A 55,802-nucleotide genomic window follows, 5' to 3' on the forward strand; every position below is an offset into this window, starting at 1 on the left:
TTGAACCAATCTTCAGTCGGATGACCTGCGTGAAGCTTTGGGTAGCGATAAGCTGTGTTCCCAAGATGCTCCCAGCCAAGGCGCTCGAATGCTCCTCGAATACGATTCAACTCTACGGACTTGGGTTTATCGAAATCGAAAGTGACAGTAATTGGCATATGAATACTCCCAAGAAAATTGGGGGCTGGGCACGCTTCTGACCATGGTTGGAATATCCCATCGAGCATACATGCGGAAGTGATATCCGTCTATGACAAAGCTCTTTCAAATGAAGGCAGATATGCCACTGTCGACCGAGAAAACGGCTCATTTTCCCTGTCGACCGTAAAAATCACTCACTCGCACAGCCTTTCAGCCCGAGACGCTTTAGGGTCCCATGTGGAGCGCCGAGCAACGCAGAGGCCGGCGGAAAAGGGGCGAGGACTGTTTGAGGCCCGCAGGGCCGAGTTCCGCAGCCCCCGCCGGGTTCGAGTAGCGCAGGGGAGTCGGCGTAGCCGACCGCGTAGCCTGGGTCGCCTTTTAGCTGCGCTAGCAATAGCCTTTGGCTACTTTCTTTTGGCGAAGCAAAAGAAAGTATGCCCGCCGGTCAGCGGCGGAAAGCAGCGCCAATTCAGCCAAGAACCGCCGGCAAACCTCAGTCCCTGCAAGCGGTAACTGGCAACCGCCAAAACCCAACCCCCACGGTCAACCCAAAAAACCGCCCATTTCCAGTGTCGACCGTTGCAGCGACGACACCGGCGCTACTGAAACCGAAGTCGACACAAAACCCCGCCTTCAGCCTTCTATCCGCCAGACCCCCGCCTCGCTGACCAGCCAGTCAAGCCGCTGGTCGTGGGCTTCCGGGGCGATGCTGGTGAGGCGGTTGCATTCGAAGCCGACGCCGACGGCAACGGGGCGGGGTTGCAGCGCGGCGAGGGTGCGGTCGAAGAAGCCGCCGCCGTAGCCGAGCCGGTAGCCGGCGGCGTCGAAGCCGTTGAGCGGGAGCAGGATCAGGTCGGGGGCGAGCCAGTCGCCGCTGACCGGGGTCGGGATGCCGTAGCGGTCGGGGGCCAGTTCGCCGTCTTCTGCCCATTCACGAAAGGCCAGTGGTGCGGCTTCGGCGACCACCACCGGCAAGGCGATGCGGCTGCCGGCGGCGCGCCAGGCGGCGACGGCGGCGCGCACGTCGGGTTCGTGCTTGATCGGCCAGCAGAAGGCGACGCAGCGGGGCGGCGGCAGTGCCGCCAGCAGGCGGGCGGCGATGGCAGCGGAGTGGGCGGCATGGGTGGCCGGGTCCAGTGCCGCCCGTCGGGCGATCATTTCGCGCCGCAGTTGGCGGCGGTCGGGCGGGGGTGCCGTGTTATCCTGACCGTCCTGTTTCATCTGATTCATTCGATACATCCAGCATGTTGCATTCGTCGTCGCAGCCCATCCGGCCGGGTCTCGGCCTTCGCCTCGCGCATTATCTTCCGAAAAGCCGCCTGTTCCGCACCTCGCTGCTGGCTCTCCTGGCCTGCCTGGCCCTGCCGGCAACCGCTCAGGACCCGCGCGACACCGCCTTCCTGACCGCCCGCGATGCCTTCCGCGCCGGCGACCGCAACAAGCTGGAGCGGGCCGCCAGCCAGGTCAATGGTCACGAACTGGCACCCTATGTCGAGAATTACCGGCTGCGGATGTGGATGGACCAGGGCGATAGCGCCGCGATCCGCGATTTCCTGCTGCGCCACGACAAGTCCTACGTCGCCGAGAAACTGCGCGGCGACTGGCTGCGCTGGCTGGGCAAGCGGCAGCAATGGAGCGAGGTGGAGGGCGAATATGCCCGTCTGCTCGCCCCCGAGGCCGACCAGACCTGCTGGCAGCAGCAGGCGCGCTTGCAGCGCAACGACTCGGCGGTGCTCGACGAAGCCGGCAAGCTGTGGCTGACCCAGCTGGAGCCGCCCGAGGCCTGTCGTCCGGTGCTTGAAGCCCTGGTCGCCAGCCAGCGCCTGGGGGTCGACGAGGTCTGGGCGCGCGCCCGCCGCCAGGTCGAGGCCAACCGCCCCGGTCAGGCGCTGAGCACGCTCAATTACCTGCCGGAAAGCCAGGTCCCGGACGGTCGCAGCTTTGATCAGGCGGTGAGCAGTGGCATGGCCTATCTGGCCAAGCTCCCCGGCAACTGGGCGGGCAGCCGCAGCGGCCGCGAACTGGCGGCGATTGCTGTTGCCCGCATCGCCAGCAACGACCCGCGCGCTGCCGCCGAGCAACTGGACAAGCTGCAAGGCAAGTTGCACGACGGCGAACGCCAGTGGGCGTGGAGCCAGATTGCACTGCAGGCCGCCAAGAAGCATTTGAGCGAGGCCAATGACTGGTACGCCCGGGCCGGTAAGGCGCTCTTGAGCGACGAGGGCCACCAGTGGCGGGTTCGCGCCGCGTTGCGCGCGCTCGACTGGGGGCGCGTCCGCGATGCGGTGCAGGCGATGCCGCCGGCGCTGGCGGCGCTGCCTGAATGGACCTACTGGCTGGGCCGCGCCTACCGTGCCGGCGGCCGTACCAGCGAGGCCGATGCGCTGTTTGAGAAGATCGCCGGGCAGGCCAGTTTCTACGGTAACCTGGCGGACGAAGAGCTGGGCCGCAGCGTACTGCCGCCACCCAAGGCGAGGGCGCCGGATAGCGACGAGCAGAAGGCCGCGCGCGATAACCCGGGTCTCAAGCGGGCGCTCGCCTTCTTCCGCCTCGACATGCGCACCGAAGCCGTCCGCGAATGGAACTGGGCCTTGCGCGGCATGAGCGACCGCGAACTGCTGGCTGCGGCCGAACTGGCCAAGAAGCAGCAGATCTGGGACCGGGCGATCAACACCGCCGACAAGACCCGCAACGAACACGATTACAGCCTGCGCTTCCTCGCGCCCTACGGCGAACAGGTGCGGCCGGCGGCGCAAAACCAGTCGCTTGACGACGCCTGGGTCTATGGCCTGATGCGCCAGGAAAGCCGCTTCATCACCCACGCCAAGTCCAATGTTGGCGCCTCAGGTCTGATGCAGCTGATGCCGGCGACCGCCAAGTGGGTGGCCAAGAAAATCGGCCTGCGCGACTTCCATCAGGGTAAGGTGAACGACACCGAAACCAATGTCCTGCTCGGTACCAGCTACATGCGGCTGGTCATGGAAAACCTCGATAATCATCCGGTGCTGGCTTCGGCCGCCTACAACGCCGGCCCCGGCCGCGCCCGTAAATGGCGCGCCGAACGGCCGCTGGAGGGGGCGATCTACGCCGAGACGATTCCCTTTGCCGAGACCCGCGATTACGTCAAGAAAGTGATGAGCAACGCGGTCTATTACACGGCGCTGTTCACCGGCCGTCCGGATTCGCTGAAAAACCGCCTCGGCGTGGTTGGGCCGCGTGTCGGCGAAGGCTTCAAGGACCCGGATCTGCCCTAATCGCAGTGGCCCGATGCAGGATGCGCCTGCATCGCCACTTTCACGTTAAAATCCTGTTTTTTCGCACTAAGTATTCCGGGGTTTCGAAATGGACATCAAAAAGGTCTTGCTGCTGGGGGGTAGCGGTTTCGTCGGTACCTATATCGTCAACCGTCTGGCGCAGCGCGGCATCCAGGTCACCGTTCCGACCCGTCGGCGCGAGCGGACCAAGGCGCTGATCATCCAGCCCGGCGTCGAGATGCCGGAAGCCAACATCCACTGCCAGGAGACCCTGAACGAGCTGGTGCGCGGTCATGATGCAGTGATCAACCTGGTCGGCATCCTGCACAGCCGCGACGTGCAGATTCCCTACAGCCGCGACTTTGCCGAGGCCCACGTCGAACTGCCGAAGAAGATCATCGCTGCCTGCAAGGCTGCCGGCGTCCGCCGCCTGGTGCACATGAGCGCGCTCAAGGCCGACCCCAAGGGTCCGTCCGAGTACCTCGCCTCCAAGGGTGATGGCGAAGCCGTGGTGCTCGCCGCCCAGGGCGACCTCGATGTCACCGTTTTCCGGCCGTCGGTGATCTTCGGCCTCGGCGATTCCTTCCTGGCCACCTTTGCCAAGGTGTTGAAGAAGGCCCCGATCTTCCCGCTCGGTTTTGGCCATGCCCGCTTCCAGCCGGTCTGGGTGGCTGATGTTGCCGATGCCTTCGTCAACTCGCTGAACGACGAAGCCAGCTTCGGCCAGGCCTACGATCTGGTTGGTCCGAAGACCTATACCTTGCGCGAACTGGTCGATTACACCAAGGAACTGACCCGCAGTCAGGCCAGCGTGATCGCCCTCTCCGAAGGCTGGGCCTACCTGCAGGCCGGCCTGATGTGGCTGGCACCGCAGCCGCTGCTGTCGCCGGACAACCTGCGTTCGATGCAGATCGATAGCGTTGCCGACGCCAGCAGCCAGCCGCCGGCCGGTTGGCAGCCGACGGCGCTGGAAGCGGTGGCGCCGAGCTACGTCGCACTCAACACGCCGAAGGGGAAGCTCGACAGCTTCCGTTTCCGCGCCGGGCGTTAAGCCCAGCGTTTGCGCACCCGGCAGGCGTCGACTGTGGACATCTACCTCGTCGGCGGCGCCGTGCGCGATGCACTCCTCGGGCGTGCTGATGCCGACCGCGATTACGTGGTCGTTGGCAGCACGCCCGAAGCCATGTTGGCGGCCGACTTCCGGCCGGTCGGCAAGGATTTTCCGGTTTTCCTCCACCCCGCGACGCACGAGGAATACGCGCTGGCGCGCACCGAGCGCAAGACCGGCCCCGGCTACCACGGCTTTGCCTTCCACGCCGCACCTGAAGTCACGCTGGAAGAAGACCTCGCCCGCCGCGACCTGACCATCAACGCCATCGCCCAGGATGCGCAAGGCGGCCTGATCGACCCTTTCCACGGTCAACGCGATCTGCAGGCCAGAATTCTCCGTCACGTCGGCCCGGCCTTTGTCGAAGACCCGGTGCGCATCCTCCGGCTGGCGCGCTTTGCCGCGCGCTTTGCCGATTTTTCGGTGGCCCCGGAAACCCTGGCGCTGATGCGGCAGATGGTCGCCGCCGGCGAGGTCGATCACCTGGTGCCGGAGCGGGTCTGGCAGGAACTGGCCAAGGGACTGATGGAAGAGCGGCCGGCCCGGATGTTCGAGGTGCTGCGCGAATGCGGCGCACTGGCCCGGCTGCTGCCCGAGGTCGACGCGCTGTTCGGCGTGCCGCAGCGCGCCGACTACCACCCGGAAATTGATGCCGGCGTGCATACGCTGATGGCGGTCGATGAGAGTGCCCGCCATGGCTACGCGCTGGCGGTGCGCTTCGCAGCGCTGACCCACGACCTCGGCAAGGCGACCACGCCGGCCGATATTCTGCCGCGCCATATCGGCCACGAGGAACGTAGCGTGCCGTTGGTCGAGGGCCTGAGTGCCCGTCTGCGGGTCCCGAGCGAATGCCGCGAACTGGCGTTGCTGATGGCGCGTCACCATGGTCCCATCCATCGCGTTGCCGATCTGCGTGCGGCGACCATCGTTGGCCTGCTCGAAAAAACCGACGCCTTCCGCCGTCCCGAGCGCTTCAGCCAGTTGCTCGAAGCCTGTCGCTGCGACTACAACGGCCGTGGTGGCTGGCAGGACCGCGACTACATCTCACCCCCGATTTTCCGGCAGGCGCTGGCGGCGGCAAATGCGGTGGCGGCCGGCGAAATCGCCCGCCAGTGTGCGGACAAGACGCGGATTCCCGAGCGCATTCACGCGGCTCGCGTCACTGCCGTCAAGCAGGCATTAAACAAGCCGGCTGACGAGCCAGAGGAGTAGCGAGAACAACAGCGTGGTGGCAAAGGGGAAATGATAGCTGCGGCCGCGAAAACGGACCGCAATATCTCCCGGCAGCTGGCCGAAACGGATGAAGCGGGCGAGATGCGGCGCGATCAGCCCGAGCAGGAATATCGCCAGCACTAAGGTCAGTATCCACTTCAGCATTGCAGCCGGTCATCCGGATGAGAGTCTAGGTGCGGCAGAATAGCCGGTTTCGCTGCCGTTGGCCAAATTAACGGCCGTGTTCACGGTCAACCCCGATTTTTAAGGATTTCTGATGATGGAAAAGCGCAGCGTTGCCGGTCTTGAGGTCTATTCCGCACTGCCGACTGACGCCAACGGCAAGGCGCCGCTGCTGTTCGTTCACGGTGCCTTCGCCGGCGGCTGGATGTGGCGTGAAACCTTCATGCCCTTTTTGGCTGCCGCCGGCTTTGCCTGTTATGCCCTTTCATTGCGCGGCCACGGCGGTAGCGAGGGGCGTGAGCGGATCGCCTGGCATTCGATCGGCGACTATGTCGATGACCTGGCGACAATTGCCGGCTGGATTGCCGATCAGCATGGGCAGGCGCCGGTGCTGGTCGGGCATTCGATGGGCGGTTTCGTGGTTCAGAAATATCTGGAACGGCAAGCCGTGCCCGGGGCCGTGCTGCTCTGCTCGGTGCCGCCGCAAGGCCTGATTGCGGCGCAGTTCCACCTGCTGCTGCAAAAGCCGCAACTGTTTGCTGAAATCAACCGCATCCTGGCCGGCGAGTACACCGATACTGAAACCCTGCGTGAAGCGTTGTTCGCTGGCGAGGTCGCCGAAGAAATGTTGCAGGACTGGCTGGGCCAGATGCAGAACGAATCGCAGCGAGCGATCTGGGACATGTCGATGTTCAACCTGCCGCAAGTGTGGCGCATGCACCGTTCTCCGATGCTGATCCTCGGCGCCGAGAAGGACATGCTGGTACCGGCTTTCCTGGTCCAGACCACTGCACATACTTATGGCCTCGACTGCCATTTGTTCCGCGACATGGGGCACGCGGTGACCCATGAAAAGGAATGGCCGCAGGTGGCTGCGGCCATTCGTGACTGGGTGCTGACGCTGCCCGCCTGAACGGCAGGGAGGCCGGCCTGGCGCGGCGGCTGCCGCTTCAGGCCCTGACGTCGACGCTGTTGCCGAGATGTGGCGGGTTGCTTGGCGGCTGCGGCAGGGCGGCGATCAGTTGCATGGCAGCCTGTTCCTGCACGTCGAGCGCCTTCTTGAACACCGTCGTCGCCACTTCGCTGGCGACCTGAGTATTGCTCATCGAGGTGGCCATAGCAGCAATTGAGGTGGCATCCATGACAATTCGTTCCGGGTGATAATCGTGTTTCAGTTTAATCGACTTTACCGCTAATGCAATGAATTCGTCCTCTGACCGCGTTTCGGCCATCGTCGCCGCCCTGCGTGCCAAGCGGGAAGCCCAAACCAGCCATCCGGCGGCGGATCTGGCGGCGCTGGAAAACTCGCTGCTCGCCGAGATCGAAGCCTTTGATCCGGCGCGTGCCCGCCCGGCACAGGAGATTCCGCCGCCGCCGCCGGCGAGGGCTGTTCCGATGCCGGCCGCCAGCGCAGCGGCAGCGATTGCCTCGCCGCCGCCCGCGAGTACGGCGCCGCCAGTCGCCCTCACCGGCGGTCTGCTCGAACAGCTGCGTCAGCAAGCCTCGGTCCGCCAGCGCGAAGAGAATGCGGCAGCAACCAGCCAGGCGACCAGTGCGACGGCAATCGACCGGGCGCTCAACCTGGTATTCCGTTACCTGCATGAATTGGTGCAGCAGCTGAATATCCTCAAGCCGAAGATCAATCGCGACTATCAGCTGCTCAACCAGTTGGCGTTGCACGGGCTGCACTGGCAGGAGGGCTTTGCCGACTACCGGCGCCAGCCGGACAGCGAGGGCGCCTTGCTTGAGCGGGTGAGCTTCACCTGCCGCCTTGGCGGGGCGCCGAACATTGCCTGCGAACGCGACGATACCAATGCCGAGCGCTTCCGGGCGCTGCTGTTCGATCTTGGTCTGAACTTCAGCAGCCAGGAGTTTCGCAATGACAAACGCCTGATCGAGCGGGTGCGTTTCGAAATTCGCGGCGAACTCGGGGTTTCGGTGCGCTGGCGGGCTGATTTTGCCCGTGGCCTGATCTTGATCGAGGCCCGCAATCTCGAACGTTTCGGCGCTGCCCCCTATGAGTTGGCAGCCGCTGCGGTCGATCAGGCGCTGCTTGACGAATTTGGCCGGCTGTTGCTCGGTCAGCCCAACCGCTTCCGCGAACTGGCGCGGCGCCGCTGAGGTTTATAGCCGGCGGCTCTGGTCGCCGCTGGAAAAGCCGAGCAAGGGCGTGTCAAGGCCGCGCCCGACGGCCATCACTTTGAATAGCTCGCCCATTTCGTGCGGCATCAGCAGCTTGCCGACCATGTTGCTGGCCTTCAGGTATTCCGGCGTGCCTTGCGGCAATTCGGCCAGCGCGTCGAGGATGCCGCAATTGAGCAGGAACTGCCCCTGGTTGCAGTAACCGAGCAGGTCCAGCCCCTGGGTATCGGCGGCAGCAATAATCGCGGTGAAGTCGACGTGGACCGTGACATCCTGCAACCCCGGCAGGTAAAAGGGATCGGGATGGGCGTAGTGGCGGTAGTGGCACATCAGGGTGCCGCGTCCGCGCTGCAGATGGTAATACTCGCGGCGGGGAAAACCGTAATCGAGCAACAGCAGGGCGCCCTGGCTCAGGCGGCGACCCCAGTCGGCCATCCAGGCGCGGTTGGCGAGGCTGATCTCGCTTTCGTAACCGGGCGGTAGCGAACATTGTCCGACGATTTCCTCAGCGGCAGCGAGCAGGGCGCCGCTGGCCGGGCGCTCGGCCCAGGCAAAACCGTTCTCGCTCAGGATCACGCCGCGCTCGTGGATGCCGTTTTCGCGCCAGGCCACCAGATGTGCCGGCATCGCGTCGAGCAGTTCGTTGCCGACCACCACCCCGGAATATGTTTCCGGCAGCGTATCGAGCCATTCGACGCGAGCCAGTAGATGCGGTGCCGCTGCCGCGATGGTGGCCTGCTGGCGTTGCCGCAGATCGGCCGAGAGGTCGAGGATCCGGTAGTGCTCGGGCAGCGTGCCGGCGGCTTCGAGTGCCAGCAGCAGGTCGGCGGCCAGACGTCCCGACCCGGCGCCGATTTCGAGCACTTGCGGGGCCGAGCAGGCCATCACCTGTACCACCTGGCGGGCCAGCGCACGGGCAAACAGCGGGGTCATTTCGGGGGCGGTGATGAAGTCGCCGGCGGCACCGAATTTTTGGGCGCCGGCCGTGTAATAGCCCTGCCCGGGCGCATACAGCGCCAGTTCCATGAAACGGGCAAAGGGCAACCAGCCCCCGGCGCGCTCGATTTCACCGCAAATCGTCGCCAGCAGCGATTGGCTATGCGCCAGGGCGGCGGCTTCAGGAACGGGCAAACGGGTCATGATGGGCGGCAAAAAGAGGGGAATTGTACCGGGGACGATGCTGCGAGGCGTGAGTTGTGCTATTTTTCCCGGCAAATTTTCCACGGGGGGAGCACATCATGCAGGTCACGCAAATCATCGTTCGCAAGCCGGAGAAACTGGCTGCCCTCGGCAAGCAACTGGCCGCTGCCGCCCCCAAGTTGCTGCTGGTTTTTGCCGGCCTTGATTACTTTACCCATCCCGGTTTTGCGGCCACCCTCGCTGCCGCTGCACCCGGTGCAGCGCTGCTCGGCTGCTCGACGGCCGGCGAAATTTCGCCGGAGGGCGTCGACGATGGCAGTTGTGTCGTCACGGCCATTGACCTGGCCCACACTTCGCTGCGTCAGGCGGCCACTGCGCTGGCCGGCATGGACGATTCGTTTGCCGCCGGTGTCCGCCTCGGGCAGCAACTGGCCACCCCCGATCTCAAGGCCATCCTGGTTTTTGGTCCCGGCGTCCAGATCAACGGCAGCGCCCTGGTCAGCGGGATCGCCAGCGTGGTCGGCGACGCGGTGCCGATCACCGGCGGACTGGCTGGCGATGCCGGAGCGTTTCAGCAGACCTGGACTCTCGGCCAGAACGGCGTCAGCGACAACGGAGTGGTCGCCGTCGGCCTGTGCGGCGACCGTCTCAATTTTGCCCACGGCTCTTTTGGCGGCTGGGAGCCCTTCGGCCCGGCACGCAAAGTCACCCGCTGCAGCGGCAATGTGCTCCACGAGCTCGATGGCGAGCCGGCGCTGGAAGTGTACAAGCGCTATCTCGGCGAACACGCCAAGGGCTTGCCGGCCTCCGGCCTGCTCTTCCCCTTTGCCATGCTCGGAGAGGATCACAACGCCATCGGCCTGATCCGCACCATTCTCGGCGTCGATGAAAGTACCGGCAGCCTGACCCTGGCCGGTGAAATCCAGCAGGATGGCTATCTCAAACTGATGCACGCCAGCACCGACAAGCTGGTCAATGGCGCCGAATGTGCGGCCGAAGCTGCCAATCAAATGCTGCAGGCACAACAGGCTGGCTTGGCGATTCTGGTCAGCTGCGTCGGCCGCAAGCTGGTGATGGGTGGCCGGGTGGACGAGGAAGTCGAGGCGGTCGCCGATGTGTTCGGCAGCAACGCGGTGCTGACCGGCTTCTATTCTTACGGCGAAATCAGCCCCTTCACGCCCGGCGCATCGTGCAAGCTGCACAACCAGACGATGACCATCACCTACCTCGGCGAACGCTGAGCCGATCATGCAGAAGGCCCTGCAGCGCCAGCTGAAGCGGAGTATCGGTGTGGCCGATGAGGCAGGGCTGGCGGCATTGTTGACGCAGCTGCAGCAAGTGGCGGTTACCAGTCCGGAATTGCAGGCACTGGCTGAGGGGTTTCCCGATTTATTGCAGCGGATCGACGCCAGTTACGAGCAGTATGAACGCGACCTCGATCTGCGTACCCGCAGCCTGGAACTGTCATCGGGGGAGTTGTCGCAAGCCAATGACCGCCTGCGCAACGAGTTGAAGCAGCGCGAGTCGGCGCTGGCCGCACTGCGTCAGCTGGTGCACGACCTGCTGCCGAATGCCGGCGACGACGGGGTGGTGGACGAGGACGACATTGCCGCATTGTCGCAGCGGATCGGCGAGTTGGTGATCGCCCGCGAAGAAGATCAGCGCGATCTGGCCAACCAGAAATTCGCGCTTGATCAGCACGCGATCGTCAGCATTACCGATCGCGACGGTGTGATCATCTATGCCAATGACCGTTTTTGTGCAATCAGCGGTTATCGTCGCGAGGAATTGATCGGACAGAATCACCGTTTGATCCGCTCAGGCATCCATCCGTCGGATTTTTTTGCCGGGATGTGGGACACCATCACCCGGGGTGAGGTCTGGCAGGGCGAAGTCTGCAACCGTGCCCGCGATGGCCGGCTGTACTGGGTCAATGCCTCGATCGTGCCGCTGCTTGGCAAGGATGGCTTGCCGCAGCAGTACATCGGCATCCGTACCGACATCACCGACCGCAAGCGGATGGAAAGCGAACTGTCGGAACAGCTGGACCTGGTCGAAGGCCTGATCGAAACCATCCCGCTGCCGGTTTACATGAAGGACCACGATGGCCGCTATCTGCGGATCAACCGGGCATTCGAGATTTTCTTCGCCAGCCGGCGCGAGCAGCTGATCGGTAAAACCCTGCATGATCTGCTCTCTCCCGCCGATGCCAGCCTGCATGTCGACAAGGATGAAGCGCTGCTGGCAGAGGGCGGGGTCCAGACCTATGAATGCGTCGTCCATTCGCGGGATGGCCAGCACCACGACGCGATCTATCGCAAGGCAGCACTGACTCGGCGCAGCGGCGAGATTTACGGCCTGCTTGGTGTAATCATCGACATTACCGAGCGCAAGCAGGTCGAACAGGCGATGCTGCAGGCCAAGGAGGCCGCTGAAGCGGCCAGCCGCGCCAAGAGCGACTTCCTGGCCAACATGAGTCATGAAATCCGGACGCCGATGAACGGCATCATCGGCATGACCGATCTGGCGCTCGACACTGCGCTGACCGAGGAGCAACGGGAGTATCTCGGCATCGTCAAATCCTCGTCGGAGGCCTTGCTGACGATCATCAACGACATCCTCGACTTTTCCAAGATCGAGGCCGGCAAGCTGCTGGTCGAGCACATTTCTTTCAATCTGCCGCGGGTGGTCAGCGAAGCGGTCAAGACCCTGGCCCTGCGCGCGCACGAGAAGAACCTCGAACTGGTCTGCGAGGTTGCCAACGACGTTCCGGCGCATGTGATCGGCGACCCCAGCCGGGTGCGTCAGGTGCTGCTCAATCTGCTCGGCAATGCGATCAAGTTCACCGAGCGCGGCGAAATCGGCGTCCACATCGCGCTCAAGCTGCAGAGCGGCAGCAAGGTCTCGATTCAGTGCTCGGTCCGTGATACCGGGATCGGGATTGCAACGGACAAGCAGCAGCTGATTTTCGAGGCCTTCTCGCAGGAGGATACCTCGACCACCCGCAAGTACGGCGGCACCGGGCTTGGTCTTTCGATCTCGCGGCGCCTGGTTGACCTGATGGGCGGCCAGATGTGGCTGGACAGCCGGCCTGGCGAAGGCAGCACCTTCCATTTCACGGTCGACCTGCTGCTCGACCCGAATCCGCCGGCTGCCAACGTTTATCCGCTCGATCTGAAAAATCGCCGGATCCTGATCGTCGACGACAACACCACCAACCGTCGCGTCCTTGCCGGCATGCTCGATGCTTGGGATATCGAATCCGAGCCGGTTGCGTCGGCGGAGGCAGCGCTGGCGCGCCTGCGCCAGGAGGAGGGGCTGGCGTTCGACGGGATCATCCTCGATGCGCAGATGCCGGAGGTCGACGGCTACGAACTGGCTTACCAGATCAATCATGAATTCCCGGCCCCGCCGCCGATGCTGATGCTCTCGTCGTCGGCTGTGCGCGGTGACAGCCAGCGCTGCCAGGCAGTCGGGATCAGCGGCCTGTTCTCCAAGCCGATTACCGCCGAGGAGTTGCTCGGGGCGCTCTGCCGCATTTTCGGCAGCCCGCGCGATGCGGGCAGTCTGCCGGCGCCATCGCAACTGGTCACCCGTCATGCGTTGCGTGAACTGCAGCGGGCGATGGATGTGCTGCTGGTCGAGGATCATCCAACCAATCAGAAACTGGCGCTCGGCTTGCTGGACAAATGGGGGCACCGCGCGCAGCTGGCGCAAAACGGCGTGGAGGCGGTGGAAGCTTTCCGCCGGGGCAGATTCGACCTGATCCTGATGGATATGCAGATGCCGGTGATGGGCGGGATCGAGGCCACGCGCCGGATTCGCGCCCTGGAAGCCGAGCGCGGGCAGGCACGCACGCCGATCCTGGCGATGACAGCAGCGGCCATGGTCGATGACCGCAACGCCTGCCTGGCCGCCGGGATGGACGACTATCTGGCGAAGCCGATCAAGGTCAAGGAGTTCCTCGAGAAGCTGTTGCAACTCGGCGGCCAGACCGGTGACGGCAGCGAGGCACAAGCCTTCAGTTACGGCGAGGCGTTGGCCGGAGCCGACCGTGAAGTAGTCGAGATCATTGCCGAAGTCTTCCTGGCGACCTGGGTCGGCGACCTGGCTGCCATGCGCAGCGGGCTGGCGGCCGGTGACCTGGCGCTGGTGGCGCGGACCGCCCACAGCCTGAAGGGCACCCTGGCCACCTTCGCTGCCGAACCGGCGACGCGGGTCGCCGCCGATATCGAAAGCCGGGCCGGAAACGGCCGGCCGGATGGGCTGGCACACGAACTAGATAGTCTGGAGCGCGAAATCTCCTTGCTGACGCCCTATTTGCAGGCAGTCGTCGACGAAGTATCAGGGTAAACTTGCGGTTTTTTCCGGTTGACCGTGATAACCGCGAGTTAGCACGGCGCACGCTCCATGACCCAAGCCAATCCCCCGTCGAACAATCTGCAGAAACTGCGCAAATACCTTGAAGGCCGCACCGGCAAGGCGATCCACGACTACAACATGATCGAGGATGGCGACACCATCCTGGTCTGCATTTCCGGCGGCAAGGACTCCTACACCCTGCTGGCGATGCTGATGGCGCTGCAGCAGCGGGCGCCGGTCAAGTTCCGCCTGATCGCGATGAACCTTGACCAGAAACAGCCCGGCTTCCCGGCCGACGTGCTGCCGCGCTACTTCGAGTCGATCGGGATTGAATACCGTATCGTCGAGGCCGACACCTATTCGGTGGTCAAGGAAAAGATTCCCGAAGGCAAGACCACCTGCTCGCTGTGCTCGCGGCTGCGCCGGGGCATCATCTACCGCACCGCCAAGGAACTGGGCGCCAACAAGATCGCGCTTGGCCATCACCGCGACGACATGGTGCATACCCTGTTCCTCAATTTGCTGTTTGGTGGCAAGCTCAAGGCGATGCCGCCCAAGCTGGTGACCGACGACCAGGCTCACGTGGTGATCCGCCCGCTGGCCTATTGCGCCGAAGCCGACATCGCCAAGTTTGCGCGCGGCATGGAGTTCCCGATCATCCCGTGCAATCTGTGCGGCTCGCAGGACAACCTGCAGCGTCAGAAGGTGCGCGAAATGATGCAGGAATGGGATCGCCGCTTTCCCGGGCGCACCGAGTCGGTATTTACCGCGATGCAGAATGTCGTCCCGTCGCATCTGGCCGATACCGGCTTGTTCGATTTCCGCGGCCTGAACCTCGGGACCGAGGTGGCCGAGGGCGATACCGTATTCGACCGCGAGGAAATGCCGATGTCGGGCACCATCCCGCTGTTCGTCGCCGACTGAGCCTGATCGTGGCCAGCCATCGTCTGACCCTGCTCCTGGCCGAGGTGATCGGCGATCTCGGCATGCGCCGCCGGGTGGGCGACGGCGAGGCCGGACAGGCGCTGGAGCGCTGCGCCAACCGGTTGCAGCGGGTGCTGCAGGCCTGCGGCGGACGTCCCCTGCACAGCGGTTCAACCCGCCTGGTTGCAGTATTGCCGGACCCGGAAGCCGCCTGCACTGCGGCCTACGACATGCAACAGCGAATCGCCGCGCTGCCACCGGTCGGTGGCCACAAGCTGGCCTTGCGGGTGGCCGTGCACGCGGCCCTGCCGGGCGCGGCGGCGGATGAGCCGGACCGGCTGGCCATGGCCGACAGTGAAAAAATGCTGCAGCTGGGTGGCCCGGGCGAAACCATCGTCAGCACGGTGATCCTGCTGCACCTGCCGGAGCGGCTGGCAAGCGACTGGGAAAGTCTGGCCAGCGCTGAGTTGCCCGGGCTGGTACTGTATCGCCGCCGCTTTCTCCCTGCCGGGCCGGCTATGCCACAAGCCGCTCCAGGTAGCGGGGAACGCTTGTGTCTGCGCCATCGCGATCAGCTGCGGGTGGTCGATGCGCAAACCCCGGTATTGAGCATCGGCCGCGATCCGGCCTGCCTGCTGCAGGTCGGTGACAGCCGGGTGTCCCGCCGGCATGCCCGGGTCGAGCAGCGGGGGCGGGATTATTTTCTGGTCGATAGCAGTACCAATGGCAGCTTTGTCCGCGTAGAGGGCGGCCGTGAAATGCTGCTGCGCCATGGCGAACTGATGCTGGCAGGCAGCGGCAGCATCTGTCTGGGCGCATCGGCCAACGATCCGGGGGCGGCCCGGATCGACTTTGAACACCTCGACTGAAGCTCCTCTCGATGGCCCGCTGGTTCTATTCGCTGTGCTTTTTCCTGGCGCTGCCGCTGATCTGGCTGCGCCTGCTCTGGCGGGCCCGTCGCCAGCCCGATTACCTGCAGCATCTCGGCGAGCGCCACGGTTTTTTCCCGCCGCGCCCGGACGGCCCGCTGATCTGGGTCCATGCCGTCTCGGTCGGCGAAACCCGGGCCGCCCAGCCGTTGATCGACGGCCTGCTGGCGCAGCATCCGGACTGTCGCATCCTGCTCACCGGCATGACTCCGACCGGTCGTGCCACTGGCCGCGAAATTTACGGCGAACGGGTATTTCAGTGTTATCTCCCGTATGACCTGCCATTCACGGTCGACCGGTTTTTTCGCCATTTTTCACCGCGCTTCGGCGTCCTGATGGAAACCGAGGTCTGGCCCAACCTGCTGGCCACAGCTAGTCGCCATGCTGTTCCTGTGCTGCTCGCCAATGCTCGCCTGTCGGCCCGTTCGGCGCGCGGCTACCGCCGTTTTGCCGCGCTGGCCCGGCCTGCTTTTGCTGCACTCTCCGGCGTCGCCGCGCAAACGCTTGCCGATGCGGAGCGCTTGCAGACGCTCGGTGCGGCCTCGGTCGAGGTTTGCGGCAATCTCAAATTCGATGTCAGTCCGGCTGCCGACAAGCTGGCTCTGGGGCACCGCTGGCGCGCCGCGTTCGGCGAGCGATCGGTATGGTTGGCGGCGAGTACCCGCGAGGGCGAAGAAGCCTTGCTGCTGGCGGCCTGGCGGCAGGCCGCAGCGAATGGCACGCTGCTGATCCTGGTGCCGCGCCATCCGCAGCGCTTTGACGAAGTGGCCAGCCTCTGCCGGGCTGCCGGATTTACGGTCGCTCGCCGGAGCCACGGTCTACCGCCGCCGGAGGCAGAAATCTGGCTGGGGGACAGCATGGGCGAAATGGCAGCTTATTACGCTGCTGCCGACCTCGCCTTCATTGGTGGCAGCTTGCTGCCGCTAGGCGGGCAGAATCTGATCGAAGCCGCCGCTTGCGGCTGCCCGGTACTGATCGGGCCGCATACCTTCAATTTTGCTCAGGCGACTGATGATGCGCTGGCGGCCGGAGCCGCGCGGCGGGTCGCCAATGCCGACGATTTGGTCGGACGGGTGCAGGATTTGCTGCAGACCAAGGCCGAACGCGCGGCAATGCGGGAGGCGGCGCAGGCCTTTGCCGCTGCGCACCGGGGCGCAACGGCACGGATGCTCGAATTTATCGGGCGCCGGTCGGAACGTCGCGGCGCGGATCCAGCAGGGAGTTGACCCGCAGCAGGTCTTCTTCGCCCAAGGCACCGACTGCCGCTTTCAGGCGCAATTGCGCCAGCAGGGTGTCGAAGGTTGCGCGGGCGAGATCGCGGCGAGTGTTATAGACCTGGTTCTCGGCGTTCAGCACATCGATGTTGATGCGCACGCCGACTTCGTAACCCAGCTTGTTCGATGCCAGTGCCGATTGCGACGAGACCAGCGCTGCCTTCAGTGCCTTGACCTGGGCCAAGCCGTTGGCGACGCCAAGGTAATACTGACGGGCGGCCAGTGCGGCACCGCGCCGCGCCGCTTCGAAGCCGGCCTGGGCCGCCGTACGGTTGGCTGCGGCCTCGCGCTGGCGCGAAACCTGGCCGCCACCCTGGAACAACGGAATGCTGATCTGGATGCCGGCATTCTTGAAATCGGTATCGATCAGGTTGCCGCCGAAATAGCTCTTGCTGTGCCCCTGGTTGGCCACCAGGTCGACCGTCGGGTAGTGGCCGGCACGTTGCTTGTCGACTTCGCGCTCGGCAATGTCGGCCAGCGCCCGCTGCACCTGCACGCTGTAGCTGTCCTTCTCGGCAGCACTGACCCACTGGGCCATGTCGGCCGGCTGTGGCGGGCTCAGTTCGGCCTCCTTGCGCAATGCGGCGAGGACGCCCGGCTCGGTGCCGACAATCGCCTGCAGGGCCCGCCGTTTCACTTCCAGATCGCTTTCGGCGGCGATCTCCTGGGCCGAAGCCAGGTCGTAACGGGCCTGCGCTTCGTGGGTGTCGGTGATTGTCGCGGTTCCGACTTCGAAGCTCTTTTTCGCCAGTTCAAGCTGCTGGGCGATGGCCGCCTTGTTGGCCTGCACCGCCTGCAGATTCTCTCCGGCATTGAGGACATCGAAATAGGCCTGGGCGACGCGCAGGATCAGGTCCTGCCGGGCCTGTTCGAAACTGGCCTCGGCCTGCACTACCTGCAGCTTGGCCTGGTCATAGGCAATCCAGTTCTGCCAGCGGAACAAGGGCTGCGCCAGCGTCAGCTGGTAGCTGTTGCTGTTGAAGCGTGGGTTGCTCATCGCACCGCCGCCGTGCGGCTTGATCTCGTTGTCGTTCCAGGTCGTGGCGCCACTCAGCGAGATATTCGGCAACAGGCCGGACAACCCCTGCGGCGCCTTTTCCTGGCCCGCCTCCAGCGTCGCGCGGGCGGCGATGAACTGCGGATCATTGTCCTGCGCCTGGCGATAGATCTGTGCCAGGTCGGCTGCGAAGGTCAGAGCCGGGAACAGGGCTGGAATAGCGGTGGCGACGAGCAGGCGGGAGAGCTTGAACATGGTTTCCTCAGTAACGACGCATGGCAGGATCGACTTCGGCCGCCCAGGCTTCAACCCCGCCAGCGAGGTTGAACAGCCGGGCATAGCCCTTGCGCTCCAGGAACATGGCGACCTGCATGCTGCGGCCGCCGTGGTGGCAGATCACGACGATGTCCCGTTCCGCATCCAGTTCCCCGTCTTGCATCGGTACGAGGTGCATGGGAATGTGCAGCGAGCCCGGAATGTGACAGAGCTCGAATTCCCAGGGTTCGCGCACATCGAGCAGCAGCGGTGCCGGGCGGGAAGCATCGGCGAGCCAGTCTGCCAGTTGATGGGCGCGAATCTGCTGCATCAGAACGAGAAGCTTTCGGCGGCGGCGAAGCCGTCGAGCGACGGAATTACCGTTTCAAACAGGTTGACCGTGTTGAAAACGCCTTCGCCGGTGCAGGTCACCAGTTGCGCTTCCATGACCGGTGCGCTGCCGACCACGGCCGCCAGACGGCCGCCGACACGCAACTGCTTGAGGATGCTGGCCGGAATCGCGGGTACGGCGCCGGACAGCACAATCGCATCGTAAGGACCGCGGGCAGCCCAGCCATTGGCACCGTCGCCGGTTTCAACGCTGACATTGGCGATGCCGGCGCGCTCAAGGTTGGCGCGTGCCATATCGGCCAGTTCGGGACGCGACTCGACGGTCACGACGTGATCGGCGTGGGCGGCCAGCAGGGCAGCCATGTAACCGCTGCCGGTACCGATTTCGAGAACCTTGTCGCCTTTCTTGATGGCCAGTTCCTGCAACAGCTTGGCTTCCATCTTCGGGGCCAGCATTACCTGACCGGCGGCCAGGGGCAGTTCCATATCGGCAAAGGCCAGGTTGCGGTGGGCGGCAGGGACAAAGTCCTCGCGCTTGACGACGAAAAGCAGGTCGAGAACACGTGGATCCAGAACCTCCCAGGGCCGGATCTGCTGTTCGATCATGTTGAAGCGCGCTTGCTCGGTATTCATGTGGGTCTCCGCAGGCTTTATATTAGCAGATACTAATATTTTAGTTCCGACAAAAGGCGATTATACCTGACTCCGCAACAGCCCCTGCTGCAGGAGATCCATATGAAGTTGTAGATATTGTTGCGGATCGTGCTGACAACCGGCGCAACAACCGAAGGAGTGCTGCCAGATCAGCAGCATCAGCACCGGCGCGATGATCACGTCGATGGCGATCTCGACATCCATCTCGCGAAACTCGCCGCTGGCCATGCCCCGACGCAGTGCCGCACCGAGCAGTGCCCGGCCCCGGCTGATCACCTGCTCGAAGTAGAACTGCGCCACTTCCGGAAAGTTGGTGGCTTCGGCAACCATCAGCTTGGGGATGCCGGCATAAGCTGTCTGGCCGATCTTGGTCCACCAGTTGTCGAGCAGCTTTTTCAGCAAGTCGAAGGCTGAGCCCTGATGACGGGCGGCAATTTCCTCGTTTTCGACCAGTACCGGCACGATGCCTTCGCGGATCACCGCCTTGAACAAAGCTTCTTTGTTTTCGAAGTAGAGGTACAGGGTGCCCTTCGAGACCCCCGCCTGCGCGGCCACGTCTTCAAGGCGGGTGGCGGCAAAGCCGCGGGCGACAAACAGGTCGAGCGCGGCCGCGAGCAATTCGGCCGGACGCGCTTCTTTGCGGCGCTTGCGAAGGGAAGGAAGCGGGAAATTCATAAGCAATTAATGACTTGTCGGTCATTAATTTAACCGGCAGCCCGGCGCCGGTCAAGCCCGGGGTGCTGCGGAATTGCCGAGTTCCTTGCGCGGCGGGCTTCTCAAGGCGGTGCCGACAACGCTATAATGGCGGGCATGGGCCGATAGCTCAGCTGGGAGAGCGCCGCGTTCGCAATGCGGAGGTCGGGAGTTCGATCCTCCTTCGGTCCACCAGCTGCCTATCCTTGCCAACAGCCGTCTCTGTTGGCATTTTTATCGGCACTGCCCCGTGGAGGGGTTCCCGAGCGGTCAAAGGGATCAGACTGTAAATCTGACGGCACTGCCTTCGAAGGTTCGAATCCTTCCCCCTCCACCAACCCCCCCCTTTTTTTTCTGCATCGCTGACCGCCCCGGTTTTCTGCTGGCGACTGGCGCTTGGCCGGGCCGCGTTACGGAATCTCCGCTGCCGGCATCCGTCCGAGAATGATCGCGGTCTTTTTGGCCAGCCCCGGCGCGTTGCGGTTGCGGTCGTAATAGCGCGGGTTGGGGACCATGCCGGCGAGCCGGGCCGCCTGTTCCGGGCCGAGCTGGGCGGCGCTGCTGCCGTAGTAATGGCGGGCGGCAGCTTCGGCGCCGAAAATGCCGTTACCCCATTCGATCACGTTGAGATAAACCTCGAAAATCCGCCGCTTGCTCCACAGACTTTCCAGCATCAGCGTGATGATCGCCTCTTCGGCCTTGCGCAGGTAAGACTTGGTCGGACTGAGGAAAAGATTTTTTGCCAGTTGCTGGCTGATGGTCGAACCGCCGGCGACCGGCTTGCCCTTTTTCTGGTTTTTCTCCAGCGCCTTCTGCATCCCGTCCCAGTCGAAGCCTTCGTGATCGACGAACTTGGCGTCTTCCGAGGCGATGATCGCCCGCTTCAGCTGCGGTGAAATCCGCTCGTAGGGCACCCACTGCTGCTGCAGCTGCGCCTGTGGATTCTTCTCGCGCAATTCGGCCAGGCGGATTTCCATGAAGCGGGTCGAGCCGGGGTTGAAGCTGCCCCAGAACAGCACCCAGCCGAGCAGCCACAGCTGCCAGAGCAGGAAAAGCACGAGCAGCGCCAGCAGCCCCCGGCGCAGCCAGCGGCCGAGCAGCTTCATGCGGCGAGCGTGGCGCGCAGGTTGGCAAGCACGCCGGCAGTGACCGGGCGGACGCCGCGCCACAGGCGGAAGGCTTCGGCCGCCTGTTCGACCAGCATGCCCAGGCCATCGGCGGAGCGTGCTGCACCCTGGCTACGGGCGAGCGCCAGGAAGGGTGTTTCGCCTTTGCCGTACATCATGTCATAGGCCAGGCTGCCGGCGGCGAACAGGTCGGGTGGCAGCGGCAGGCTGGCGCCGGCAAGGCTGGCCGAGGTGGCGTTGATCACCACGTCGAAACGGTGGCCGGCGAGTTTTTCGTAATTTCCGCCGTTGACCGTGGCATTCACGGTCGACGCGTTCTTTTGGAAGATTTCCGCCAGCAGTTCGGCCTTGTCGGCGCTGCGGTTGGCAATCGTCAGGGACTGCGGACGTTCGCCGAGCAGCGGCTCGATCACCCCGCGCGCGGCACCGCCGGCGCCGAGCAGCAGGACCCGGCGACCGGCGAGGGCGACGCCAAGGTTGGCGACGATGTCGCGGACCAGGCCGGCACCGTCGGTGTTGTCGCCGACGATCTCGCCGTCGGCAAAATTCAGGGTGTTGACTGCTCCGGCCAGTTCGGCGCGTGCGCTGCGTCGGGTGCACAGGCGGAAGGCCTCTTCCTTGAACGGCACCGTGACGTTGGCGCCACGCCCGCCGCCGGCGACGAACTCGGCAACGCTGGCGGCAAAACCATCCAGCGGTGCCAGCCGGGCCTCGTAGCGCAAGTCCTGGCTGGTCGCCGCAGCAAAGGCGCTGTGGATCGCCGGCGATTTGGAGTGGGCAATCGGGTTGCCGAAAACGCAGTAGAGGTCGGTCATGGCCAGGCTTGTGGGCAGGGGGTTAGCGGGCAGAGAGCTGGTCGCCCTGGCTGAAGTGCCAGGTGCGGGTGATTTCCAGCACATCGGTATCGCGCCGGATGTCTGGCGGGAAGGGCGAATACGGCGAGGCCAGCTGGACGATGCGGCGGGCGGCATCATCGAGCACCTTGTAGCCCGACGAACGGTTGATCTCGATGGTTTGAACCCGGCCGTCGGCGGCGAGCGACACGGTCAACACCAGCGAACCGTACAATTTGCCGCGTGCTTCCGGCGGGTAATTCAGCGTGCCGACCCGCTCGACTTTCTGTCGCCAGTCTTCAAGGTACTGCGCGAAGCGGTATTCGCTGGTGCGGATGCCGATGTTTTTCTTGCGCGGGCGCTTGTTGTATTCGTCGGTGGCCTTGCCGATTTCGGCTTCCAGCCGGGCCATCGCCTTGGCCGTTTCGGCCAGGTCGAGGCCGGACAGCACCGGTGCCGGCTGCGGCTGCTCGTCACGGCGCTCACCCTTGCTGACGCTGACCGGGGCCTTGGCCTGGGTCATCAGCTTTTTCTGCTCACGTTCGAGTTGCTGCACCCGCTTCTGCATCTGCTGCAGGTCGTTGCCGGCGCTTTTCTGCGCACTGGCCGGCAGCGGTGTCTTGGCCCGCCGCTCGCTGTCCTCATTGCCGCCGCCGTCGAGGCTGGCCTGCGCCAGCGCTTGCGCGTCGGCCGGCTTGCGCTGGCCCTTGGCGTTGACCAGCACGATGTCCATCGCCTTGTCGCGCATCGAACGCGCCAGGTCGGGCTGGGTGAAATGCAGCATCAGCAAGGCGGTATGGGCGAGCAAGGAAATCGCCAGCGCCGTCCCCAGACGGCGTTCGGGCGACCACCAGTGCTGCCAGCCCGGCAGGTTCAACTTCACGCTGCCGACTCCTCCGCCGACGCTCCGGCTGCTTTCTCCCCAGCGGCTTCCGCCGGGTCGCCATCGACGTTCTCCGCATCGCCTTCCCCTTCGCTCTCGTCGAGTTCGTCGGCAAAGGCTGCGGCGGCATCGGCCGAACCGGCGTCGAGCAGTTCGACAAAACGGCAGCTGACTTCCGGCGCCAGCAGGTCGATGGCCTCGACCGCCAGCTGCACCCGCGCGCCGGGCAGCAGGCCGGACGGCAGCGAAGGCACGCGCAGCAGCAGCGGCAGGCGGTCGAGCTTGACCAGCTGTTCGCGGCGTACGGTTGCAGCAATGCTGTCTACGCCTTCCTGCTGCAGCCAGCGCAGGCACCAGTAGCGCTCCATCAGGCGCTGGAAGTCGGCGTAGCCGGCGTAGGTGATTTCAAAGTCGCGCATTGCCGCAAACAACTCGGCCGAACGCTGGGCAAAGGCCGGTGGCTGTCCCTGCAGGCAGGCGATCAATTGCCATTGGTTGACCAGGTCGCAGTAGCGGCGCAGCGGCGAGGTCATCCACGCGTATTGCGGCACACCGAGGCCTTCGTGCGGCAGCGGCGAGGTGGTCATCCGCACCTTGCCGCCGGTCTGGGCGCGGTAGAGGCAGGCGACGTTCTTTTCGGCAAGCAGCCCACCCCAGGTCGAGTTGGCGACAATCATCAGTTCGGCGACCAGCTTGTCGAGCGGGCTGCCGCGCTTGCGTTCGCTGATCTCGACGCGGCAGCTTTCCGGATCGGCCAGATCACCGACGATGGCGAAGTTGTAGTCGTTCACCCCCTGCACCGCCGACGGCTTGCCGCGCCGTGCCTCGCAGGCGTTGGCGAAGTGCCACAGGTGGAGCAACTCGTCCTTGAACGGCTGCTCGGGGAGCGGCCCGCCGACGGTTTCGGCATTGAACCAGGGCTCGACCTCGTGATGGCGCAGGTTGGCCGCGATATGCACGATCTCGACCCGCGATTCGTGCGAAATCACCTGTTTTTGCGCGTCGACCGTGAGATACAGCGACACCGCCGGGCAATCGACGCCGCCGGCCAGGGTGTAGTTCTGCACCACCGCGTCGGGCAGCATGGTGATCTTGTTGCCGGGCATGTAGACCGTGGACAAGCGGGCGCGGGCGACGCCGTCGAGCGGCGAGCCGTGTTCGATGGCCAGTCCGGGTGCGGCGATGTGGATGCCGATGCGGCTGCCGCCGTCGGGCAGCCAGGTCACCGACAGCGCATCGTCGATCTCGGTGGTGTTGGCATCGTCGATCGAGAAGGCACGCACTTCCGAACGCGGCAGGTCGGCAGGCAGGCCGGGCGCCTCAAGTGCCGGGAAGGCGGTGCCCTTGGGAAACTGCTCGCGCAGGAAGCGCTTGTAGTGCAGGTAATAAGGCGACTTGATCGCGCCGCACTTGAACAGCAGCTGTGGCGCGGTCAGCCCGGTTTCTGCGCAGGCGGTTTCGAAGGCTTTGGTTTCGGGCTTGTTGCGGTCCGGCGCGTAGAGCAGCGCGTCGGTGATCGCCGCGATTTCCGGCGGCAGGCGGAACTCCTTCAGCGCAGCAAGCCAGCCTTCCATCGCGAGCGCTTGCTGACGCTTTTTTTCAAGATTTGCCAGAGCGGCGGCAAGGATGTCGGCCGGGGCTTTGCGGAAGCGCCCCTTGCCTTTGCGGTGGAAGTAGACCGGCGCTGCGTGCAGGGCAAGCAGGACCGCCGTCGCTTCGACCGACGAGGGCTCGTGTCCGTAGTAGTCTCGGGCAAAATCAAGAAAAGAAAATTCGCCATCGCTGACACACTCCCAGAGGAAGTCCGCTTCGATTTCCTCGGCCAGCGGCGTTGCCTGTTCGAGCAACTGCGTCGGCGAGGGTTTTTCAAACCGCAGCAGCACGGTGGCTGCCTTGATCTTGCTGCGCTTGCCCGAGGGCATTTCGACCTGCAACGAGGCGTCGTTGTCGGCCATCACACTGCCGGCCTTGAACCCGCCGTCTTCTTCAAACAATACATTCATCTTTGGATTATATCCCGCAAAATTCAATGAGTTGCGGCAGAAACTCGGGAAAGCGGACAAAGCTGTGATCGCCGCCGGGCAGGATGCTCTGACGGCAGCCGGCCCAGAATTCGGCGGCATCGCGCCAGTCGAGCACTTCGTCGCCCTGTTCCAGCCAGAGCCAGTAGCGTTCCGGCGTCGGCCGGCAAACCTGCGCGCGCAGTTGCGCCGCATGTTCGGCGGTGAACTCGAAGCGTTCGCCGCTGTGGTAGTTGTGGTGTTCGCCGACGAATTTCTGCACATCCAGCCGGTCGACCGTGGCCGGGTTGATCAACACCGCATCGAGCCCGTATTTTTCGCCCAGACAGGTCGCGTAGTGGCCGCCGAGCGAGGAACCGACCAGGGTCAGGCGAGCGCCGGGGCCGCCGGCCGCCAGGGTGTGTTCGATCAGTACCGAGACCTCGGCCAGTGCCTGCGCCGGGATTGGCGACAGCTGCGGGCACAGGTAGTGCCCGGCCAAGCCGCGACGGGCCATTTCCTCACCGAGCAGGCGCGCCTTCCATGATGCCGGCGACGAGCAGAAACCGTGCAGGTAGAGGATGCCCGGCGTGCGCAACCCGGTGGAGGCCGGTGAACTCAATGTGCCGTCCATTGCACCCAGCCGAAATGCGCGGTGGCAAAGACGACCACGCCGAAGACGATGCGATACCAGGCAAAGATCGTGAAATCGTGGCTGGAGATGTAGCGCAGCAGCCAGCGGACGCAGAGGAAGGCCGAGACGAAGGCCGAGACGAAGCCGACCGCCCACATCCCGAGGTCGTCGGCCGAAAGCAGCGCCCGCTCCTTGTACAACTGGTAGACCGTGGCCACGCCCAGGGTCGGGATCGCCAGGAAGAAGGAGAACTCGGTGGCCGCCTGCCGCGACAGGCCAAACAGCAGGCCGCCGATGATCGTCGCACCCGAGCGCGAGGTGCCGGGGATCAGCGCGAACGCCTGGGCGATGCCGAGCTTGAGCGCATCGCCGGGACGCATCTCCTCGACGCTGTCGATACGGATGCGATGCTGCCGCTTTTCCGCCCACAGGATCACCAATGCCCCGAGGATGAAGGTGGTCGCCACCGCCAGCGGGTTGAACAGGTGGGCCTTGATTGCCTTGCCGAAGAGCAGGCCGAGCGAGGCCAGCGGCAGGAAAGCGATGAACAGGTTGAGGATGAAGCGCTGCGCCGCGACTTCGCCGCGCAGCAAGCCGCCGGCAACGCGGCCGAGGCGGGCGCGGTATTCCCAGACCACCGCCAGAATCGCGCCGGACTGGATCACGATTTCGAACAGCTTGCCGCGCTCGTCGTTGAAGTCGAGCAGGTCGCCGGCCAGAATCAGGTGGCCGGTCGAAGAGATCGGGAGAAATTCGGTGAGGCCCTCGACAATACCGAGAATCAAGGCCTTGAAAAGAAGAAGCGGGTCCACAACAGAGGCGTCCAGAAGCTGCCGCAAGAGGCAAGAGGCGGCATTCTACTATTGCGGGCGGGTCTGGTCTTCCAGCGTCTGCAACCAGAGCAAGGCCTGCTCGCGGGTTTCGCCGCACATTTCCGGCGAGGGTTGCAAGCCGCCGCAGCAGGCTGGCCGCTCCGGCCGGCCAAAGATCTGGCAGCGCAGTTCGCCATCGAGATGCCGGCAAGGCACGCCAGCCGGCTTGGCCAGCGAGGAAATCGACGGGGCAATGCAGCAGGCGCCGCAGCCGGGACGGCAGTCCATGTTCAACGCCCGGTCAGCAGACGGGCGCCAAGCAGCACGAAGACGCCGCCGGCGATCCGCTCCAGCCACAGCGAAACGCCGGGACGGCGGGCCAGGCGCTCGCCGAGCACGCCGGCAAAGGCCCCGATCAGCGCCAGCACCAGCGCCGCCTGAAGCATGAAGACCACCCCCAGCTGGGCGATCTGCCAGCCGGCGTTGCCGCGCCCGGGAGCGACGAACTGCGGCAGGAAGGCGAGGAAGAACAACACCACCTTGGGATTGATCGCGCTCGCTAGCAGCCCGCGCCGGAACAGCCGGGCACAGCTCTCGCCGCGGCCTGCCGCCGGCTCGCCCGGCCGGGCCGGGGCGGCATGGCGGATCGCCTTGAGCCCCAGCCACAGCAGGTAGAGCCCGCCGGCGACGCGCAAGGCGGTAAAAGCAGCTTCCGAGGCAACGATCAACGCGCCGACGCCAAGCGCCGCAAGCAGCGTGTGGTTGATGCAGCCGGCCGCGCAGCCGAGACCGAAGGCCATGCCGTGACGCCGGCCGCGGGCAATCCCCAGGCTCAGCACCAGCAGGTTGTCGGGCCCCGGCGCCAGCGTCAGCAACATCGACGCGGCGAGGAAAGGGAGCAATTGGGCAGAAGTGAGCAGGCTATCCATGAGGCGCAAGGGTAAAACAAAAACGGCGGGGTGATCGCCCGCCGTTTTTCGGATTCTGGCCGGTCGACCGTGTCAAGCCGGCCGAGCGCGGTCAGTAATCAAACCTTGTGGTAAATCTCGGCGCCGGTCTTCACGAACTCGACGGCCTTGGCTTCCATCCCTTTTTCCAGTGCTTCGCTTTCGCCGATGCCCTGCTTGGCCGCGAAGTCGCGCACGTCCTGGGTGATCTTCATCGAGCAGAAGTGCGGGCCGCACATCGAGCAGAAGTGGGCGACCTTGGCCGATTCCTTGGGCAGGGTTTCGTCGTGGAATTCACGCGCCTTGTCCGGGTCGAGGCCGAGGTTGAACTGGTCATCCCAGCGGAACTCGTAGCGTGCCTTGGACAGCGCGTTGTCGCGGATCTGCGCGCCGGGGTGGCCCTTGGCCAGATCGGCGGCGTGGGCAGCCAGCTTGTAGGTGATGATGCCTTCCTTGACGTCGTCCTTGTCCGGCAGACCCAGGTGTTCCTTGGGCGTGACGTAGCAGAGCATCGCGGTGCCGTACCAGCCGATCATCGCGGCACCGATGCCGCTGGTGATGTGGTCGTAACCCGGCGCGATGTCGGTGGTCAGCGGGCCCAGGGTGTAGAACGGGGCTTCCTTGCAGTATTCGAGCTGCAGGTCCATGTTTTCCTTGATCAGGTGCATCGGCACGTGGCCCGGACCTTCGATGATGGTCTGTACGTCGTGCTTCCAGGCGATTTCGGTCAGTTCGCCCAGCGTCTTCAGTTCGCCGAGTTGCGCCTCGTCGTTGGCATCGTAGATCGAGCCGGGACGCAGGCCGTCGCCGAGACTGAAGGCCACGTCGTAGGCCTTCATGATTTCGCAGATTTCCTCGAAATGCGTGTAGAGGAAGCTTTCCTTGTGGTGCGCCAGGCACCACTTGGCCATGATCGAGCCGCCACGCGAAACAATGCCGGTCATCCGGTTGGCGGTCATCGGGATGTAGCGCAGCAGTACGCCGGCATGGATGGTGAAGTAGTCGACGCCCTGTTCGGCCTGTTCGATCAGCGTGTCGCGGAAGATTTCCCAGGTCAGGTCTTCCGCCTTGCCGTTAACCTTCTCCAGCGCCTGGTAGATCGGCACCGTGCCGATCGGCACCGGGCTGTTGCGGATGATCCACTCGCGGGTTTCGTGGATGTTCTTGCCGGTCGACAGGTCCATCACTGTGTCACCGCCCCAGCGGATCGACCAGGTCATCTTCTCGACTTCTTCCTGAATGCTGGAGCCGAGCGCCGAGTTGCCGATGTTGGCGTTGATCTTGGTGAGGAAGTTGCGGCCGATGATCATCGGCTCGCTTTCCGGGTGGTTGATGTTGTTCGGGATGATGGCGCGGCCACGGGCGATTTCGCTGCGGACGAATTCCGGGGTGATTTCTTCCGGGATGCTGGCGCCAAAATTCTGGCCGGGGTGCTGGCGGCCAAGCAGCTTGGCCATTTTTTCGCCGGTCGGGCCGGTCGACCGCAGCGATTCGATATAGGCGCGGCGGTTCAGGTTCTCGCGGATCGCGACATATTCCATTTCCGGCGTGATGATGCCCTTGCGTGCATAGTGCATCTGCGACACATTGGCGCCAGCCTTGGCGCGGCGCGGCTTGCGGTGCAGGCCGGGGAAGCGCAGTTCGTCGAGCGCCTTGTCGGCAGCGCGCTGGCGGCCGAACTCGGAACTCAGGTCCGGCAGTTCCTCGGTGTCGTTGCGTTCTTCGATCCACTGGGCACGCAGGGCCGGCAGGCCGGAGCGGATGTCGATCTTCGCGGCCGGGTCGGTATAGGGGCCGGAACAGTCATAAACGAAAATCGGTGGGTTCTTCTCGCCGCCAAAAGCGGTCGGCGTGTCGGCCTGGCTGATTTCGCGCATCGGTACCTGCAGGTCCGGGCGCGAGCCTTCGACGTAGATCTTGCGGGAATTGGGCAGCGGCTGGATGGCCGCTTCGTCGACCTGGGCGTTGGCGGCGACGAAGCTGTCTTTGGCGTTCATGTGTGCTCCATGCATTGAATTACAGCGAGCTAGGACGGGCAAGGAGCGACGAAAGTTCGACGGCTCGTTTTCCTGCGCCGGCATGACCCGATCAGGTTCCAAGGGTATTTCTCAGCCCGGAAGCGCCCGGACACCCCTAACGAGAGGGCTGCAAGTTACTGGAAAGACAGGCAAAATGCAAGGAAGCAGCGGCCTCCGGCGAAAAGCGTTCAAGATTTTCTCCGCCAAGCCGAAATCAGATACTCCCTGCGGCTATCCGCACAAAAACAAAAAGGTCTAGATCATGCGCCTGTCCCTGATTGCCCTCGCCGTCGGCAGCTTGCTGGCTAATTCCGTTGTCCTTGCTGCGCCGACCTGGCAAAGCATCACCACCGAGCCCGGCAAACGCATCGAACTTGATCGCACCAGCATCAAGCGCGAAGGCACCACCGTGCAGGCCACCGGCCGCGTGGTCCTGGAAAAGGAACTGCCCGACCTCAAAAGCGGCGGCAACTACCGGGTCATCGAAGCCCTGACCAAGTACGACTGCGCCAGCCGCAGCGCCTCGACGTTGCGCCGGGTTTACAAAAAGAACGAAAGCGAAGTCCTGCGCGACGAAGAGGTTAACGGCTCGGCAATGCCGGTACGCAGCGGCACCCTTGACGACAAGGTGCTGCGCGAAGTCTGCCGCCCGCCCAAGGAAGGGGCCGCCGAAGTCGCGCAAAAGGCCAACGAGACCACCAGCAAGCTCAAGGAAGCCAACGATGCGGTGATCAAGAAGGAGCTGGCCAAGGCAACACCGGCTCCGGTGATCAAAACTGTAGAAAATGCCGAAGCAGAAAAGAAGACCGTGCACACTCCAGAGCCGGTGGTCAAAACCATCGTCAACCCGGCGCCCAAACCGCGCCCGAAAAAGCCCGAAGCGGATGCCCATGCCGCCAAGGCCGCGCACGAGCACGCGCACATCCATTGGGCCTATGAAGGCGAAGGCGCGCCCGACAACTGGGCCAAGCTTGATCCGAAGAACAAACTCTGCGCCAGCGGCCAGCGCCAGTCGCCGATCGACATCCGCGACGGCATCAAGGTCGACCTCGAAGCGATCCAGTTCGATTACCGCCCCGGCCGCTTCAAGATCGTCGACAACGGTCATACCATCCAGGTCGAACCCGGCACGCAGGGCCAGATCACCCTCGGCGGCAAAACCTACTCGCTGCTCCAGTTCCACTTCCACAAACCGTCGGAAGAGCGCGTCCAGGGCAAGAGCTTCGCGATGGTTGCACATCTGGTGCACAAGTCCGACGACGGCCAACTGGCGGTGGTTGCCGTGCTGATGGAACCCGGCGTCGAAAACCCCTTCATCCAGACGCTGTGGAACCACATGCCGCTGGATAAAAACATGCCGGTTGAACACCCGGCCGCCACCGTCGACCTCAACAACCTGCTCCCCGCCGCCCGTGGTTACTACACCTACATGGGCTCGCTGACCACCCCGCCGTGCAGCGAAGGCGTGCTGTGGCTGGTGCTCAAGCAACCGGTGCAGGTCTCGCAGGAACAGATCAACATCTTCGGCCGCCTCTACCGCAACAACGCCCGGCCGATCCAGCCGACCTCCGGGCGCCTGATCAAGGACGGACGCTAAACGCCGCGCCGGCCTGCCTTCGCGGCGAGGCTATTTGAAAACGGCACCTGCGGGTGCCGTTTTTGTTGGTGGGTGGGTGCCGGCGTCGTCGCGGCTACGGTCGACGCAGAAAATGGATCATTTTTTAGGGCCAGCAAAAACCGAGGTCTGTCCTCTGTTTTTTCTGTGGGTTGACCGTGGGGGCGGGGGAGCGGTTGCTGGGCCTGAGGTTTGCCGGCGGTTTTTATCTGAATTGGCGCTGTTTTCCGCCGTTGACCGGCGGGCGTACTTTTCTTGTCTTGCCAAGAAAAGTAGCCAAAAGAAGGCGCGCCCACTGCGGCGCCCGGCTGCGCCGGGTGCTCTGCGCTGCTCGACGCCGCAGAGGGCAGGGGCAAACCGTCTCTGTTTTACGGTCGACGCTGAAAATGGGCGGTTTGCAGGTCCGGTGAAAACCGTGGTCTGTGCCCATTTTCGTAGATTAGTGTTCTCCGAATGGCAGAGTTTTGATAAATGCGGCAATACGCGATGCTTCGTATTCAGTGAGGTCTGCTGGCAGCTCAAAGGAAATCGGGATATCTGGCCGAAGTACAAAAGAATGTTCAATAAATTCAATGTCTTCAGCAGAGTCGTTGTCACAGTCTGGTGTTGCTTCATGTATGGGCGGTTCTTGGCCCTTAGCTGCCGAGGAGACGAGAAGGCTTTTTGTCATCCATACAAAACGTGATGGCCAACCGTGCCGGCCCTCAACGTATTTCCCGCACCCGACATTCTCAAGCAAACGAAAGGCCCCAATGACGTCGCCACGCTTAAAGTCGAAGCCATCATTTTGTAGGTGTGTAAGCATTCGATGAAGCTTGGTTTCGGTTTGATTTTTGTCTCGGTTTGCCATGTGATCGCATATAGCCTGCGCAACTTGATTGGTTTGGTATGCTGATTCGAGTGCGGAAATATTCATGCTGAGGGTTCCAAAGGAAAATGGAGGACGGACCATGATCTTGACCGTCGCCTTAAAAATCCCATTGAGCATACATGCGGCAGTGATGCTGGTCCATGGCAAATGCTCTTTCGCATGAGCGCAGATTTGCCATGGCTGACCAAGAAAACGCCCCATTTTCCCTGTCGACCGTAAAAAATTTAATCGCAGTGCATTTCAGCCTGTGACGCCGTTTTCCCCATGTGGAGCGCCGAGCAACGCAGAAGCCGGCGGAAAAAGGGCGAGGACTGTTTGAGGCCCGCAGGGCCGAGTTCCGCAGCCCCCGCCGGGTTCGAGTAGCGCAGGGGAGTCGGCGTAGCCGACCGCGTAGCCTGGGTCGCCTTTTCTTTGGCTACTTTCTTTTGGCGAAGCAAAAGAAAGTACGCCCGCGCGTCAGGCGCGGAAACCAGCCATCAATCCAAAGAACTCCCTGTCAGGATGACCAAACCGGCGGCGCCGGGTGCTTGGCTGCTATCCCAGCCAAGACGTGCTTTTCTACGGTCAACGCACAAAACCCCGAAAAAGCCCACCAAAACCACGTCGACCGTGGCTCCCCTTCACCGTAAAGGCTGCGCCTCCCCCGGCGAGCAGTCGACCTGGAATACCACCCGGTCTTCCAGCCGCAGCGCGGTGAGGTGCCCGCCCCACAGGCAGCCGGAGTCGAGGGCGAGCAGGTTGGGGGTGAGTTTGAGGCCGAGCGCCGACCAGTGGCCGGTGACCAGTACCGATTCGGCGCTGATTCGGCCGGGGACTTCGAACCACGGGAGATGCCCGGCCGGGGCCTGGGTGGTTTCGCCTTTGGTGTGGAATTCCATGATCCCTTCCGGGGTGCAGAAGCGCATCCGGGTCATCGCGTTGACGATGGCGCGCAGGCGCGGCCAGCCGGCGAGATCGTCGGACCAGCCGGCCGGGTCGCTGCCCCACAGGTTGTGCATGAATTCGCGCCAGTCCCGGCCTTGCAGCGCGGCTTCGACTTCAGCAGCGAGTTCGCGGGCGCGGGCGATGCTCCATTGCGGCAGCAGGCCGGCGTGCACCAGGCAGTAGTCGCCTTCGACGTGGCACAGGCGCTGCTGGCGCAGCCAGGTCAGCAACTCCTCGCGGTCGGGGGCGTCGAGGATGGGTTGCAGGGTGTCGTCCTTGGCGCGGAAGCGGGCGCCGCCTTCGCTCTGCATCAAGAGGTAGAGGTCGTGGTTGCCGAGCACGGTCAGCGCCGCCGGGCCGAGCGACTTGATCAGGCGCAGGGTTTCCAGCGATTTGGGGCCGCGATTGACCAGGTCGCCGACCAGCCACAGGCGGTCCTGCGCCGGGTCGAAGGCACAGCGTTCGAGCAATCGCTGCAGCGAGTCATAGCAGCCCTGGATGTCGCCGATGGCATAGGTGGCCATTTATTCCACCGTGACCGATTTGGCCAGGTTACGCGGCTTGTCCACATCGGTACCCTTGACCAGTGCGGCGTGGTAGGCGAGGAGTTGCAGCGGGATGACGTGCAGGATCGGCGACAGTTCGCCGTAGTGTTCGGGCAGGCGCAGCATGTGCACGCTGGGCGAGGCCGGGATTTCGGCGTCGGCGTCGGCAAAGACGTAGAGTTCGCCGCCACGCGCTTCGACTTCCTTGAGGTTGGACTTGAGCTTGTCGAGTAGCTGGTCGTTGGGCGCCACCGACACCACCGGCATTTCGGCGTCGACCAGCGCCAGCGGGCCGTGCTTGAGTTCGCCGGCGGGGTAGGCTTCGGCGTGGATGTAGGAAATTTCCTTGAGCTTGAGCGCGCCTTCGAGGGCAATCGGGTAGTGCCGGCCGCGTCCGAGGAAGAGGGCGTGCTGTTTGTTGGCGAAGCGCTTGGCCCAGGCGGCAATCTCGCTTTCGAGCGCCAGCACCTTGTTGACCGCGACCGGCAGGTGGCGCAGTTGTTCGAGGTGGCGAGCCTCCTGCGCGGCATCGAGGCGGCCGCGCAGCTTGGCCAGCACCAGGGTGAGCAGGAACAGTGCGGCCAGCTGGGTGGTGAAGGCCTTGGTCGAGGCGACGCCGATTTCGGGGCCGGCGCGGGTGATGAAGCGCAGCGCCGATTCGCGCACGATGGCCGATTCCGGCACGTTGCAGATTGCCAACGTGCGCGCGTGGCCGAGCGCCTTGGCGTGGCGCAGCGCAGCCAGCGTGTCGGCGGTTTCGCCGGATTGCGAAATCGCCACCACCAGCTGGCGTGGGTTGGGCACCGACAGACGGTAGCGGTATTCGCTGGCGATTTCGACGGTGCACGGGATGCCGGCCAGCGCTTCGAGCCAGTAGCGGGCGGTCTGCCCCGAATGGGCGCTGGTGCCGCAGGCGAGGATCAGCACCGAATCGACCTCGGCGAGGAGTTCGCCGGCGGCAGCGCCGAGCATGCCGGGCTGGATGCTGCGGCTGCCGCCGACCAGTTCCAGCGTATTGGCCAGCGCTTCCGGCTGCTCGAAGATTTCCTTCTGCATGTAGTGCTGGTAGCTACCGAGTTCGACCGCCGCTGCCGAGAGCTGCGAGACATGCACCGGCCGCTCGACCGGGCTACCGTCGAGGCGGGCGATGCGCACGCCGTCTACGGTCAACTCGGCGACATCGCCGTTTTCCAGATAGACCATGTTGCGCGTCACCTGCAGCAGCGCCGAGGCGTCGGAAGCGGCGTAATTGCCTTGCTCGGAAACGCCGAGCAGCAGCGGCGAACCTTCGCGGGCGACGACCACCTTGCCCGGCTGGCGCTGGTCGATCACCGCAATCGCGTAGGCGCCGACCAGGCGGCGGCAGACCTGCTGCACGGCACGGAAGAGGTCGGGCTCGCCTTGCAGCGTCGCTTCGAGCAGGTGGGCGATGCTTTCGGTATCGGTGTCCGAGGTGAAGACGTAGCCCAGTGCGCTCAATTCCTCGCGCAGCGCCTCGTAGTTCTCGATGATCCCGTTGTGCACCACCGCCACCGGGCCGGAAACGTGCGGGTGGGCGTTCCGCTCGCAGGGTACGCCGTGCGTCGCCCAGCGGGTATGGGCGATGCCGGTGCTGGCGGTGGTCTGCGCGGCGGCGGCGGCCAGTTCGGCGACGCGACCGACCGAGCGCACGCGCTCGACGCCGGCAGCCCCGAGCACTGCGATCCCGGCCGAGTCATAGCCACGGTATTCAAGTTTGCGCAGGCCCTCGACGAGGACCGGGACAATATTGCTGGTGGCTGCCGCCGCTACGATGCCGCACATGTTGGTTGTCAGCTTTTAGGAATGAGGGGTTTGAGGAGAGGGGGCTGCTTGCTATCGCTCAGCACTAAATTTTGTAGTAATCGCGGTACCAGGCGACGAAGCGGGCGACGCCTTCGCCGATCGGAGTCGCCGGGGCGAAGCCGACCCAGGCGTCGAGCAGTTCGGTGTCGGCGTAGGTGGCGGGAACGTCGCCATCCTGCATCGGTAGGAAGATTTTTTCGGCTTCGCGGCCGGTGGCGGCTTCGATGGCGCCGATGAAGTCCATCAACGGCACCGGGTCGCTGTTGCCGATGTTGAACACCCGGTAGGGTACGTTGCTGCAGGCCGGATCGGCCGAGAGCGGGTCGTAGCCGGCGTCGGCGGTGGCACTGCGGTCGAGGACGCGGACCACGCCTTCGACGATGTCGTCGATGTAGGTGAAGTCACGCTTCATGTGGCCGTGGTTGAAGACCTTGATCGGCTCGCCGCGCAGGATGGCGCCGGCAAACAGGAAGGGCGCCATGTCCGGGCGGCCCCACGGGCCATAAACGGTGAAGAAGCGCAGACCGGTGGTCGGCAGGCCGTAGAGATGGCTGTAGGTATGCGCCATCAGTTCGTTGGCCTTTTTGGTCGCGGCGTAGAGGCTGACCGGGTGGTCGACGCTGTCGTGCTCGGAGAAGGGCATCTTGGCGTTGCCGCCATAGACGCTGGAGCTGGAGGCATAGACCAGGTGCTGCACGCCGTTGTGGCGGCAGCCTTCGAGAATATTCACGAAGCCAACCAGATTGCTGTCGACGTAGGCGTGCGGGTTCTGGATCGAGTAGCGGACGCCGGCCTGGGCGGCGAGGTGCACCACGCGGTCAAACTTTTCGCGGGCGAAGAGTTCGGCGATGCCGGCGCGGTCGGCCAGGTCAAGGCGGATGAAGCGGAAACCGGGCTGGCCTGCGAGGCGCCGCAGGCGGTCTTCCTTGAGTGCCACCGGATAGTAGTCGTTGAGGTTGTCGATGCCGACCACCTCGTCGCCGCGCGCCAGCAGGCGCAGTGCGGCGGTCATGCCGATGAAGCCGGCAGCGCCGGTGACGAGTACTTTCATGCCGAGAATCCAGAGCGCAAAGAACGGCATTTTACTGCACCCGACGGCTGCGCGGCGGGGGCGCTAAAATGCCGCCATGTCTGCTCCGCAAATCCCCCCCCGCTCGGCTCCGCGCGTCTGGTGCCGGCCCGGCTGGCTGCCCCGCTGGTTGCCGGTCTGGCAGCGCAATTTTCTGGTCTGGCGCAAGCTGGCCCTGCCCTCGGTGCTCGGCAACCTGGCCGATCCGTTGATCTACCTGTTCGGCCTCGGCTACGGCCTCGGCGCCCTGCTGCCGGAAGTCGGCGGCAGTTCCTACCTGGCCTTTCTTGCCGGTGGCTCGATCTGCGCCTCGACGATGAATGCCGCAACCTTCGAGGCGCTTTACTCGGCCTTTTCGCGGATGCAGGTGCAAAAGACCTGGGATGCGATCCTCAATACCCCGCTTGGCCTCGCCGACGTGGTCGCCGGCGAACTGGTCTGGGCGGCGAGCAAGGCCAGCCTGTCGGGTGCCGCGATCCTTGCGGTGGTCGCCGCGCTCGGCCTGAGCCACGGGCTGCTGGCGCTGTGGGTGCTGCCGGCGGTGCTGTTGCTCGGCCTCAGCTTCGCGGCGCTCGGGTTGATCTGGAATGCGCTGGCGCCGTCCTACGATTTCTTCATGTACTACTTCACGCTGTTCGTGACGCCGATGATGCTGATCTCCGGCGTCTTCTTTCCCGCCGAGCAGTTGCCCGGCTGGCTGGCGACGCTCGGCAGCTGGCTGCCGCTGGCGCACGGCGTTGCGCTGGTGCGGCCGCTGCTCGCCGGCGAGGTGCCGGCCGATGCCCTGATGCACATCATGGTGCTGCTGGCGACCACCGCCTTAGCCTACGCCCTTGCCCTGCGCCTGACCCGCCGCCGCCTGCTCAAGTAGAATCTGCCGATGGATACCTTGCTCGTGATCACCAATTGTCCCGACGAAGAAGTCGCCAACCGCATCGCGCTGGCGCTCGTCGAAGAACAACTCGCCGCCTGCGTCAATCTGCTGCCGCGCGTCCAGTCGCTTTATCGCTGGCAGGGCGCGGTCGAGTCGGCCAGCGAAATTCCGCTGCTGTGCAAGTCGACCGTGGATGCCTACCCGGCGCTGCAGGCGCGAATCGCCGAACTGCATCCCTACGCGGTGCCGGAGATCATTGCCCTGCCGGTCAGTCACGGCTTGCCGGCCTACCTGCAATGGGTGGCGGATGAAACGACGGCCGGAGGCCGGGCATGATCCAGCGCCTCCTCGCTGTCCTCTGCGCCCTGTGCGCGCTTGTTGTCGGCAGTGCCCACGCCGACGAATTCCTCGACCCGGCGGTGGCCTTCAAAGCCAGTGCCCGCGCCCTCGACGGCCAGACCATCGAAGTCCGTTACGAAATCGCCAAGGGCTATTACCTCTACCGCGACAAGTTCCGTTTTGCCGTCGCCGGCGAGGCGGCAACGCTCGGCGAGCCGAGCCTGCCCAAGGGCAAGGAAAAGAACGACGACAACTTCGGCAAGGTCGAGGTCTTCTACAAGCAGGTCGCGATCCGCATCCCGGTTGAGCGTAACGCCTCCGGCCCGCTGCCGCTGAAATTGCGCGCCACCTCGCAGGGCTGTGCCGACGCCGGCGTCTGCTATCCGCCGCAAACCCAGGAAATCGCGCTTGAACTGCCCGATCCGGCCATCAGCCCCAGTCTGGCGGCGGGGAATGATGTCGCCACGGTCGACGGCGACGAAAGCGGAAAAATCGCCGCTCTGCTCGGTCAGGCTGGTTTCTGGACCAACCTCGGCCTGTTCTTCCTCGCCGGGCTGGGGCTGTCCTTGACCCCCTGCGTTTTCCCGATGATTCCCATCCTCTCCGGGATCATCGCCGGCCAGGGTGAAAAGGCCTCGCATGCACGCGGCTTCATGCTCGCGCTGGCCTATGTGCTGGGCATGGCGCTGACTTATACCGCCGCCGGCGTCGCTGCCGGCCTGACCGGCACCCTGCTCGCGGCGGCCTTGCAGAATCCCTGGGTGCTCGGCAGTTTCGCGCTGGTCTTCGTCGTCCTTTCGTTCTCGATGTTCGGCTTCTACGAATTGCAGTTGCCGATTGCGCTGCAGAGCAAGCTCTCGGAGGAGTCCGGCCATCTGCAGGGCGGGCGCGGTATCGGCGTCTTCCTGATGGGCGCCTTGTCGGCGCTGATCGTCGGCCCCTGCGTCGCCGCGCCGCTGGCCGGCGCGCTGCTCTACATCGGCCAGACCGGCGACGCGGTACTCGGCGGCGCGGCATTGTTCGCGATGGCCATCGGCATGGGCGTGCCGTTGCTGGCGGTCGGCGCCCTCGGCGGCTCGCTGCTGCCGAAGAGCGGGGCGTGGATGGAAGGGGTCAAGAAGGCTTTCGGCGTGCTCCTGCTGGCAACCGCGCTGTGGCTGATTTCGCCGGTGATTCCGGCTGTGGCGCAGATGCTCGGCTGGGCCGCGCTGCTGATCGTGCCGGCGATCTACCTGCACGCCCTCGACCCGCTGCCGCCGCACGCCCGTGGCTGGCCGCGCTTCTGGAAGGGGATCGGGGTCCTGATGCTGCTGGCCGGCGCCGCGCTACTGATCGGCGCGCTGGCCGGTGGCCGCGATCCGCTGCAGCCGCTGGCCGGGCTGCGCGGCGGCAATGCCGTCGCCGGCGAAAGCGCCAAACTGGCGTTCGAGCCGGTGCGTTCGCTGGCCGAGCTGGAGAGCCGCCTGGTGGCAGCGCAAAAACCGGTGATGCTCGATTTTTATGCCGACTGGTGCGTCTCGTGCAAGGAAATGGAGCGCTTCACCTTCAGCGATCCGGCGGTGCAGGCGCGACTGGCCGGCTTCACGCTGCTCAAGGCCGATGTCACCGCCAACTCGGCCGACGACAAGGCCTTGCTTGCCCGTTTCGGCCTCTTTGGTCCGCCCGGAATCATCTTCTTCGACGCCAAGGGGCAGGAAATCAAAGGGCGGCGGGTGGTTGGCTTTCAGGACGTGGAACGTTTCATGCGCAGCTTGCCGGCAAGTACGGGCTGATTTTTTCGGGTGGCTTGCCAAAACCAGAAGTCGTGGCTATAATTCGCGCCCTCATGCGTTCTTAGCTCAGTTGGTAGAGCGTCTCCCTTACAAGGAGAATGTCGGCGGTTCGATCCCGTCAGAACGCACCAAATCTGCTCTGGTGGTGAAATTGGTAGACACGCTATCTTGAGGGGGTAGTGCCGTAAGGTGTGCGAGTTCGAGTCTCGCCCAGAGCACCAAATTCAAAAAGCCGGTTGTTCGCAAGAACAGCCGGCTTTTTCTATTTTTGCTCGATCGCTCGGGTTGTCTTCGCCGTCGTTGCGGCTTAGCTTCCGCCAAGGCCGGTTTGGCGATCCCGACGCTCAGGCCTCGCTGGCGTCGGCCTCGGCTTTCTTGACTACAGCGTAGCGGGCCAGGGTTTTTTCCCGGGCAGCGGCGTGGTCGACGATGGGCGCCGGGTAATCGCGCCCGATGATCACCCCGAGTGCTTCCTGATCACGACGCGCCAGTTTCCACGGGGCATGCAGGTATTTATCCGGCACTTTGGCCAGTTCCGGCACGTAGCGGCGGATGAAGCGGCCTTCGGGATCGAATTTTTCCGACTGGGTCACCGGATTGAAAATGCGGAACCACGGCTGGGCATCGCAGCCGCTTGATGCTGCCCATTGCCAGCCGCCGTTGTTGGCGGCCAGATCGAAATCGTTGAGCTGGCGGGCAAACCAGGCTTCGCCATGGCGCCAGTCGAGCCCCAGGTCCTTGCACAGAAAGCTGGCAACCACCATGCGCAGCCGGTTGTGCATCCAGCCGCTGTGCAGCAGCTGGCGCATCGCCGCATCGACCAGCGGATAGCCGGTCCGCCCCTGTTGCCAGGCGGTCAGTCCCTCCGGCCAGTCGTCCCAGTGGATCGCGTCGTACTCGGGCTTGAAAGCGCGGTGCTCGGCATGAGGAAAGCGGTCGAGGATCATGAAATAAAAGTCGCGCCAGATCAGCTCGCTGAGCCAGGTGTCAGCGCCTGCGTTGCCGGCCTGAGCGAGCGCGGCACGTACCAGTTCGCGCGGCGAAATGGTGCCGAAACGCAAGTGTACCGACAGGTAGCTGACGCCCTTGAGTGCCGGGAAGTCGCGTAATTGTGCGTAGCGGGCCATGCGTCCGGCCCGGAAATCCGCCCACAGCGTTTGCGCGCCGCTCATTCCGGGCGTGATGCCCAGGGGTGCCAGGTCGGTGGTGGCAAAGCCAAGTCCGGCCAGATCCGGCAGCGGTCCGGCCAGGGCGGGTGGGGGTGGGCGCAGGCGGCCGTTGTCGCTGGCGCTGTCGGCGCAGGCGTAATCAGCGACGGTCAACCGCTTTAACCAGGCATTTTTGTAAGGGGTGAATACGGTGTACGGGCGGCCCGCCTGGGTCAGCACGGCGTCGCCGTCGAAAATTACCTGGTCGCGCAGCAGATGCAGTTGCTGTCCTTGTGTGGCGAGGCTGGCGGCGACTTCGGCATCGCGTTGCTTGGCGGCCGGTTCGTAATCGCGCCCGGCATAGACGCTGGAAACGCCTAGCTGCCGCGCGAGCGCTGGAATTTCCTCGGTGGCTCGCCCGTGCCGGACAATCAGGTCGCCGCCGCGTGCCTGGAGTGCGGCGGCCAGTTCGTGCAGGCAGCCGAGGATGAACTCGACCCGGCGATCCTGGCGGCTGGGCAGGCGGTCGAGAATGTCGCTATCGAAAACGAAGACGCAATAGACGGTCGCGGCATTGGCGAGCGCGGCGGCGAGCGGAATGTGGTCGGTTGTGCGCAGGTCGCGGCGGAACCAGACCAGGGCGCTGGGATGCGTTGCAGAGGGCATTTTTGCGTTCTTTTTGTCGTTGCTGGGGGCGGGTGTGTTGGTTTGTCACCCGCCGGCGATTAAAATTCGGCCCATGGATAGCGTCAACCTGACCGACAACTTCCTGATCGCGATGCCGGCGATGCAGGACCCGTATTTTGCCAACGCCCTCGTCTACATCTGCGAACACAATGCGGACGGTGCGCTGGGCATTATCGTCAATCGTCCGATTGACCTTGATCTTGCCGGTCTGTTCGAAAAAATCGAGATTACGCTCGAAGCAGCTGCGCTGGCGCATTTGCCGGTGTATTTCGGCGGCCCGGTGCAGCTGGACCGGGGTTTCGTGCTGCATCGCCCGGCCGGTGAGTGGCAGTCCTCGCTCAAGGTCAACCCTGAAGTCGCGCTGACCAGTTCGCGCGATGTGCTGGCAGCGGTCGGCAGCCAGGGCGAGCCGCATCACTTGCTGGTGACGCTGGGCTATGCCGGCTGGGGGGCAGGTCAGCTGGAGGAAGAGTTGGCGCAGAACGCCTGGCTGACCGTGCCGGCAAGTCCCGACATCCTCTTCGATCTGCCGCCTGATGAGCGTCTGCCGGCGGCGATGCGCCGTCTCGGCGTTAGCTTCACCCAGCTTTCCGACGTGGCCGGACATGCCTGAGGCGGTCGTCCAGGGCACCCTGCTCGCCTTCGATTTCGGCGAAAAACGCATCGGCGTCGCGACTGGCGAAACCCTGCTCGGCAGCGCCCATCCGCTGACCACCATCCACGCCGAGTCGAACGACGACCGTTTTGCCGCGATTGGCAAGCTGGTTGCCGAATGGCAGCCGGTCGGCCTGGTGGTTGGCCTGCCGACCCACGCCGACGGCACCCCGCACGAAATGACCCGACTGGCGCAAAAATTCGGCGAGCGCCTGCAGCGCCGCTTTGCGCTGCCGGTGTTTTATGCCGATGAACGCCTGACCTCGCTCGACGCCGAAGCCCGCCTGCGCGAGCTTGCTAGACAAAGCGGCCGCAACAGCAAGACCGCCAAGCCGCTGCTCGACGCAGTAGCTGCCCAACTGATTCTGCAAACCTGGTTTGAAAGTTCTTCTCATGGCTCCTGAGCATCTTCCCGACGCCGAGGCGCAGTGCCGGCAACTGGCCGACCTGATCCGCCCGCACCTCCAGCAACGGCCGGCCCTGGTCGGCATTTACAGCGGCGGCGCCTGGGTCGCCGAACGCCTGCGCGAACTGCTCGGTCTGACCGAGGAGATCGGTTTGATCGACGTATCCTTCTACCGCGACGATTTTTCCGAAAAGGGCCTGCACCCGCAGTGCCGGCCAACGGTGATCCCGTTCGACGTCGAAGGCCGCCACATCCTGCTGGTCGATGATGTGCTATACACCGGCCGCACCACGCGCGCCGCGATCAACGAATTGTTTGATTACGGCCGTCCGGCCTCGGTCGGCCTGGCCGTGCTCGCCGACCGGGGCGGTCGCGAGCTGCCGGTCGCCGCCACCCATTGTGTCTGGCAGGCCGAACTGGCCGCCGGCCAGAGCCTGACGCTGGCGCGCGGCGAAGGTGGCGAAACCCACGGTCAACTCGCCTGGAGACTGGAAAATGCATAATCCGCAACTCAACCGCGACGGCGAGCTGATCCATCTGCTGTCGATCGAAGGCCTGCCCAAGGCGATCCTGACCCAGATTCTCGATACCGCTGCGTCGTTCATGGAAGTCTCGTCGCGCGAGGTGAAGAAGGTGCCGCTGCTGCGCGGCAAGAGCGTCTTCAACCTGTTCTTCGAGAACTCAACGCGCACCCGCACCACTTTCGAGATCGCCGCCAAGCGCCTTTCGGCCGACGTGATCAACCTCGACATCAACAAGTCGTCGACGGCCAAGGGCGAAACCCTGCTCGATACCATCGACAACCTGTGTGCGATGGACGCCAACCTGTTCGTGGTCCGCCATGCCTCAAGCGGCGCGCCTTATCTGATCGCCGACCACCTGCGCCGCATCGGCCGCAACGACATCCACGTGGTCAACGCCGGCGACGGGCGGCATGCGCACCCGACGCAGGGCCTGCTCGACATGTACACCATCCGCCACTACAAGCAGGATTTCACGCAGTTGCGCGTCGCCATCGTCGGCGACATCCTGCACTCGCGAGTGGCCCGTTCCGATATCCACGCGCTGACCACCCTCGGCGTCCCCGAAGTCCGCGCCATCGGCCCGGAAACCCTGCTCCCCAAGCATCTCGACAAGCTCGGCGTGCAGGTCTTCCACGACATGGAAGAGGGGCTCAAGGATTGCGACGTGGTGATCATGCTGCGCCTGCAGAACGAGCGGATGAACGGCGCGCTGCTGCCGTCGGCCGGCGAATACTTCCGTCACTACGGCCTGACCCCGCAGAAGCTGGCACTGGCCAAGCCCGACGCGATTGTGATGCATCCCGGCCCGATGAACCGGGGCGTCGAAATTCATTCGGCCGTTGCCGATGGCCCGCAGGCGGTGATCCTGCCCCAGGTCACCTTCGGTATCGCGGTGCGGATGGCGGTGATGAGCATCGTCGCGGGGAACTCATGAGCTTCGCACCTACGTCCTTCCTTGCCCCGCGCGGGGCGGCCCTGCGGGAGTCCTGAACATGCAGATTGAAATCAAGAACGGGCGCCTGATTGACCCGAAAAACACGGTCGACCGTGAAAACACCTCACTTTTCATCGCCAACGGCAAAATTGCCGGGGTCGGCAGCGCCCCGGCCGGCTTCGTCGCCGACGAAGTGATCGACGCCAGTGGCTGCATCGTCTGCCCCGGTCTGATCGACCTTGCCGCCCGCCTCAATTCGATTGAGGCTGAATTGGCGGCCGCCGTCGCCGGTGGCGTCACCAGCGTGGTGGTGCCGCCGGATGCCGATCCGCCGCTCGACGAGCCGGAACTGGCCGACCGCCTGGTGCATCGCGGCGAGGAAATCGGCAAGGCCCGCGTGCTGCCGCTCGGCGCCCTGACGCTGGGGCTCAAGGGCGAGCGCCTGGCCGAGCTGGCCGGACTCAAGAAAGCCGGCTGCGTCGCCTTCTCACAGGCGAGCAAGCCGGTGATCGACACCGAGGCACTGTTGCGGGCGATGGAATACGCCGCCACCTTCGGCTACGCGGTGTGGCTGCAGCCGCAGGATCACTGGCTGGCCAAGAACGGCATCGCCCACGAAGGCGAAGTCGCCAGCCGCCTCGGTCTGGCCGGTATTCCGGTCGCCGCTGAAACCATCGCCATTGCCACCTTTGTGCAACTGGTGCGCGATACCGGCTGCCGTTTGCACCTGACCCGCCTCTCGTCCGCAGCCGGCGTTGCGCTGCTCAAGCAGGCGCAGGCCGAAGGGCTGCCGATCAGCTTCGATGTCGGCATTCACCACCTGCTGCTGACCGACAACGACATCGGCTACTTCAACCCGCATGCCCGCTTCACCCCGCCGCTGCGCACGCAAAGCGACCGTGAAGCCTTGTCGCAAGCGGCGGCATCCGGGCTGGCCGCGATCTGTTCCGACCACACCCCGGTCGGCGCCGACGACAAGCTGCTACCTTTTGGCGAAGCCAAGCCGGGCGCCACCGGTCTCGAACTGCTGCTGCCGCTGACCCTGAAATGGGCCGAGACTGCCGGCATCCCGCTGGCCACGGCACTGGCCCGGATCACCTGCGATCCGGCGGCGGTGCTCGGTCTCGACGCCGGTCATCTGGCCGAGGGGGCAGCCGCCGACATCTGCGTCTTCAACCCGGAAACGACCTGGATCGTTACCCCGGAAGCGCTCAAGAGCCGCGGCAAGAATACCCCGTGGCAAGGCTACCCGCTGGCCGGAAAAGTTGTTGCCACCGTGGTCGGCGGGCGGCGCGCATTCTGACAAAAATATTGATTTGTCATTAATTCGGACTAGAGTGAACGCACCATCCGTGTGGGTGGTGCGTTGCGCTCCGCTTGAGCGCTGAAATCATTTTCGTCCGGAGGTAGTCGTATGAAGCGCTTCATTGCCCTGCTCATTGCTGGCCTCGCCAGCATCCAGTTCGCTTACGCCGCCGTTAACCTGAATACCGCCAGCCAGGCCGAGCTGGAAACGGTCAAGGGTATCGGTCCGGCCAAGGCCAAGGCGATCATCGAGCATCGCAGCAAGAACGGGCCATTCAAGTCGGTTGACGATCTCAAGGAGATCAAGGGCTTTGGCGACAAGGTGGTGAACAAGATGCGCCCCGAACTGACTGTTGCCGGGACGGCCGAAAAGGCTGCTACGCCGCTTAAAAAGTGAGCGACTGTTCGGCTTGCCGGGGTTGGCAGCCGTCACGCGAGGTCAGGATGAACATCTCGGCCTCGTGGGCTGCCACCGGTCGCGAGTAGAGAAAACCCTGGCCGTATTCAACACCCAGTCCGGCGAGGATTTCGGCCTGGCAGGCCTGCTCGATTCCTTCGCAGACCAGATCGTGCCCTAGTTTGTGGGCGAGGCCGATGATGGTTTCGATGAAATGCCGGTCGTTGTCATTCTGATGCACGTTGCGGACAAAAGAGCGGTCAATCTTCAGGGTATCGATCGGCAGGCGGTGCAGATAGCTGAGCGACGAATAGCCGGTACCAAAGTCGTCGAGCATCAGGCGAATGCCCATTGCCTTGAGTTGCCGGAGCAGGTCGATGGCCTGTTCCGGGTTGGCCATCATGCTGCTCTCGGTGATTTCGAGCTTCAGCAATTCGGGGGGCAGCCCTGAGTCGTTGAGCGCGCTGGCAATATCGGCGAGCAAGTCGGGGTGCTGCATCTGCCTTGCTGCCAGATTGACGCTGACGCTGAGGGGACGCTTGCCCGCGAGGTTACGATTCCACTGCGCAGCCTGGCGGCAGGCGGCATAGAGCATGCGCCGGCCAATCGGAACGATCATTCCGGTTTCCTCTGCCACCGGGATGAAGTCGGCGGGTGAAATCAGGCCTTTTTCCGGATGCTGCCAGCGGACCAGCGCTTCAAAGCCGCTCAGTTGCCTGTCGGCCAGCCCAATGATCGGCTGGAAATAGGCCTGGAATTCATCGCGCTCGACGGCACGCCGCAGATCCATTTCGAGCTCAAGCCGATGCACTGCCTGGTCATGCATCTGTTTATCGAAGACTACATAGCCTCCACCCCCCAGGGCTTTGGCTCCGATCATTGCAATATTGGCATCGCCCAGCAATTCCTCGGCGCCTTTGTCATTACCGGCGGCTATGCCGAAGGAGACCGTGCAATACACCTCATGCTTGTCGAGCATGAAGGGCATGACCAGCTTTTGCTGGATGCGATTGACCACGTGCAGGGTCGAACTGACATCGCGGATGTCTTCTAGCAGCAGCGCGAACTCATCGCCCGCCATGCGGGCAACCATGTCGGTTGGCCGGATGGTCGAGTACAGCAAATTGGCGACTGCCATCAGCAACAGATCGCCCTGGCGATGTCCGAGGCTCTGATTGACTACCTTGAAGCGGTCGATTCCGCAATACAGCACGGCGTAGCGGATGCTACGGCGGCGGGCCCGGTGCTGTGTGTGCTCCAGGCGTTCGACAAAGAGACTGCGGTTGGGCAGGCCGGTGAGGCTGTCCACGAACATGTCGGGCAGGCGCGCATCGTTGCCTTGCAGATTGACCGCTGTTTCGTGGGCCGATGCGTAATAAAGGGCATCGTCGCTATCGTAGCGAATATTCCAGGCGACGCCGAGAAATGAGCCATCCTGCCGCTGGCAGCGCGACGCGAAGCGGAGTGTCGGCGAATCGGCATCCATAGCCGTGAGCCGGGCTGCGCAGTCGGCACGGTCTTCATCATGCAGCAGATCAAGGAAAGTGCCCTGCAGCATTTCGTCGCGACAGCGGCCCAAGGTTCCGGCCCAGGCATCGCTGACCAGGCTGAGCGACCAGTCGCGGTCAAAGACCAGCAATAGGGTATCCGGCAGCTTGAAAAAGCTGCTTTCGATACTTTGGAGGTCGGTACGAGCACGGTACATGATTGGTGTTTTTGTTATTTTCAATGTCGATGACATTGAATCGTCAATTATGTCAGAAGCTCTTGCAGATGCAAGGCGCACGGAGAGGAGGGGGCGGCTAAAATGCTTTTTTTCGCCTTTTTCATCAACCATGAACCAAGCTTATATTCCGCCCGTCGATGCTTTGGCCGGCGTAGTCAATCCCGATAGCCAGCGCCTCGCAGCGAGAATGGCGCAGGATATTTTTGGCAGCATTTTCCGCCTGCTGGCGACGCCGGATGCGCATCCCGAAGCGCCGTTGGACGAACTCGGCCAGCGTTGCCGCAACTGGGCAAAGGCCGGCGGCGATGAGTCTGGCCAGGCTCTACGGCTGGCCTTGCTGGTGGCCGGCCTCGATCAGTGGGGGCTGGCTTACAGTCAGGCATTCGGACTGACGGCCATTCCACCGCTCAGCGCCCTGCTGGGGAGTCTGCGCAATGGCCTTGATGCTGCGGCCGAGGCTCGCTTTTTGCAGTATTACGGGCAACTGGCAGCCGAGGAGGCTTGTGCGATTGATTTCAAGATCGATTTGCGTCGGGGCATTCATCTCGCGCTGTGGCATGCAATGAGTGCCTGTGACGACGATGGCAGTGCCGAGCCCCTGGTGCAGGCACTGGGTAGCCAGCTATTGGTACTTGAACAGCAGATGCCGGAACTCGGCTGGCGGCTGGTTGCCGATGCCTTGGCCAGCATTCAGGCCGGTCTGTTGAGTGGCGAAGTCGGGGAGGTTGGGCAGCGGGGAACGCAGCAATTGTTTGCCGCGCTGCAGCATGCCCTGCCGGCCGAGCGTTATCGCCTGATTCTGGCCAGTTCGGCGCAGGCGGTGCTGGCCTGGCAACAGACCCAGCGCGGCACGGCCTGAGATAACCCGCCGCCAGCGGGATGCAGCAATGAAAAAAGCCCGTTCAAAAACGGGCTTTTTTTACGGTCGACCGTGGCGCAGCCCGGAAATTGGCTCCGGGACAGCGCCGCAGCGCTGCTCGCTTATTCGAACTCGATGATGATCTGGTCGACCGACAGGCTTTCGCCGACGGCGGCGGAAATCTTCTTGACCTTGCAATCCTGCTCGGCCTTGAGGATGTTTTCCATCTTCATCGCTTCGATGACGGCCAGTTTCTCGCCGGCCTTCACTTCCTGACCGACCTGGACCGCGACATCGCGGAGCAGGCCCGGCATCGGGGAGAGCAGGAACTTGGAGAGATCGGGGGCCGGCTTCTCGGGCATCAGGGCCAGCAGTTCGGCAGCACGGGCGCTCATGACCATGAAGTCGGCACGGGTACCCCAGTGGAAGAGGCTGTACTTGGTCTTGTGACGCTCGACCTGCAGGGTGAAGGCTTCACCGTTGCAGGTGCCGTTGAACAGGGTCTCGCCCAGTTTCCAGTCGGAACGGATTTCGTAGGACTTGCCGGCGTACTCGATGTGGTAGCCGCCTTCCACCGGACGGGCGGTGACCGGGTGCTTTTCCTTCTGGTCGCCGTTGAGGCGGATGACCATCCAGTCGTCGCCGACGATACGCTCGTGACCGGCCATCTGACCGGAAACGGAGGCGGCGCGGTCGGTGTAGGCACGGTAGACGTAGGCTGCCACGGACACCAGCAGGGCCGGATCATCGTGCGGCACCATCGAGGCATCAAAGCCGGTCGGATAGTACTTGGGGATGAAACCGGTATCGAAAATGCCCGAGTGGAACACCTCGTGCTGCATCAGGGCGGCCTGGAACGGGATGTTCGAGGAGATGCCGCGGATCACGAAGGCGTTCAGCGCGTCACGCATGCGCTCAATGGCTTGCGCACGGGTCGGGGCATGCACGATCAGTTTGGCGATCATCGAGTCGTAGAACATCGAGATCTCGCCGCCGTCGTAGACGCCGGTATCGACACGGGTCGTGCCGTTGGCATCGGTGCTCTCAACCGGCGGCAGGAACTTGACCAGACGGCCGGTGGAGGGCAGGAAGCCGCGGAACGGGTCTTCGGCGTTGATCCGGCACTCCATGGACCAACCGTTGATCTGCACGTCGGCCTGGGTCAGCGGCAGCTTTTCGCCGTAGGCGACACGGATCATCTGCTCGACCAAGTCGAGGCCGGTGATCAGTTCGGTGACCGGGTGTTCCACCTGCAGGCGGGTGTTCATTTCCAGGAAGTAGAACTCCTTGGTTGCACCGGAGACCACGAATTCGACCGTACCGGCCGATTCGTAATTCACGGCACGGGCCAGGGCCACTGCCTGTTCGCCCATCGCCTTGCGCATTTCGGCGTCAACGAAGGGGCTCGGCGCTTCTTCGATGACCTTCTGGTGACGACGCTGGATCGAGCAGTCACGCTCGTTCAGGTAGACGTAGTTGCCGTGACTGTCGCCGAGCACCTGGATTTCGATGTGGCGCGGTTCCAGCACGTACTTTTCGATGAAGACGCGGTCGTCACCGAAGGAGTTGCGGGCTTCGTTGACGCAGGAGGAGAAGCCTTCATGGGCTTCGGCGTCGTTGTAGGCGACGCGCAGACCCTTGCCGCCACCGCCGGCGGAGGCCTTGATCATGACCGGATAACCGATCTTCTTGGCGATTTCGACCGCAGCATCCGGCCCGTCGATCGCATCGTTGTGGCCGGGGATGGTGTTGACCTTGGCTTCGATGGCGAGCTTCTTGGACTCGATCTTGTCGCCCATCTTGGCGATGGAGTAGTGCTTCGGACCGATGAACTTGATGCCTTCTGCTTCCAGACGACGGGAGAACTCGGCGTTCTCGGACAGGAAGCCGTAACCCGGGTGGACCGCTTCAGCGCCGGTCTGCTTGCAGGCGGCGATGATCTTGTCGGCGACCAGGTAGGACTCTTTCGAGGCGGCCGGACCGATACAGACGGCTTCGTCGGCCATATCGACGAACAGCGCGTCCTTGTCGGCCTCGGAGTAGACGGCAACGGTCTGGATGCCCATCTTGCGGGCGGTCTTGATGACGCGGCAGGCGATTTCGCCGCGGTTTGCAATCAGAATCTTCTTGAACATGTTTCTATTCCTCCCTGACGCTTACAGCGGAATGTTGCCGTGCTTGCGCCACGGATTGTCGAGTTTCTTGTCACGCAGCATGGCCAGCGAGCGGGCGATCCGCTTGCGGGTGTTGTGCGGCATGATGACGTCGTCGATGAAGCCACGTGCGCCGGCCACAAACGGGTTGGCGAACTTTTCCTTGTACTCGGCTTCGCGCTGGGCGAGCTTTTCCGGGTCGTTCTTTTCTTCGCGGAAGATGATTTCCACGGCGCCCTTCGGGCCCATGACCGCGATTTCAGCAGACGGCCAGGCGAGGTTCACGTCGCCGCGCAGGTGCTTGGAGGACATCACGTCGTACGCACCGCCGTAGGCCTTGCGGGTGATCACGGTGACCTTCGGCACGGTACATTCAGCGTAGGCGTAGAGCAGCTTGGCGCCGTGCTTGATGATGCCGCCGTATTCCTGGGTGGTACCCGGCATGAAGCCCGGCACATCGACGAAGGTGACGACCGGAATGTTGAAGGCGTCGCAGAAACGCACGAAACGGGCAGCCTTGATCGAGGACTTGATGTCCAGACAGCCGGCCAGCACGAGCGGCTGGTTGGCGACGATACCCACCGGATGACCATCGATGCGGGCAAAGCCGATGATGATGTTCTTGGCGTAGTCCGGCTGAATTTCGAAGAAATCGCTGTCATCGGCAATCTTGATGAGCAGTTCCTTCATGTCGTACGGCTTGTTGGCGTTGTCCGGCACCAGGGTGTCGAGCGAGTAGTCAACGCGGTCGGCCGGATCGTTGGTCGGGGTGACCGGCGGCTTTTCGCGGTTGTTGGCCGGCAGGAAGCCCATGAAGCGACGCAGCATGGAGAGGGCTTCGACATCGTTTTCAAAGGCCAGATCGGCCACGCCGGACTTGCTGGTGTGGGTCACGGCGCCGCCCAGTTCTTCGGCGGTGACTTCTTCGTGGGTCACGGTCTTCACGACTTCCGGACCGGTCACGAACATGTAGGACGAATCCTTGACCATGAAGATGAAGTCAGTCATCGACGGCGAATACACCGCACCACCGGCACAGGGGCCCATGATCATGGAGATCTGCGGCACGACGCCGGAGGCCATGACGTTGCGCTGGAACACGTCGGCATAGCCGCCCAGGGAGGCCACGCCTTCCTGGATACGGGCACCGCCGGAGTCGTTCAGGCCGATCACCGGCGCACCGACCTTCATCGCCTGGTCCATGACCTTGCAGATCTTTTCAGCGTGGGTTTCGGACAGGGAGCCGCCAAAGACGGTGAAGTCCTGCGAGAAGACGAAGACCAGACGGCCGTTGATGGTGCCGTAGCCGACGACGACGCCGTCGCCCGGGGTCTTTTCCGCCTTGTCCATGCCGAAGTCGACGCAGCGATGCTCCTTGAACATATCCCATTCCTCGAAGGAATCGGGATCAAGCAAGAGTTCGATACGTTCGCGGGCAGTCAGCTTGCCCTTGGCGTGCTGGCTGTCGATGCGTTTCTGGCCACCGCCGAGGCGGGCCAGTTCACGCTTTTTTTCCAGCTGGCGGATGATGTCGTGCATAGAAAACTCCCAAGAAAAAGCGGGTCGTTGATTAATGTTTCAGATAGTCGAGCAGGGCGTACGCGGCGGCTGCCGGCGTCGTGCTCCCTGCTTCGACGGAACGGGTGAAGGCGGGCAGGTTTTCCTGCACGCGCGGGTGATGCCGGAAATGCTGACGCAAGCCGGCATCGATCAGTTGCCACATCCAGGCCAGCGATTGGTGCTGGCGTTTGGCAGCGAATTCGCCGGTCGGCTTGAGCGCCGCCTGGTACTTCTCGACTTCTTCCCAGAAGTCGGCAATCCCTTGCTTGTGCAGCGCCGACAGTGCGATCACCGGCGGCGACCAGTTGGGTGACGCCGGACGCAGCATGTGCAGCGCATTGCGCCACTGGGCACGGACAACAGCAGTGGCCTGCTTGTCGATATCGGCCTTGTTGATCACCACCAAGTCGGCGATCTCGACAATGCCCTTCTTGATTGCCTGCAGGTCGTCGCCGGCATTCGGCAACTGCAACAGGCAGAACATGTCGACCATGCCTGCAACTGTCGTTTCCGACTGACCGACGCCGACGGTCTCAATAATGATGACATCGTAGCCGGCGGCCTCGCACAGCAGCATCGCTTCACGTGTCTTCTCGGCGACACCGCCCAGCGAACCGGCAGACGGGCTGGGGCGGATGAAGGCTTCCTCACGCTGCGAAAGCAGTTCCATCCGGGTCTTGTCACCGAGGATGGAGCCCCCGGTCACGGTCGACGACGGATCGATGGCCAAAACTGCCAGCTTCTTGCCCTGTTCGATCAGCCAGACACCCAGCGCTTCGATGAAAGTCGACTTGCCTGCACCGGGAACCCCGGAAATGCCGATCCGGATGGCGTTGCCCGTCTTGGGCAGCAAACTGGTCAGTACCTGCTGGGCACGTTGCTGATGATCCGCACGGGTCGACTCGATCAGCGTGATCGCCTTGGCCAGCGAACGACGCTGGCCGGCCAGTACGCCAGCCACCAGCTGGCGGTCGGCGTCGGTCAGAAGGTTGGCTTGCACGGGAAGATCGCCCAGGTTCATCCGCGAATCAGGCGCGAGCCTTGCGAATCTCTTCCAGCACCTTCTTGGCCGAATCTTCGATCCGGGTGCCCGGCCCGAAAACCGCCTTGGCACCGGCCGCGAACAGCGCATCGTAGTCTTGGGCCGGGATCACCCCACCGGCGAAGACGATGATGTCGTCGGCGCCCTGATCCTTGAGGCACTGGATGATCTGAGGCACCAGCGTCTTGTGACCGGCAGCCAGCGACGAGCAGCCGATGGCGTGCACGTCGTTTTCGATGGCCTGACGGGCAGCTTCTTCCGGGGTCTGGAAGAGCGGCCCCATGTCGATGTCGAAACCGAGGTCGGCGTAGGCGGTCGCCACCACCTTGGCGCCACGGTCGTGACCATCCTGACCCAGCTTGGCGATCATGATGCGCGGACGACGGCCTTCTTCTTCAGCGAACTTGGCGACATCGGCCTTGATTTCTTCCCAGCTTTCCATGCCTTCGACCACCCCGCCATAGACACCGGAAATGGTTTGATTGTTGGCGCGGAAGCGGCCAAAGACCTTTTCCAGCGCGTCGGAGACTTCGCCGACCGTGGCGCGCAGGCGGATGGCCTTGACCGTCAGGTCGAGCAGGTTGCCTTCGCCGGTTTCGGCGCACTTGGTCAGCGCTTCCAGAGCAGCGTTGACCGCAGCACTGTCACGGGTGGCGCGAATCTGCTTGAGACGGGCAACCTGGGCTTCACGCACGGCATGGTTGTCGATATCGAGAATCTCGATCGCGTCTTCCTTCGCCAACTTGTACTTGTTCACGCCAACGATGACATCCTTGCCGGAATCGATGCGTGCCTGCTTGTCGGCGGCGCAGGTTTCGACCTGCATTTTGGCCCAGCCGGATTCGACGGCCTTGGTCATGCCGCCCATCTGTTCGATTTCCTGGATGATGGCCCAGGCCTTGTCGGCCATGTCCTGGGTCAGTTTTTCCATCATGTAGGAGCCGGCCCACGGATCGACGACGTTGGTGATGTGGGTTTCTTCCTGGATGATCAGCTGCGTGTTGCGGGCAATGCGGGCCGAGAATTCGGTCGGCAGGGCAATCGCCTCGTCGAGCGCGTTGGTATGCAGCGACTGGGTACCGCCAAATACGGCCGCCATCGCTTCGATGGTGGTACGCACGACGTTGTTGTACGGATCCTGCTCGGTCAACGACCAGCCGGAGGTCTGCGAGTGGGTACGCAACATCATCGACTTCGGGCTCTTGGCGTTGAAGCCGGACATGATGCGGTGCCACAGCAGGCGGGCGGCGCGCATCTTGGCGATTTCGAGATAGAAGTTCATCCCGACCGCCCAGAAGAAGGACAAACGACCCGCGAAGGTATCGACGTCCATGCCCGAGGCGATGCCGGTACGCACGTATTCCATGCCGTCGGCCAGCGTGAAGGCCAGCTCGATCGCCTGGTTGGCGCCGGCTTCCTGGATGTGGTAACCCGAAATCGAGATCGAATTGAACTTCGGCATGTGCTGCGCGGTGTAGCCGAAGATGTCGGCGATGATCTTCATCGACGGCTTGGGCGGATAGATGTAGGTGTTCCGCACCATGAATTCTTTGAGAATGTCGTTCTGGATCGTGCCAGACAGCTTCTCTTGCGACACGCCCTGCTCCTCGGCCGCCACGATGTAGCCAGCGAGAATGGGCAGCACGGCGCCGTTCATCGTCATCGAGACGGAAATCTTGTCGAGCGGGATGCCGTCGAACAGAATCTTCATGTCTTCGACAGAGTCGATTGCCACGCCGGCCTTGCCGACGTCGCCGACGACGCGCGGATTATCGGAATCATAGCCTCGGTGCGTCGCCAGGTCGAAAGCCACGGAAACGCCCTGACCGCCGGCGGCCAGCGCCTTGCGGTAGAAGGCATTGGACGCCTCTGCGGTGGAGAAGCCGGCGTACTGGCGGATGGTCCACGGCTTGACCGCGTACATCGTCGGCTGGGGGCCGCGGAGGAAGGGCGCTACGCCCGGCAGGGTGTCGGCAAATTCGAGGTTCTCGACGTCTTTCTTGGTATACAGTGCCTTGACCTGCAGACCTTCCGGCGTATTCCACACCAGATTATTGACGTCGCCACCCGGTGCCTGCTTGGCAGCGGCTTTTTCCCAGGCTTCCAGGTTGTTGGAATCAAAGAACTTTTCTGACATGTGACATCCCTCGCCGATTCGATTTTTTCAGACCGATGATGCAGAATTCAAAATTCTACGCTTAAGGGTCTAACTTGACATAGCAAAGCGTACATAATACGTTATCCATAATTATGGAACAAGCCGGATATAAAAGCTGGCTCCCAACCATCTCTCACCGCAAAAATGAATCGTATCGCTCCCACCGCGCTTTATCAGGAAGTCGCTGAACGCTTGCGCCAGCGCATCTTCGCCCACGAAATTTCGCCCGGCAGCTGGATTGACGAGCAGAAGCTGGCCGAACAGTACGGAATTTCCCGGACGCCCTTGCGCGAGGCGCTAAAGGTGCTCGCCGCCGAAGGACTGGTCGAGCTCAAGCCGCGTCGCGGCTGCTATGTGACCGAAATTTCCCGGCAGGACCTTGACGACATCTTTCCCCTGATGGCGCTGCTCGAAGGTCGCTGTGCCTTTGAAGCTACCCAGCGAGTCAAGCCAGCGGAACTGGCGTCGCTCAAGGAAATTCACGATCAGCTTGAAAATGCGGCGCGTGAGGGGCGGATCGACGCCTTCTTCGAGGCTAATCAGGCTTTTCATAAGCGGGTTCAGGAATTGTCCGGCAATCGCTGGCTGCTATCGGTGATTCAGGATCTGCGCAAAGTGCTCAAACTGTCTCGCCTGCATTCTCTGTCGCTGGAAGGGCGTCTGCAGCAGTCGCTGGACGAGCATCGTGCCATCGTTGCCGCGATTGCCAACAAGGACGCCGTTACTGCCGAGCGCCTGATGCACGATCACCTGCTCAGCGGCCGCGAGGCAGCAGCCAAGGTCGATTCGAAGAGCAGCAAGGCCGCCTGAGCTGATTGTCGCACTGACTTTCACGGTCGACGCGGCCAAAAGCAAAAAAACCCTGCCGTAATCCGGCAGGGTTTTTTTTAATGCTCGCTTCCCCGTTCGACGGGGAAGCTCGGGTTGCTTAGTGGTTGCTGGCGGAAGCGGCGCCGTAACCGGTCTGTGCGCGCACATACTGGTCTTCGTAAGCTTCGATTTCCTGCTTGGCGCGGGCGCTGGCATCGGCCTTGGACATGATGTAAGCCATCAGGAAGGCGATCGGCATGGCGAACAGGGCCGGCTGGGTGTAGGGGAACAGCGCGGCCTTGTTGCCGAGCACGTCGACCCACACCGACTTCGAGAACAGCACGAAGCAGACGGCGGAGATCAGGCCGGAGTAACCGCCCCACAGTGCGCCCTTGGTGGTCAGACCCTTCCAGTACATCGACAGGATCAGGACCGGGAAGTTTGCGGCAGCGGCAACGCCGAAGGCCAGACCGACCATGAACGCGATGTTCATCTTCTCGAACAGGATGCCGAGAACGATGGCAACAAAGCCCAGGCAGATGGTGGCGATCTTGGAGACGCGGATTTCGGTAGCTTCGGAAGCCTGGCCCTTCATGATCACGCGAGCGTAGATGTCGTGCGAGATCGCGGAGGCGCCCGCCAGGGCCAGACCGGAAACCACGGCCAGGATGGTGGCGAAGGCCACAGCCGCCAGGAAGCCGAGCAGCATGTTGCCGCCGACGGCCTTGGCCAG

General features: G+C 63.5%; 51 protein-coding genes, 4 tRNA genes and 1 riboswitch (2 of these 56 cut by a window edge). Of the genes, 26 read left to right on the forward strand and 29 right to left on the reverse strand.

Annotation, left to right across the window (positions count from 1 at the left end; all coding sequences use genetic code 11):
• Together VX159_RS00570 and VX159_RS00575 are read right to left on the reverse strand one after the other, a co-directional pair.
• Positions 1-158, reverse strand: the beginning of a protein-coding gene (locus VX159_RS00570; protein WP_371324056.1) for a hypothetical protein. It extends 247 nt beyond the left edge of the window; 158 of the gene's 405 nt are visible here — the first part of the coding sequence; the start codon lies at positions 156-158; its stop codon lies off the left edge, out of view.
• Between the two features lie 616 nt (positions 159-774).
• Complete coding sequence (locus VX159_RS00575) at positions 775-1,371, reverse strand: 5-formyltetrahydrofolate cyclo-ligase (protein WP_371324057.1); 597 nt, start codon at positions 1,369-1,371, stop codon at positions 775-777.
• Between the two features lie 14 nt (positions 1,372-1,385).
• Here VX159_RS00575 and VX159_RS00580 point away from each other — a divergent pair, with 14 nt between their 5' ends.
• The 3 genes from VX159_RS00580 (at position 1,386) to VX159_RS00590 (ending at position 5,715) form a co-directional block, all read left to right on the forward strand.
• Positions 1,386-3,395, forward strand: a complete 2,010-nt coding sequence (locus tag VX159_RS00580) for a transglycosylase SLT domain-containing protein (protein ID WP_371324058.1) — start codon at positions 1,386-1,388, stop codon at positions 3,393-3,395.
• 88 nt (positions 3,396-3,483) lie between these two features.
• A complete protein-coding gene (locus VX159_RS00585) occupies positions 3,484-4,446 on the forward strand; it encodes a complex I NDUFA9 subunit family protein (protein WP_371324059.1) in 963 nt (320 codons plus the stop codon).
• Between the two features lie 33 nt (positions 4,447-4,479).
• The gene (locus VX159_RS00590; RefSeq protein ID WP_371324060.1) at positions 4,480-5,715 is read left to right on the forward strand and encodes a multifunctional CCA addition/repair protein; all 1,236 of its coding nucleotides are present in this window, start codon (positions 4,480-4,482) and stop codon (positions 5,713-5,715) included.
• On the opposite strand, the gene VX159_RS00595 is transcribed toward VX159_RS00590, so the two are convergent.
• On the reverse strand, positions 5,683-5,880 hold the full coding sequence (locus VX159_RS00595) for a DUF2905 domain-containing protein (protein WP_371324061.1): 198 nt from the start codon (positions 5,878-5,880) through the stop codon (positions 5,683-5,685). The two genes, VX159_RS00590 and VX159_RS00595, sit on opposite strands and share 33 nt — an antisense overlap.
• Positions 5,881-5,992: 112 nt before the next feature.
• On the opposite strand from VX159_RS00595, the gene VX159_RS00600 reads away from it, so the two are divergent.
• Positions 5,993-6,811: an alpha/beta hydrolase gene (locus VX159_RS00600; RefSeq protein ID WP_371324062.1), complete on the forward strand. Its 819-nt coding sequence runs from the start codon at positions 5,993-5,995 to the stop codon at positions 6,809-6,811.
• A 37-nt stretch (positions 6,812-6,848) separates the two neighbouring features.
• Here the strand turns inward: VX159_RS00600 and VX159_RS00605 are convergent, their stop codons facing one another.
• The gene (locus tag VX159_RS00605) at positions 6,849-7,040 is read right to left on the reverse strand and encodes a YjfB family protein (RefSeq protein ID WP_371324063.1); all 192 of its coding nucleotides are present in this window, start codon (positions 7,038-7,040) and stop codon (positions 6,849-6,851) included.
• A gap of 58 nt (positions 7,041-7,098) precedes the next feature.
• Here VX159_RS00605 and VX159_RS00610 point away from each other — a divergent pair, with 58 nt between their 5' ends.
• Complete coding sequence (locus VX159_RS00610) at positions 7,099-8,019, forward strand: hypothetical protein (protein WP_371324064.1); 921 nt, start codon at positions 7,099-7,101, stop codon at positions 8,017-8,019.
• A 3-nt stretch (positions 8,020-8,022) separates the two neighbouring features.
• On the opposite strand, the gene VX159_RS00615 is transcribed toward VX159_RS00610, so the two are convergent.
• Positions 8,023-9,180, reverse strand: a complete 1,158-nt coding sequence (locus VX159_RS00615) for a class I SAM-dependent methyltransferase (RefSeq protein ID WP_371324065.1) — start codon at positions 9,178-9,180, stop codon at positions 8,023-8,025.
• A 98-nt stretch (positions 9,181-9,278) separates the two neighbouring features.
• Between VX159_RS00615 and VX159_RS00620 the strand changes: the two genes are divergently transcribed.
• The 5 genes from VX159_RS00620 to waaA are packed head-to-tail and all read left to right on the forward strand — an operon-like array spanning position 9,279 to position 16,621.
• A complete protein-coding gene (locus VX159_RS00620) occupies positions 9,279-10,421 on the forward strand; it encodes an FIST signal transduction protein (protein WP_371324066.1) in 1,143 nt (380 codons plus the stop codon).
• A gap of 7 nt (positions 10,422-10,428) precedes the next feature.
• Positions 10,429-13,533, forward strand: a complete 3,105-nt coding sequence (locus tag VX159_RS00625; protein WP_371324067.1) for a response regulator — start codon at positions 10,429-10,431, stop codon at positions 13,531-13,533.
• A gap of 57 nt (positions 13,534-13,590) precedes the next feature.
• Positions 13,591-14,466, forward strand: a complete 876-nt coding sequence (gene ttcA, locus VX159_RS00630; protein WP_371324068.1) for a tRNA 2-thiocytidine(32) synthetase TtcA — start codon at positions 13,591-13,593, stop codon at positions 14,464-14,466.
• An 8-nt stretch (positions 14,467-14,474) separates the two neighbouring features.
• Positions 14,475-15,335, forward strand: a complete 861-nt coding sequence (locus VX159_RS00635; RefSeq protein WP_371324069.1) for an FHA domain-containing protein — start codon at positions 14,475-14,477, stop codon at positions 15,333-15,335.
• 11 nt (positions 15,336-15,346) lie between these two features.
• Positions 15,347-16,621 carry a lipid IV(A) 3-deoxy-D-manno-octulosonic acid transferase gene (gene waaA, locus VX159_RS00640; protein WP_371324070.1) on the forward strand — a complete coding sequence of 425 codons (1,275 nt, stop codon included), beginning with the start codon at positions 15,347-15,349 and terminating at the stop codon, positions 16,619-16,621.
• On the opposite strand, the gene VX159_RS00645 is transcribed toward waaA, so the two are convergent.
• Genes VX159_RS00645 through VX159_RS00660 form a run of 4 tightly spaced genes read right to left on the reverse strand, consistent with a single transcriptional unit; the run spans position 16,572 to position 19,601 of the window.
• Entirely contained in the window at positions 16,572-17,921 is a 1,350-nt protein-coding gene (locus VX159_RS00645) for a TolC family outer membrane protein (protein ID WP_371324071.1), read from the reverse strand. The genes waaA and VX159_RS00645 overlap by 50 nt on opposite strands.
• 7 nt (positions 17,922-17,928) lie before the next feature.
• On the reverse strand, positions 17,929-18,252 hold the full coding sequence (locus VX159_RS00650; protein WP_371324072.1) for a rhodanese-like domain-containing protein: 324 nt from the start codon (positions 18,250-18,252) through the stop codon (positions 17,929-17,931).
• Positions 18,252-18,905 carry a protein-L-isoaspartate O-methyltransferase gene (locus tag VX159_RS00655; protein ID WP_371324073.1) on the reverse strand — a complete coding sequence of 218 codons (654 nt, stop codon included), beginning with the start codon at positions 18,903-18,905 and terminating at the stop codon, positions 18,252-18,254. Before VX159_RS00655 ends, VX159_RS00650 begins: the two co-directional genes overlap by 1 nt.
• A 60-nt stretch (positions 18,906-18,965) precedes the next feature.
• Positions 18,966-19,601 (reverse strand): TetR/AcrR family transcriptional regulator, encoded by a 636-nt coding sequence (locus VX159_RS00660; RefSeq protein WP_371324074.1) that lies wholly within the window; start codon positions 19,599-19,601, stop codon positions 18,966-18,968.
• Between the two features lie 137 nt (positions 19,602-19,738).
• Between VX159_RS00660 and VX159_RS00665 the strand changes: the two genes are divergently transcribed.
• Positions 19,739-19,814: transfer RNA gene (locus VX159_RS00665), tRNA-Ala, on the forward strand.
• Positions 19,815-19,871: 57 nt separating this feature from the next.
• A tRNA-Tyr gene (locus VX159_RS00670) sits at positions 19,872-19,956 on the forward strand.
• 73 nt (positions 19,957-20,029) lie between these two features.
• On the opposite strand, the gene mtgA is transcribed toward VX159_RS00670, so the two are convergent.
• The 9 genes from mtgA to thiC all read right to left on the reverse strand — a co-directional run bounded on the left by mtgA (position 20,030) and on the right by thiC (position 28,852).
• Positions 20,030-20,725, reverse strand: a complete 696-nt coding sequence (gene mtgA, locus VX159_RS00675) for a monofunctional biosynthetic peptidoglycan transglycosylase (protein WP_371324075.1) — start codon at positions 20,723-20,725, stop codon at positions 20,030-20,032.
• Positions 20,722-21,561 carry a shikimate dehydrogenase gene (gene aroE / locus VX159_RS00680; RefSeq protein ID WP_371324076.1) on the reverse strand — a complete coding sequence of 280 codons (840 nt, stop codon included), beginning with the start codon at positions 21,559-21,561 and terminating at the stop codon, positions 20,722-20,724. Before aroE ends, mtgA begins: the two co-directional genes overlap by 4 nt.
• A 22-nt stretch (positions 21,562-21,583) precedes the next feature.
• On the reverse strand, positions 21,584-22,462 hold the full coding sequence (locus VX159_RS00685) for an energy transducer TonB (protein ID WP_371324077.1): 879 nt from the start codon (positions 22,460-22,462) through the stop codon (positions 21,584-21,586).
• A complete protein-coding gene (locus VX159_RS00690; RefSeq protein ID WP_371324078.1) occupies positions 22,459-24,465 on the reverse strand; it encodes a ribonuclease catalytic domain-containing protein in 2,007 nt (668 codons plus the stop codon). The genes VX159_RS00685 and VX159_RS00690 overlap by 4 nt, the downstream gene beginning before the upstream one ends.
• A 7-nt stretch (positions 24,466-24,472) precedes the next feature.
• A complete protein-coding gene (locus tag VX159_RS00695; RefSeq protein ID WP_371324079.1) occupies positions 24,473-25,096 on the reverse strand; it encodes a YqiA/YcfP family alpha/beta fold hydrolase in 624 nt (207 codons plus the stop codon).
• Entirely contained in the window at positions 25,081-25,908 is an 828-nt protein-coding gene (locus VX159_RS00700) for an undecaprenyl-diphosphate phosphatase (protein WP_371324080.1), read from the reverse strand. Before VX159_RS00700 ends, VX159_RS00695 begins: the two co-directional genes overlap by 16 nt.
• A 48-nt stretch (positions 25,909-25,956) precedes the next feature.
• Positions 25,957-26,196 (reverse strand): YkgJ family cysteine cluster protein, encoded by a 240-nt coding sequence (locus VX159_RS00705; protein WP_371324081.1) that lies wholly within the window; start codon positions 26,194-26,196, stop codon positions 25,957-25,959.
• Positions 26,197-26,198: 2 nt separating this feature from the next.
• Entirely contained in the window at positions 26,199-26,837 is a 639-nt protein-coding gene (locus VX159_RS00710) for a LysE family translocator (RefSeq protein WP_371324082.1), read from the reverse strand.
• A 98-nt stretch (positions 26,838-26,935) separates the two neighbouring features.
• Complete coding sequence (thiC, locus tag VX159_RS00715; protein ID WP_371324083.1) at positions 26,936-28,852, reverse strand: phosphomethylpyrimidine synthase ThiC; 1,917 nt, start codon at positions 28,850-28,852, stop codon at positions 26,936-26,938.
• A 52-nt stretch (positions 28,853-28,904) separates the two neighbouring features.
• A riboswitch (TPP riboswitch) is annotated at positions 28,905-29,000 on the reverse strand.
• Between the two features lie 135 nt (positions 29,001-29,135).
• Here thiC and VX159_RS00720 point away from each other — a divergent pair.
• Positions 29,136-30,470: a carbonic anhydrase gene (locus VX159_RS00720; RefSeq protein WP_371324084.1), complete on the forward strand. Its 1,335-nt coding sequence runs from the start codon at positions 29,136-29,138 to the stop codon at positions 30,468-30,470.
• 457 nt (positions 30,471-30,927) lie between these two features.
• On the opposite strand, the gene VX159_RS00725 is transcribed toward VX159_RS00720, so the two are convergent.
• The 4 genes from VX159_RS00725 to VX159_RS00740 form a co-directional block, all read right to left on the reverse strand.
• Entirely contained in the window at positions 30,928-31,560 is a 633-nt protein-coding gene (locus VX159_RS00725) for a hypothetical protein (protein WP_371324085.1), read from the reverse strand.
• Positions 31,561-31,979: 419 nt separating this feature from the next.
• The gene (locus tag VX159_RS00730; RefSeq protein WP_371324086.1) at positions 31,980-32,807 is read right to left on the reverse strand and encodes a symmetrical bis(5'-nucleosyl)-tetraphosphatase; all 828 of its coding nucleotides are present in this window, start codon (positions 32,805-32,807) and stop codon (positions 31,980-31,982) included.
• A complete protein-coding gene (gene glmS / locus VX159_RS00735; RefSeq protein WP_371324087.1) occupies positions 32,808-34,631 on the reverse strand; it encodes a glutamine--fructose-6-phosphate transaminase (isomerizing) in 1,824 nt (607 codons plus the stop codon).
• 64 nt (positions 34,632-34,695) lie between these two features.
• A complete protein-coding gene (locus VX159_RS00740) occupies positions 34,696-35,703 on the reverse strand; it encodes an NAD-dependent epimerase (protein WP_371324088.1) in 1,008 nt (335 codons plus the stop codon).
• Positions 35,704-35,779: 76 nt separating this feature from the next.
• On the opposite strand from VX159_RS00740, the gene VX159_RS00745 reads away from it, so the two are divergent.
• The 5 genes from VX159_RS00745 to VX159_RS00765 all read left to right on the forward strand — a co-directional run bounded on the left by VX159_RS00745 (position 35,780) and on the right by VX159_RS00765 (position 38,927).
• A complete protein-coding gene (locus VX159_RS00745; protein ID WP_371324089.1) occupies positions 35,780-36,592 on the forward strand; it encodes an ABC transporter permease in 813 nt (270 codons plus the stop codon).
• Between the two features lie 9 nt (positions 36,593-36,601).
• A complete protein-coding gene (cutA, locus tag VX159_RS00750) occupies positions 36,602-36,931 on the forward strand; it encodes a divalent-cation tolerance protein CutA (protein WP_371324090.1) in 330 nt (109 codons plus the stop codon).
• Complete coding sequence (gene dsbD / locus VX159_RS00755) at positions 36,928-38,706, forward strand: protein-disulfide reductase DsbD (protein ID WP_371324091.1); 1,779 nt, start codon at positions 36,928-36,930, stop codon at positions 38,704-38,706. The genes cutA and dsbD overlap by 4 nt, the downstream gene beginning before the upstream one ends.
• Positions 38,707-38,761: 55 nt before the next feature.
• A tRNA-Val gene (locus VX159_RS00760) sits at positions 38,762-38,837 on the forward strand.
• Positions 38,838-38,842: 5 nt separating this feature from the next.
• Positions 38,843-38,927, forward strand: a tRNA-Leu gene (locus VX159_RS00765).
• 123 nt (positions 38,928-39,050) lie between these two features.
• Here VX159_RS00765 and VX159_RS00770 read toward each other — a convergent pair.
• Positions 39,051-40,520: a deoxyribodipyrimidine photo-lyase gene (locus VX159_RS00770; RefSeq protein WP_371324092.1), complete on the reverse strand. Its 1,470-nt coding sequence runs from the start codon at positions 40,518-40,520 to the stop codon at positions 39,051-39,053.
• A 73-nt stretch (positions 40,521-40,593) separates the two neighbouring features.
• Here VX159_RS00770 and VX159_RS00775 point away from each other — a divergent pair, with 73 nt between their 5' ends.
• From VX159_RS00775 to VX159_RS00800, 6 genes are all read left to right on the forward strand, one after another.
• Positions 40,594-41,154, forward strand: a complete 561-nt coding sequence (locus VX159_RS00775) for a YqgE/AlgH family protein (protein ID WP_371324093.1) — start codon at positions 40,594-40,596, stop codon at positions 41,152-41,154.
• On the forward strand, positions 41,147-41,599 hold the full coding sequence (gene ruvX / locus VX159_RS00780; protein ID WP_371324094.1) for a Holliday junction resolvase RuvX: 453 nt from the start codon (positions 41,147-41,149) through the stop codon (positions 41,597-41,599). Before VX159_RS00775 ends, ruvX begins: the two co-directional genes overlap by 8 nt.
• Positions 41,589-42,104 (forward strand): bifunctional pyr operon transcriptional regulator/uracil phosphoribosyltransferase PyrR, encoded by a 516-nt coding sequence (pyrR, locus tag VX159_RS00785; protein ID WP_371324095.1) that lies wholly within the window; start codon positions 41,589-41,591, stop codon positions 42,102-42,104. Before ruvX ends, pyrR begins: the two co-directional genes overlap by 11 nt.
• Positions 42,097-43,059 carry an aspartate carbamoyltransferase catalytic subunit gene (locus VX159_RS00790; protein WP_371324096.1) on the forward strand — a complete coding sequence of 321 codons (963 nt, stop codon included), beginning with the start codon at positions 42,097-42,099 and terminating at the stop codon, positions 43,057-43,059. Before pyrR ends, VX159_RS00790 begins: the two co-directional genes overlap by 8 nt.
• A gap of 58 nt (positions 43,060-43,117) precedes the next feature.
• The gene (locus VX159_RS00795; RefSeq protein ID WP_371324097.1) at positions 43,118-44,362 is read left to right on the forward strand and encodes a dihydroorotase; all 1,245 of its coding nucleotides are present in this window, start codon (positions 43,118-43,120) and stop codon (positions 44,360-44,362) included.
• 111 nt (positions 44,363-44,473) lie between these two features.
• A complete protein-coding gene (locus VX159_RS00800) occupies positions 44,474-44,761 on the forward strand; it encodes a ComEA family DNA-binding protein (RefSeq protein WP_371324098.1) in 288 nt (95 codons plus the stop codon).
• On the opposite strand, the gene VX159_RS00805 is transcribed toward VX159_RS00800, so the two are convergent.
• Positions 44,751-46,466: an EAL domain-containing protein gene (locus tag VX159_RS00805; protein WP_371324099.1), complete on the reverse strand. Its 1,716-nt coding sequence runs from the start codon at positions 46,464-46,466 to the stop codon at positions 44,751-44,753. The genes VX159_RS00800 and VX159_RS00805 overlap by 11 nt on opposite strands.
• A 130-nt stretch (positions 46,467-46,596) precedes the next feature.
• Here VX159_RS00805 and VX159_RS00810 point away from each other — a divergent pair, with 130 nt between their 5' ends.
• Positions 46,597-47,346, forward strand: coding sequence for a hypothetical protein (locus VX159_RS00810; RefSeq protein ID WP_371324100.1), 750 nt, complete (start codon positions 46,597-46,599; stop codon positions 47,344-47,346).
• A 122-nt stretch (positions 47,347-47,468) separates the two neighbouring features.
• Here VX159_RS00810 and VX159_RS00815 read toward each other — a convergent pair whose 3' ends face one another.
• Genes VX159_RS00815 through scpA form a run of 4 tightly spaced genes read right to left on the reverse strand, consistent with a single transcriptional unit; the run spans position 47,469 to position 54,238 of the window.
• Positions 47,469-49,481, reverse strand: a complete 2,013-nt coding sequence (locus VX159_RS00815) for an acetyl-CoA carboxylase biotin carboxylase subunit (RefSeq protein WP_371324101.1) — start codon at positions 49,479-49,481, stop codon at positions 47,469-47,471.
• A gap of 21 nt (positions 49,482-49,502) precedes the next feature.
• Positions 49,503-51,038, reverse strand: coding sequence for an acyl-CoA carboxylase subunit beta (locus VX159_RS00820; protein ID WP_371324102.1), 1,536 nt, complete (start codon positions 51,036-51,038; stop codon positions 49,503-49,505).
• A 31-nt stretch (positions 51,039-51,069) separates the two neighbouring features.
• The gene (meaB, locus tag VX159_RS00825) at positions 51,070-52,080 is read right to left on the reverse strand and encodes a methylmalonyl Co-A mutase-associated GTPase MeaB (protein ID WP_371324103.1); all 1,011 of its coding nucleotides are present in this window, start codon (positions 52,078-52,080) and stop codon (positions 51,070-51,072) included.
• Positions 52,081-52,087: 7 nt separating this feature from the next.
• Positions 52,088-54,238: a methylmalonyl-CoA mutase gene (gene scpA, locus VX159_RS00830; protein ID WP_371324104.1), complete on the reverse strand. Its 2,151-nt coding sequence runs from the start codon at positions 54,236-54,238 to the stop codon at positions 52,088-52,090.
• A 165-nt stretch (positions 54,239-54,403) separates the two neighbouring features.
• Between scpA and VX159_RS00835 the strand changes: the two genes are divergently transcribed.
• Complete coding sequence (locus VX159_RS00835; protein ID WP_371324105.1) at positions 54,404-55,069, forward strand: GntR family transcriptional regulator; 666 nt, start codon at positions 54,404-54,406, stop codon at positions 55,067-55,069.
• Positions 55,070-55,187: 118 nt separating this feature from the next.
• On the opposite strand, the gene VX159_RS00840 is transcribed toward VX159_RS00835, so the two are convergent.
• Positions 55,188-55,802: the 3' portion of a cation acetate symporter gene (locus VX159_RS00840; protein WP_371324106.1), read on the reverse strand. 1,047 nt of this gene lie beyond the right edge of the window; the window shows 615 of its 1,662 coding nt (coding positions 1,048-1,662); its start codon lies off the right edge, out of view — the gene reads right to left on this strand; it ends in the stop codon at positions 55,188-55,190.

Source organism: Dechloromonas sp. ZY10 (assembly GCF_041378895.1).
Taxonomy (GTDB): Bacteria; Pseudomonadota; Gammaproteobacteria; order Burkholderiales; family Rhodocyclaceae; genus Azonexus; species Azonexus aquae.

What these genes read in the sequence shown, in the direction of transcription:
- VX159_RS00575 (WP_371324057.1), bottom strand. Translation starts at nt 1,371, where the DNA reads ATGAATCAGATGAAACAGGACGGTCAGGATAACACGGCACCCCCGCCC.
- VX159_RS00580 (WP_371324058.1), top strand. Translation starts at nt 1,386, where the DNA reads ATGTTGCATTCGTCGTCGCAGCCCATCCGGCCGGGTCTCGGCCTTCGC.
- VX159_RS00585 (WP_371324059.1), top strand. Translation starts at nt 3,484, where the DNA reads ATGGACATCAAAAAGGTCTTGCTGCTGGGGGGTAGCGGTTTCGTCGGT.
- VX159_RS00595 (WP_371324061.1), bottom strand. Translation starts at nt 5,880, where the DNA reads ATGCTGAAGTGGATACTGACCTTAGTGCTGGCGATATTCCTGCTCGGG.
- VX159_RS00600 (WP_371324062.1), top strand. Translation starts at nt 5,993, where the DNA reads ATGATGGAAAAGCGCAGCGTTGCCGGTCTTGAGGTCTATTCCGCACTG.
- VX159_RS00605 (WP_371324063.1), bottom strand. Translation starts at nt 7,040, where the DNA reads ATGGATGCCACCTCAATTGCTGCTATGGCCACCTCGATGAGCAATACT.
- VX159_RS00610 (WP_371324064.1), top strand. Translation starts at nt 7,099, where the DNA reads ATGAATTCGTCCTCTGACCGCGTTTCGGCCATCGTCGCCGCCCTGCGT.
- VX159_RS00615 (WP_371324065.1), bottom strand. Translation starts at nt 9,180, where the DNA reads ATGACCCGTTTGCCCGTTCCTGAAGCCGCCGCCCTGGCGCATAGCCAA.
- VX159_RS00620 (WP_371324066.1), top strand. Translation starts at nt 9,279, where the DNA reads ATGCAGGTCACGCAAATCATCGTTCGCAAGCCGGAGAAACTGGCTGCC.
- VX159_RS00625 (WP_371324067.1), top strand. Translation starts at nt 10,429, where the DNA reads ATGCAGAAGGCCCTGCAGCGCCAGCTGAAGCGGAGTATCGGTGTGGCC.
- ttcA (WP_371324068.1), top strand. Translation starts at nt 13,591, where the DNA reads ATGACCCAAGCCAATCCCCCGTCGAACAATCTGCAGAAACTGCGCAAA.
- waaA (WP_371324070.1), top strand. Translation starts at nt 15,347, where the DNA reads ATGGCCCGCTGGTTCTATTCGCTGTGCTTTTTCCTGGCGCTGCCGCTG.
- VX159_RS00645 (WP_371324071.1), bottom strand. Translation starts at nt 17,921, where the DNA reads ATGTTCAAGCTCTCCCGCCTGCTCGTCGCCACCGCTATTCCAGCCCTG.
- VX159_RS00650 (WP_371324072.1), bottom strand. Translation starts at nt 18,252, where the DNA reads ATGCAGCAGATTCGCGCCCATCAACTGGCAGACTGGCTCGCCGATGCT.
- VX159_RS00655 (WP_371324073.1), bottom strand. Translation starts at nt 18,905, where the DNA reads ATGAATACCGAGCAAGCGCGCTTCAACATGATCGAACAGCAGATCCGG.
- VX159_RS00660 (WP_371324074.1), bottom strand. Translation starts at nt 19,601, where the DNA reads ATGAATTTCCCGCTTCCTTCCCTTCGCAAGCGCCGCAAAGAAGCGCGT.
- mtgA (WP_371324075.1), bottom strand. Translation starts at nt 20,725, where the DNA reads ATGAAGCTGCTCGGCCGCTGGCTGCGCCGGGGGCTGCTGGCGCTGCTC.
- aroE (WP_371324076.1), bottom strand. Translation starts at nt 21,561, where the DNA reads ATGACCGACCTCTACTGCGTTTTCGGCAACCCGATTGCCCACTCCAAA.
- VX159_RS00690 (WP_371324078.1), bottom strand. Translation starts at nt 24,465, where the DNA reads ATGAATGTATTGTTTGAAGAAGACGGCGGGTTCAAGGCCGGCAGTGTG.
- VX159_RS00695 (WP_371324079.1), bottom strand. Translation starts at nt 25,096, where the DNA reads ATGGACGGCACATTGAGTTCACCGGCCTCCACCGGGTTGCGCACGCCG.
- VX159_RS00705 (WP_371324081.1), bottom strand. Translation starts at nt 26,196, where the DNA reads ATGGACTGCCGTCCCGGCTGCGGCGCCTGCTGCATTGCCCCGTCGATT.
- VX159_RS00710 (WP_371324082.1), bottom strand. Translation starts at nt 26,837, where the DNA reads ATGGATAGCCTGCTCACTTCTGCCCAATTGCTCCCTTTCCTCGCCGCG.
- thiC (WP_371324083.1), bottom strand. Translation starts at nt 28,852, where the DNA reads ATGAACGCCAAAGACAGCTTCGTCGCCGCCAACGCCCAGGTCGACGAA.
- VX159_RS00720 (WP_371324084.1), top strand. Translation starts at nt 29,136, where the DNA reads ATGCGCCTGTCCCTGATTGCCCTCGCCGTCGGCAGCTTGCTGGCTAAT.
- VX159_RS00725 (WP_371324085.1), bottom strand. Translation starts at nt 31,560, where the DNA reads ATGGGGCGTTTTCTTGGTCAGCCATGGCAAATCTGCGCTCATGCGAAA.
- VX159_RS00730 (WP_371324086.1), bottom strand. Translation starts at nt 32,807, where the DNA reads ATGGCCACCTATGCCATCGGCGACATCCAGGGCTGCTATGACTCGCTG.
- glmS (WP_371324087.1), bottom strand. Translation starts at nt 34,631, where the DNA reads ATGTGCGGCATCGTAGCGGCGGCAGCCACCAGCAATATTGTCCCGGTC.
- VX159_RS00740 (WP_371324088.1), bottom strand. Translation starts at nt 35,703, where the DNA reads ATGAAAGTACTCGTCACCGGCGCTGCCGGCTTCATCGGCATGACCGCC.
- VX159_RS00745 (WP_371324089.1), top strand. Translation starts at nt 35,780, where the DNA reads ATGTCTGCTCCGCAAATCCCCCCCCGCTCGGCTCCGCGCGTCTGGTGC.
- cutA (WP_371324090.1), top strand. Translation starts at nt 36,602, where the DNA reads ATGGATACCTTGCTCGTGATCACCAATTGTCCCGACGAAGAAGTCGCC.
- dsbD (WP_371324091.1), top strand. Translation starts at nt 36,928, where the DNA reads ATGATCCAGCGCCTCCTCGCTGTCCTCTGCGCCCTGTGCGCGCTTGTT.
- VX159_RS00770 (WP_371324092.1), bottom strand. Translation starts at nt 40,520, where the DNA reads ATGCCCTCTGCAACGCATCCCAGCGCCCTGGTCTGGTTCCGCCGCGAC.
- VX159_RS00775 (WP_371324093.1), top strand. Translation starts at nt 40,594, where the DNA reads ATGGATAGCGTCAACCTGACCGACAACTTCCTGATCGCGATGCCGGCG.
- ruvX (WP_371324094.1), top strand. Translation starts at nt 41,147, where the DNA reads ATGCCTGAGGCGGTCGTCCAGGGCACCCTGCTCGCCTTCGATTTCGGC.
- pyrR (WP_371324095.1), top strand. Translation starts at nt 41,589, where the DNA reads ATGGCTCCTGAGCATCTTCCCGACGCCGAGGCGCAGTGCCGGCAACTG.
- VX159_RS00790 (WP_371324096.1), top strand. Translation starts at nt 42,097, where the DNA reads ATGCATAATCCGCAACTCAACCGCGACGGCGAGCTGATCCATCTGCTG.
- VX159_RS00795 (WP_371324097.1), top strand. Translation starts at nt 43,118, where the DNA reads ATGCAGATTGAAATCAAGAACGGGCGCCTGATTGACCCGAAAAACACG.
- VX159_RS00800 (WP_371324098.1), top strand. Translation starts at nt 44,474, where the DNA reads ATGAAGCGCTTCATTGCCCTGCTCATTGCTGGCCTCGCCAGCATCCAG.
- VX159_RS00805 (WP_371324099.1), bottom strand. Translation starts at nt 46,466, where the DNA reads ATGTACCGTGCTCGTACCGACCTCCAAAGTATCGAAAGCAGCTTTTTC.
- VX159_RS00810 (WP_371324100.1), top strand. Translation starts at nt 46,597, where the DNA reads ATGAACCAAGCTTATATTCCGCCCGTCGATGCTTTGGCCGGCGTAGTC.
- VX159_RS00815 (WP_371324101.1), bottom strand. Translation starts at nt 49,481, where the DNA reads ATGTTCAAGAAGATTCTGATTGCAAACCGCGGCGAAATCGCCTGCCGC.
- VX159_RS00820 (WP_371324102.1), bottom strand. Translation starts at nt 51,038, where the DNA reads ATGCACGACATCATCCGCCAGCTGGAAAAAAAGCGTGAACTGGCCCGC.
- meaB (WP_371324103.1), bottom strand. Translation starts at nt 52,080, where the DNA reads ATGAACCTGGGCGATCTTCCCGTGCAAGCCAACCTTCTGACCGACGCC.
- scpA (WP_371324104.1), bottom strand. Translation starts at nt 54,238, where the DNA reads ATGTCAGAAAAGTTCTTTGATTCCAACAACCTGGAAGCCTGGGAAAAA.
- VX159_RS00835 (WP_371324105.1), top strand. Translation starts at nt 54,404, where the DNA reads ATGAATCGTATCGCTCCCACCGCGCTTTATCAGGAAGTCGCTGAACGC.